Annotated in this window: 51 protein-coding genes, 2 tRNA genes and 1 pseudogene (1 of these 54 cut by a window edge); 24 read left to right on the top strand and 30 right to left on the bottom strand. The window is 56.5% G+C overall.

From position 1 onward, the window contains the following. Nucleotides 1–567: 567 nt before the first annotated feature. The 4 genes from ACR0DT_RS17635 to ACR0DT_RS17620 all read left to right on the top strand — a co-directional run bounded on the left by ACR0DT_RS17635 (nt 568) and on the right by ACR0DT_RS17620 (nt 3,454). Nucleotides 568–2,178 carry an FAD-dependent oxidoreductase gene (locus ACR0DT_RS17635; RefSeq protein WP_480712006.1) on the top strand — a complete coding sequence of 537 codons (1,611 nt, stop codon included), beginning with the start codon at nt 568–570 and terminating at the stop codon, nt 2,176–2,178. A gap of 4 nt (nt 2,179–2,182) precedes the next feature. Further along, nucleotides 2,183–2,380 (top strand): DUF2783 domain-containing protein, encoded by a 198-nt coding sequence (locus tag ACR0DT_RS17630; RefSeq protein ID WP_480712005.1) that lies wholly within the window; start codon nt 2,183–2,185, stop codon nt 2,378–2,380. A 4-nt stretch (nt 2,381–2,384) separates the two neighbouring features. Beyond that, on the top strand, nt 2,385–3,023 hold the full coding sequence (gene maiA / locus ACR0DT_RS17625; protein WP_480712004.1) for a maleylacetoacetate isomerase: 639 nt from the start codon (nt 2,385–2,387) through the stop codon (nt 3,021–3,023). An 89-nt stretch (nt 3,024–3,112) separates the two neighbouring features. Then, nucleotides 3,113–3,454: a DOPA 4,5-dioxygenase family protein gene (locus ACR0DT_RS17620; protein WP_480712003.1), complete on the top strand. Its 342-nt coding sequence runs from the start codon at nt 3,113–3,115 to the stop codon at nt 3,452–3,454. Here ACR0DT_RS17620 and ACR0DT_RS17615 read toward each other — a convergent pair. After that, entirely contained in the window at nt 3,451–5,079 is a 1,629-nt protein-coding gene (locus ACR0DT_RS17615; RefSeq protein ID WP_480712002.1) for an acyl-CoA synthetase, read from the bottom strand. The genes ACR0DT_RS17620 and ACR0DT_RS17615 overlap by 4 nt on opposite strands. A 221-nt stretch (nt 5,080–5,300) precedes the next feature. Between ACR0DT_RS17615 and ACR0DT_RS17610 the strand changes: the two genes are divergently transcribed. Both ACR0DT_RS17610 and ACR0DT_RS17605 read left to right on the top strand, forming a co-directional pair. Continuing rightward, the gene (locus tag ACR0DT_RS17610; protein WP_366551990.1) at nt 5,301–6,692 is read left to right on the top strand and encodes an aminotransferase family protein; all 1,392 of its coding nucleotides are present in this window, start codon (nt 5,301–5,303) and stop codon (nt 6,690–6,692) included. Nucleotides 6,693–6,814: 122 nt separating this feature from the next. Next, complete coding sequence (locus ACR0DT_RS17605) at nt 6,815–7,276, top strand: hypothetical protein (RefSeq protein ID WP_480712001.1); 462 nt, start codon at nt 6,815–6,817, stop codon at nt 7,274–7,276. Between the two features lie 47 nt (nt 7,277–7,323). Here the strand turns inward: ACR0DT_RS17605 and ACR0DT_RS17600 are convergent, their stop codons facing one another. The 5 genes from ACR0DT_RS17600 to ACR0DT_RS17580 all read right to left on the bottom strand — a co-directional run bounded on the left by ACR0DT_RS17600 (nt 7,324) and on the right by ACR0DT_RS17580 (nt 11,044). After that, nucleotides 7,324–8,007, bottom strand: coding sequence for a sulfotransferase family 2 domain-containing protein (locus ACR0DT_RS17600; protein ID WP_480712000.1), 684 nt, complete (start codon nt 8,005–8,007; stop codon nt 7,324–7,326). Between the two features lie 271 nt (nt 8,008–8,278). After that, nucleotides 8,279–8,644 carry a 50S ribosomal protein L20 gene (gene rplT, locus ACR0DT_RS17595; protein ID WP_008756009.1) on the bottom strand — a complete coding sequence of 122 codons (366 nt, stop codon included), beginning with the start codon at nt 8,642–8,644 and terminating at the stop codon, nt 8,279–8,281. A gap of 14 nt (nt 8,645–8,658) precedes the next feature. Beyond that, a complete protein-coding gene (gene rpmI / locus ACR0DT_RS17590) occupies nt 8,659–8,859 on the bottom strand; it encodes a 50S ribosomal protein L35 (RefSeq protein ID WP_010443552.1) in 201 nt (66 codons plus the stop codon). 182 nt (nt 8,860–9,041) lie between these two features. Continuing rightward, nucleotides 9,042–10,592: an alanine/glycine:cation symporter family protein gene (locus tag ACR0DT_RS17585; protein WP_480711999.1), complete on the bottom strand. Its 1,551-nt coding sequence runs from the start codon at nt 10,590–10,592 to the stop codon at nt 9,042–9,044. Nucleotides 10,593–10,606: 14 nt separating this feature from the next. Beyond that, nucleotides 10,607–11,044: a universal stress protein gene (locus ACR0DT_RS17580; protein WP_480711998.1), complete on the bottom strand. Its 438-nt coding sequence runs from the start codon at nt 11,042–11,044 to the stop codon at nt 10,607–10,609. Between the two features lie 199 nt (nt 11,045–11,243). Between ACR0DT_RS17580 and ACR0DT_RS17575 the strand changes: the two genes are divergently transcribed. Further along, nucleotides 11,244–11,687, top strand: a complete 444-nt coding sequence (locus ACR0DT_RS17575; protein ID WP_480711997.1) for an Lrp/AsnC family transcriptional regulator — start codon at nt 11,244–11,246, stop codon at nt 11,685–11,687. A 48-nt stretch (nt 11,688–11,735) separates the two neighbouring features. On the opposite strand, the gene pyk is transcribed toward ACR0DT_RS17575, so the two are convergent. Further along, nucleotides 11,736–13,181, bottom strand: coding sequence for a pyruvate kinase (gene pyk / locus ACR0DT_RS17570; protein WP_480711996.1), 1,446 nt, complete (start codon nt 13,179–13,181; stop codon nt 11,736–11,738). 133 nt (nt 13,182–13,314) lie between these two features. Here pyk and ACR0DT_RS17565 point away from each other — a divergent pair, with 133 nt between their 5' ends. The 3 genes from ACR0DT_RS17565 (at nt 13,315) to ACR0DT_RS17555 (ending at nt 14,800) form a co-directional block, all read left to right on the top strand. After that, nucleotides 13,315–14,052, top strand: a complete 738-nt coding sequence (locus ACR0DT_RS17565; RefSeq protein WP_480711995.1) for an N-formylglutamate amidohydrolase — start codon at nt 13,315–13,317, stop codon at nt 14,050–14,052. 87 nt (nt 14,053–14,139) lie between these two features. Beyond that, nucleotides 14,140–14,379: a DUF6868 family protein gene (locus ACR0DT_RS17560; protein ID WP_480711994.1), complete on the top strand. Its 240-nt coding sequence runs from the start codon at nt 14,140–14,142 to the stop codon at nt 14,377–14,379. 106 nt (nt 14,380–14,485) lie between these two features. Continuing rightward, nucleotides 14,486–14,800, top strand: coding sequence for a DUF1244 domain-containing protein (locus tag ACR0DT_RS17555; protein WP_480711993.1), 315 nt, complete (start codon nt 14,486–14,488; stop codon nt 14,798–14,800). A gap of 43 nt (nt 14,801–14,843) precedes the next feature. On the opposite strand, the gene ACR0DT_RS17550 is transcribed toward ACR0DT_RS17555, so the two are convergent. The 3 genes from ACR0DT_RS17550 to dgcN all read right to left on the bottom strand — a co-directional run bounded on the left by ACR0DT_RS17550 (nt 14,844) and on the right by dgcN (nt 17,746). Further along, entirely contained in the window at nt 14,844–15,704 is an 861-nt protein-coding gene (locus ACR0DT_RS17550) for a D-amino-acid transaminase (protein WP_480711992.1), read from the bottom strand. A gap of 11 nt (nt 15,705–15,715) precedes the next feature. After that, nucleotides 15,716–16,681 (bottom strand): N-acetyl-D-Glu racemase DgcA, encoded by a 966-nt coding sequence (gene dgcA, locus ACR0DT_RS17545; RefSeq protein ID WP_480711991.1) that lies wholly within the window; start codon nt 16,679–16,681, stop codon nt 15,716–15,718. Between the two features lie 63 nt (nt 16,682–16,744). Further along, on the bottom strand, nt 16,745–17,746 hold the full coding sequence (gene dgcN / locus ACR0DT_RS17540) for an N-acetyltransferase DgcN (protein WP_480711990.1): 1,002 nt from the start codon (nt 17,744–17,746) through the stop codon (nt 16,745–16,747). A gap of 295 nt (nt 17,747–18,041) precedes the next feature. On the opposite strand from dgcN, the gene ACR0DT_RS17535 reads away from it, so the two are divergent. Then, on the top strand, nt 18,042–19,001 hold the full coding sequence (locus ACR0DT_RS17535) for an L-malyl-CoA/beta-methylmalyl-CoA lyase (protein ID WP_480711989.1): 960 nt from the start codon (nt 18,042–18,044) through the stop codon (nt 18,999–19,001). Nucleotides 19,002–19,047: 46 nt separating this feature from the next. On the opposite strand, the gene ACR0DT_RS17530 is transcribed toward ACR0DT_RS17535, so the two are convergent. Both ACR0DT_RS17530 and ACR0DT_RS17525 read right to left on the bottom strand, forming a co-directional pair. Continuing rightward, a complete protein-coding gene (locus tag ACR0DT_RS17530; RefSeq protein WP_480711988.1) occupies nt 19,048–19,635 on the bottom strand; it encodes a PA14 domain-containing protein in 588 nt (195 codons plus the stop codon). A 116-nt stretch (nt 19,636–19,751) separates the two neighbouring features. Next, nucleotides 19,752–20,204, bottom strand: a complete 453-nt coding sequence (locus ACR0DT_RS17525) for an Lrp/AsnC family transcriptional regulator (protein WP_480711987.1) — start codon at nt 20,202–20,204, stop codon at nt 19,752–19,754. Between the two features lie 73 nt (nt 20,205–20,277). Here ACR0DT_RS17525 and ACR0DT_RS17520 point away from each other — a divergent pair, with 73 nt between their 5' ends. Beyond that, entirely contained in the window at nt 20,278–20,874 is a 597-nt protein-coding gene (locus ACR0DT_RS17520; protein WP_480711986.1) for a LysE family translocator, read from the top strand. Nucleotide 20,875: 1 nt separating this feature from the next. Here the strand turns inward: ACR0DT_RS17520 and ACR0DT_RS17515 are convergent, their stop codons facing one another. Then, a complete protein-coding gene (locus ACR0DT_RS17515) occupies nt 20,876–21,709 on the bottom strand; it encodes an AraC family transcriptional regulator (protein WP_480712011.1) in 834 nt (277 codons plus the stop codon). A 122-nt stretch (nt 21,710–21,831) separates the two neighbouring features. On the opposite strand from ACR0DT_RS17515, the gene ACR0DT_RS17510 reads away from it, so the two are divergent. Next, nucleotides 21,832–22,794: an acetyl-CoA carboxylase carboxyltransferase subunit alpha gene (locus tag ACR0DT_RS17510; protein ID WP_058282938.1), complete on the top strand. Its 963-nt coding sequence runs from the start codon at nt 21,832–21,834 to the stop codon at nt 22,792–22,794. Nucleotides 22,795–22,798: 4 nt separating this feature from the next. On the opposite strand, the gene ACR0DT_RS17505 is transcribed toward ACR0DT_RS17510, so the two are convergent. The 3 genes from ACR0DT_RS17505 to ACR0DT_RS17495 all read right to left on the bottom strand — a co-directional run bounded on the left by ACR0DT_RS17505 (nt 22,799) and on the right by ACR0DT_RS17495 (nt 25,411). Next, the gene (locus ACR0DT_RS17505) at nt 22,799–23,926 is read right to left on the bottom strand and encodes a lytic murein transglycosylase (protein ID WP_480711985.1); all 1,128 of its coding nucleotides are present in this window, start codon (nt 23,924–23,926) and stop codon (nt 22,799–22,801) included. A gap of 111 nt (nt 23,927–24,037) precedes the next feature. Next, nucleotides 24,038–24,685: a GntR family transcriptional regulator gene (locus ACR0DT_RS17500; RefSeq protein ID WP_480711984.1), complete on the bottom strand. Its 648-nt coding sequence runs from the start codon at nt 24,683–24,685 to the stop codon at nt 24,038–24,040. Nucleotides 24,686–24,715: 30 nt separating this feature from the next. Next, nucleotides 24,716–25,411 carry a M48 family metallopeptidase gene (locus ACR0DT_RS17495; protein WP_480711983.1) on the bottom strand — a complete coding sequence of 232 codons (696 nt, stop codon included), beginning with the start codon at nt 25,409–25,411 and terminating at the stop codon, nt 24,716–24,718. Nucleotides 25,412–25,511: 100 nt separating this feature from the next. On the opposite strand from ACR0DT_RS17495, the gene ACR0DT_RS17490 reads away from it, so the two are divergent. Both ACR0DT_RS17490 and ACR0DT_RS17485 read left to right on the top strand, forming a co-directional pair. Continuing rightward, nucleotides 25,512–25,838, top strand: coding sequence for a TIGR02300 family protein (locus ACR0DT_RS17490; RefSeq protein WP_420586179.1), 327 nt, complete (start codon nt 25,512–25,514; stop codon nt 25,836–25,838). A 141-nt stretch (nt 25,839–25,979) separates the two neighbouring features. Next, nucleotides 25,980–26,055, top strand: a tRNA-Ala gene (locus tag ACR0DT_RS17485). A 347-nt stretch (nt 26,056–26,402) separates the two neighbouring features. Here the strand turns inward: ACR0DT_RS17485 and ACR0DT_RS17480 are convergent. The 8 genes from ACR0DT_RS17480 to ACR0DT_RS17445 all read right to left on the bottom strand — a co-directional run bounded on the left by ACR0DT_RS17480 (nt 26,403) and on the right by ACR0DT_RS17445 (nt 39,216). Next, complete coding sequence (locus ACR0DT_RS17480; protein ID WP_480711982.1) at nt 26,403–26,609, bottom strand: hypothetical protein; 207 nt, start codon at nt 26,607–26,609, stop codon at nt 26,403–26,405. Nucleotides 26,610–26,972: 363 nt separating this feature from the next. Further along, nucleotides 26,973–27,266 carry a hypothetical protein gene (locus tag ACR0DT_RS17475; protein WP_480711981.1) on the bottom strand — a complete coding sequence of 98 codons (294 nt, stop codon included), beginning with the start codon at nt 27,264–27,266 and terminating at the stop codon, nt 26,973–26,975. Continuing rightward, on the bottom strand, nt 27,263–33,496 hold the full coding sequence (locus tag ACR0DT_RS17470) for a two-partner secretion domain-containing protein (protein ID WP_480711980.1): 6,234 nt from the start codon (nt 33,494–33,496) through the stop codon (nt 27,263–27,265). The genes ACR0DT_RS17475 and ACR0DT_RS17470 overlap by 4 nt, the downstream gene beginning before the upstream one ends. 40 nt (nt 33,497–33,536) lie before the next feature. Continuing rightward, a complete protein-coding gene (locus ACR0DT_RS17465) occupies nt 33,537–35,261 on the bottom strand; it encodes a ShlB/FhaC/HecB family hemolysin secretion/activation protein (protein WP_480711979.1) in 1,725 nt (574 codons plus the stop codon). Beyond that, nucleotides 35,261–35,746: an invasion associated locus B family protein gene (locus ACR0DT_RS17460; RefSeq protein ID WP_480711978.1), complete on the bottom strand. Its 486-nt coding sequence runs from the start codon at nt 35,744–35,746 to the stop codon at nt 35,261–35,263. The genes ACR0DT_RS17465 and ACR0DT_RS17460 overlap by 1 nt, the downstream gene beginning before the upstream one ends. A gap of 32 nt (nt 35,747–35,778) precedes the next feature. Further along, the gene (locus tag ACR0DT_RS17455) at nt 35,779–36,144 is read right to left on the bottom strand and encodes a hypothetical protein (RefSeq protein WP_480711977.1); all 366 of its coding nucleotides are present in this window, start codon (nt 36,142–36,144) and stop codon (nt 35,779–35,781) included. Nucleotides 36,145–36,196: 52 nt separating this feature from the next. Further along, nucleotides 36,197–37,009, bottom strand: a complete 813-nt coding sequence (locus tag ACR0DT_RS17450) for a tetratricopeptide repeat protein (RefSeq protein WP_480711976.1) — start codon at nt 37,007–37,009, stop codon at nt 36,197–36,199. A gap of 899 nt (nt 37,010–37,908) precedes the next feature. Next, entirely contained in the window at nt 37,909–39,216 is a 1,308-nt protein-coding gene (locus ACR0DT_RS17445; protein ID WP_480711975.1) for an aminotransferase class I/II-fold pyridoxal phosphate-dependent enzyme, read from the bottom strand. Between the two features lie 39 nt (nt 39,217–39,255). Between ACR0DT_RS17445 and ACR0DT_RS17440 the strand changes: the two genes are divergently transcribed. Next, the gene (locus ACR0DT_RS17440; RefSeq protein ID WP_480711974.1) at nt 39,256–40,218 is read left to right on the top strand and encodes a LysR family transcriptional regulator; all 963 of its coding nucleotides are present in this window, start codon (nt 39,256–39,258) and stop codon (nt 40,216–40,218) included. 325 nt (nt 40,219–40,543) lie between these two features. Beyond that, complete coding sequence (gene aspT, locus ACR0DT_RS17435) at nt 40,544–42,244, top strand: aspartate-alanine antiporter (protein WP_480711973.1); 1,701 nt, start codon at nt 40,544–40,546, stop codon at nt 42,242–42,244. A 1-nt stretch (nt 42,245) separates the two neighbouring features. Here aspT and ACR0DT_RS17430 read toward each other — a convergent pair whose 3' ends face one another. From ACR0DT_RS17430 to ACR0DT_RS17420, 3 genes are all read right to left on the bottom strand, one after another. Further along, a complete protein-coding gene (locus ACR0DT_RS17430) occupies nt 42,246–43,919 on the bottom strand; it encodes an aspartate:alanine exchanger family transporter (protein ID WP_480711972.1) in 1,674 nt (557 codons plus the stop codon). A gap of 27 nt (nt 43,920–43,946) precedes the next feature. Continuing rightward, a complete protein-coding gene (locus ACR0DT_RS17425) occupies nt 43,947–45,578 on the bottom strand; it encodes a bifunctional aspartate transaminase/aspartate 4-decarboxylase (RefSeq protein ID WP_480711971.1) in 1,632 nt (543 codons plus the stop codon). Between the two features lie 117 nt (nt 45,579–45,695). Further along, complete coding sequence (locus ACR0DT_RS17420) at nt 45,696–46,202, bottom strand: hypothetical protein (protein WP_480711970.1); 507 nt, start codon at nt 46,200–46,202, stop codon at nt 45,696–45,698. A gap of 505 nt (nt 46,203–46,707) precedes the next feature. On the opposite strand from ACR0DT_RS17420, the gene ACR0DT_RS17415 reads away from it, so the two are divergent. The 6 genes from ACR0DT_RS17415 to ACR0DT_RS17390 all read left to right on the top strand — a co-directional run bounded on the left by ACR0DT_RS17415 (nt 46,708) and on the right by ACR0DT_RS17390 (nt 51,915). After that, complete coding sequence (locus tag ACR0DT_RS17415; RefSeq protein WP_480711969.1) at nt 46,708–47,658, top strand: LysR substrate-binding domain-containing protein; 951 nt, start codon at nt 46,708–46,710, stop codon at nt 47,656–47,658. A gap of 99 nt (nt 47,659–47,757) precedes the next feature. Then, nucleotides 47,758–48,912 (top strand): aromatic ring-hydroxylating oxygenase subunit alpha, encoded by a 1,155-nt coding sequence (locus ACR0DT_RS17410; RefSeq protein WP_480711968.1) that lies wholly within the window; start codon nt 47,758–47,760, stop codon nt 48,910–48,912. 33 nt (nt 48,913–48,945) lie between these two features. Further along, nucleotides 48,946–49,185 carry a hypothetical protein gene (locus tag ACR0DT_RS17405; RefSeq protein ID WP_480711967.1) on the top strand — a complete coding sequence of 80 codons (240 nt, stop codon included), beginning with the start codon at nt 48,946–48,948 and terminating at the stop codon, nt 49,183–49,185. 121 nt (nt 49,186–49,306) lie between these two features. After that, nucleotides 49,307–50,779, top strand: coding sequence for a flavin-containing monooxygenase (locus tag ACR0DT_RS17400; protein ID WP_480711966.1), 1,473 nt, complete (start codon nt 49,307–49,309; stop codon nt 50,777–50,779). Between the two features lies 1 nt (nt 50,780). Then, nucleotides 50,781–51,755 carry an alpha/beta fold hydrolase gene (locus ACR0DT_RS17395; RefSeq protein ID WP_480711965.1) on the top strand — a complete coding sequence of 325 codons (975 nt, stop codon included), beginning with the start codon at nt 50,781–50,783 and terminating at the stop codon, nt 51,753–51,755. 83 nt (nt 51,756–51,838) lie between these two features. After that, nucleotides 51,839–51,915: transfer RNA gene (locus tag ACR0DT_RS17390), tRNA-Met, on the top strand. On the opposite strand, the gene ACR0DT_RS17385 is transcribed toward ACR0DT_RS17390, so the two are convergent. Both ACR0DT_RS17385 and ACR0DT_RS17380 read right to left on the bottom strand, forming a co-directional pair. Further along, a complete protein-coding gene (locus ACR0DT_RS17385; protein WP_480712010.1) occupies nt 51,872–52,642 on the bottom strand; it encodes a recombinase zinc ribbon domain-containing protein in 771 nt (256 codons plus the stop codon). The genes ACR0DT_RS17390 and ACR0DT_RS17385 overlap by 44 nt on opposite strands. A gap of 3 nt (nt 52,643–52,645) precedes the next feature. Beyond that, nucleotides 52,646–52,747 (bottom strand): annotated as a pseudogene (locus ACR0DT_RS17380) (recombinase family protein); the annotation flags it as partial. A gap of 46 nt (nt 52,748–52,793) precedes the next feature. On the opposite strand from ACR0DT_RS17380, the gene ACR0DT_RS17375 reads away from it, so the two are divergent. Then, the gene (locus ACR0DT_RS17375) at nt 52,794–53,021 is read left to right on the top strand and encodes a hypothetical protein (protein WP_480711964.1); all 228 of its coding nucleotides are present in this window, start codon (nt 52,794–52,796) and stop codon (nt 53,019–53,021) included. Between the two features lie 103 nt (nt 53,022–53,124). Here ACR0DT_RS17375 and ACR0DT_RS17370 read toward each other — a convergent pair whose 3' ends face one another. Next, on the bottom strand, nt 53,125–53,830 hold the final stretch of the coding sequence (locus ACR0DT_RS17370; protein WP_480711963.1) for a thiamine pyrophosphate-binding protein. It continues 1,076 nt past the right edge of the window; 706 of the gene's 1,782 nt are visible here — the last part of the coding sequence; its start codon lies off the right edge, out of view; it ends in the stop codon at nt 53,125–53,127.

The raw sequence follows: 53,830 nt of genomic DNA, 5'->3' as shown, positions 1-53,830 counted from the left end.
GACAGGCAAAGCCAAAGGCAACGGATACACTATCGGATTCGGAAACTGCTCAGGAACAATCATGCCAGCACTCGATAAGCCATATACACGATGAAACGCGCCCTGATGTGATTGAAACAGACGTACCCTGAAAACTCCTGTTGTTTCTCCGGTTTTGACCATCGGGTTCAGCCATTAGGCTTTTGCCGCAGATAAATAAGCCCCGCCCAGGTTCACCGCCGATATGCAACATGACACGGCGCAGAACACTCCTGAGCTGGTCAAAACCCTGCCGGAGGCACACTGATGAGTGAGGCCTTCGCCTGACAATCGGCCCTTTCAGAGAACATGGCCTCATTCTCTGAAATTGGCGAGGGCCTCTTTGCCTTCCCGGCTGAGGGCGATCCGAAACCCAGCGCGATCCTTGGATGTGGGCAAAACTGAATATCTAAGGACAAACCGTCGCATTTGATCCAAATCGTTTTACGCAGGAAAAATCAGTGAAAGCATCAGGCAAGGCCTCGGGCGTGGCCGCGCCGGGGGACAGGATTTCTGCGCCTTGCGCGCATATGCATCGGGGGAGAACCCATGAACAAGATTTTCGAAGTCCCACTCTATGCCTACGACCGCAGCCCTGATCAGGACGCCGCCACTGCTGTTCGACACAAAGTAATCGTGATCGGCGCAGGGCCGGTCGGGTTGGCTACAGCCATAGATCTGGCGCAGCAAGGAGTCGAGGTCGTGGTGCTGGATGACAATGACAAGGTCAGCTTTGGCAGCCGAGCCATCTGCTTTTCGCAACGGACGCTCGATATTGCTGGCCGTCTAGGCGCTGGAAACCCGATGGTGGGCAAGGGCGTTCAATGGAATGTCGGCAAGGTCTTTTTCGACAACCGTCAGGTTTACGAATTCAACCTGCAGCCCGACACAGGCTATGCGAACCCGGCCTTCATAAACCTTCAGCAATACTATTTCGAAAACGCTCTGGTCGACCGTGTGCACCAGTTGCAGGCCGCAGGCGCGCCCATCGAAATCCGTGGACGCAACAAGGTTGAGGCCATCGGCACCCATGACAGTCACGTAGCGCTTGAGGTCGAAACCCCCGAAGGTCCCTATAACGTCGAAGCCGAATGGTTGATTGCTTGTGATGGGGCCAACTCTCCGACCCGCCGGATGCTGGGCCTGGATTTCGACGGGCGCGTCTTCGAAGACAACTTTCTGATCGCCGATGTGGTTATGGAGGCCGAATTCCCCACCGAGCGCTGGTTCTGGTTCGACCCTCCGTTCAATCGCGGACAATCGGCGCTGTTACACAAGCAGCCCGACAATGTCTGGCGTATCGACCTGCAATTGGGCTGGGACATCGACAAAGAGCGCGAAAAGCGCCCCGAGAATGTCATCCCGCGTCTTAAGGCGATGCTGGGCGAGGATGTGGATTTCGACTTGGAATGGGTGTCGATCTATACATTCCAGTGCCGCAGGATGGAACGTTTCCGCTATGGGCGCGTACTGTTTGCAGGCGACAGTGCCCATCAGGTCAGCCCGTTCGGTGCGATGGGGGCCAATACGGGGATACAGGATGCAGATAACCTTTGCTGGAAGCTGAAACTGGTTCTGGACGGCAAAGCGCCCGAAATTCTGCTGGACAGCTACAGCCGCGAAAGAGTGCAGGCTGCGGACGAGAATATCGCAAAGTCTAGCCGCTCGACCGATTTCATTACGCCGAAATCCCAGATGTCGCGACTGATGCGGGATGCAGTTCTGGACCTCAGCGAGCATTTCGAATTCGCCCGTCCTCTGGTCAATTCCGGACGGCTGAGCACGCCCTGCACCTATCAGGGATCTTCACTCAGCTCTGCGGATGCGCTGAACGGGCCGGACATCACGCGGCCAGGTTCGGCCTGTCCGGATGCGCCGCTGGGCGATGAATTCCTGTTGCCAAAGCTGGCGGGCAAGTTCACCCTGTTGACCATTGATGCCGATGCCCCCGAACGGGTCGAAGAAGACGGAGTTGAAGCCACTCGGTTTGCGTTGTCGGTCAAGGATGACCTGACGCTGGAGCTCAAGCGCCGGTATCTGGGAGATGCCCCCAGTGCGGTCTATCTGATCCGCCCCGACCAGCATGTCGCCGCGCGGCGTGACAGTTTCGAAGAAAACGCATTCCGGCAGGCAATCCGCCGGGCCACCGGCAAGGAGTAAGAAAATGGCTGATCTGATCCTCACACCAAATCTAGACAATGCAGATGATTTCTATGCTGGCTTGCTGGCCGCTCATGATGGGTTAGACAAATCCGCAAGCGACGCGCTGAACGCACGTTTGGTGCTGGTGCTGGCCAACCATATTGGAGACAGCGGCGTACTAAACCAGGCCGTTGAAGCAGCAGCGCTCAGGGACAGCTAATACCATGGGTGAGGTGGTTCTGTTTGACTATCGGCGCTCATCGGCCAGCTACAGGGTGCGCATCGCGCTGAATCTGGCAGGGATCGCCTATCGCCCGGTTTCTGTTGACCTGAAAGCCGGGGATCAGAAATCGCAGGACCATCTGGCGCGCAACCCACAAGGGTTAGTGCCGGTGCTGGACATTGACGGGCTTCGGCTTACGCAATCCTTGGCAATCATCGATTATCTGGATCAAAGCCGGGGGCTGGGCCTATTGCCGGCTGAGCCTGCAATGCGCGCCAAAGCGGCAGCGCTGGCACATTCGATCGCTGTGGATATCCACCCGGTCTGCAACCTTTCTGTAGCGCAATATGCCACAACGCTCAGCAACGGGGCTGCCGGAATGCCGGGCGATTGGATGCGCCACTTCATCCGACCCGGGTTGTTGGCATTTGAAGCTCTGTTGGCGGAATTTGACCAAACTCCCTATTGCACAGGCAGCAGCCCCGGTCTGGCCGATCTGTGCCTGATGCCGCAGCTGTATAACGGACGCCGCTGGCAGGTCGACCTATCGGACCTGCCCCGCATCCTTGCGGTCGAAGCCATTTGCGCCGAACACCCTGCCTTTGCCGCCGCGCATCCAGAGGCACACGCCACGGCCTGAACCCGTGCACAGGGTTTGTGTGTGGGTGCGGGTAGGAATGGCTGTAAGTTCGATTTAGGCTGTCTGTGAAACAGATGGATGAGGTCACCATGCCCGAGATCACCGGCTATCACGCCCATGTCTATTTTGACGCCGACACGGTGGATGTCGCGCGGCAAGTATGCGAAGACGCCGCGCGGCTGTTTCCCGTTGAAATGGGTCGTGTGCATGAACGCAATGTCGGTCCGCACCCCCGCTGGAGCTGCCAATTGGCCTTTGCGCCTGACGTATTCGATCAGGTCATTCCGTGGCTGATGCTGAACCGGCAGGGTCTGACCATCTTCACCCACCCCGAGACCGGCCAGCACCTTGAGGATCACCGGGACCGGGCCATTTGGATGGGTGAAATGCTAGAACTGAACCTGTCGATATTTGACAAAATGGGCGCTTAGGACAGCTCTCGCGCCTGATCCCTCAGCACGAATTTCTGGACCTTGCCGGTCGATGTTTTGGGCAAGGTTCCGAACACCACCGTCTTGGGCGCTTTGAAATGGGCCATGTTGTCCCGGCAGAACGCAATCAGCTCGGCTTCGGTCGCGGTGGCATCAGGCTTTAGCTCGACAAAGGCACAAGGGGTTTCACCCCATTTTTCGTCAGGCCGCGCCACAACAGCGGCCTCCATCACCGCCGGGTGTTTATACAGGATGCCTTCCACCTCGACGGACGAGATATTCTCACCCCCTGAAATGATGATGTCCTTGGATCGGTCCTTGAGCGCGATATAGCCGTCGGGATGCATCACGCCCAAATCGCCCGAGGCAAACCAACCGCCGTTAAAAGCTTTATCTGTTGCGTCAGGGTTTTTTAGATAGCCTTTCATCACTACGTTGCCCTGCATGAAAATCTCACCCATGGTTTCGCCATCGGCAGGTACGGGTTCCAACGTTTCAGGGTCAGCCACCATCAGGCCCGACAGGGCCGAATAACGCACCCCTTGCCGGACTTTCAGCGCCGCGCGCTCTTGCGCACCCTTGGTGTTCCATTCTTCTTTCCAGGCGCAGACGACCGACGGGCCATATGTTTCGGTCAGACCATAAACATGGGTCACCTCGACCCCCATGTCTTCCATTGCCTCGATCACGGCGGCAGGCGGCGGGGCACCTGCTGTCATCACCTTGATCTGATGATCGAAGTCCTTCAGGTGATCCGGCGCGTGGGCCAGCATGTTCAGAACAATCGGTGCGCCGCAGAAATGCGTGACCTTCTCATCCCGGAACGCTGCATAGATCGGCTCGGCCCGGACTGCGCGAAGACAAACTGAAACGCCTGCATTGGCCGCCATTGCCCAAGGGAAACACCAGCCATTGCAGTGGAACATCGGCAAGGTCCACAAATAGACCGCGTGTTTCGGAATATCCCAGTCCAGCAAGTCCGACTGCGCGTTCAGCGCTGCGCCCCGGTGGTGATAGACTACGCCTTTGGGATTGCCCGTAGTCCCTGACGTATAATTCAGCGTGATCGCGTCCCATTCATCTTTGGGCAAAGACCAGTCGAATTCCGGATCACCTTCAGCCAGTAACGCATCATAGGTCAGGTCGCCCAGCTTTTCCCCGCCCTCAAAGCTGGTGTCTTCGATATCAATGACCAGTAGGTCATGGTCGACCTGTTTCAGCGCCTCTTTCACCACACCGGAAAATTCGGGATCGATCAGCAGCACCTTGGCCTCCGCGTGGTTCAGGATGAAGGCGATGATCGCCGCATCCAGACGCGTGTTGATTGCGTTCAGAATGGCACCAGCCATGGGTACGCCAAAATGCGCCTCATACATCTCGGGGATATTGGCGGCGATGATCGACACCGTGTCGCCCTGTCCGATTCCACGGGCGGCCAATGCACCCGCCAGACGACGGCACCGCGAGTAAGTTTCGGCCCAGCTATATCGACGATCGCCGTAAACGACTGACGGGTAATCAGGGTAAATCTGCGCAGTACGCTCAATAAAGCTCAGCGGGGACAAGGGCACATAGTTGGCCCGGCATTTGTCCAGATGACGCTCGTAAATCTCTGTGGCTCCCATCCGCTGATCCTCCCAATCGCGATTTGCGCGAATTGAGCATAAAGTTGAGCGTCTGACAAACCCGTAAAAATACCTCTTAGGAATGGACTGGCAATACGGGATGGTGCAATCTGGCCCTATCTCCGACAGGCCATTCAAGGTGATCTGAGCCATCGAAAACATCTGCCGGTTCGGGATAGCCCCTGCAATCCGTGCAACGAGCTTTATTGAAAGGACATGTCATGGACGGCACGTTCAACGAAAACGATCTTTCCCGCGTAGTCGAAGCTGACCGCGCCCACATCTGGCACCACCTGATCCAGCATAAACCCTTTGAAACCAATGACCCACGCATCATTGTCGAAGGCAAAGGCATGCGCGTTTGGGATCAAAAGGGCAAAGAGCATCTGGACGCCGTGTCCGGTGGTGTCTGGACCGTCAACGTCGGCTATGGCCGCGAATCAATCTGTAAGGCGGTCTACGACCAGCTGATGAAGCTGTGCTATTTCGCCAATACCGCAGGTTCGATTCCTGGTTCGATCTTTGCCGAAATGCTGATCGACAAAATGCCGGGCATGAGCCGGGTGTATTACACCAACTCGGGCTCTGAAGCGAACGAGAAGGCCTTCAAAATGGTCCGTCAGATCGCGCATAAGCGCTATGGCGGCAAGAAGACCAAAATCCTGTACCGCGACCGCGACTATCACGGCTCGACCCTGGCGACCATGTCGGCAGGCGGTCAGGACGAGCGTACCGCGCAGTACGGCCCCTTTGCGCCTGACTTCGTGCGCGTTCCCCACTGCATGGAATACCGCAAGCACGAGCTGGACGGTGCGCCCGAAGAGAACTTTGGCGTTTGGGCTGCGGATCAGATTGAAGAGGTCATCCTGCGCGAAGGCCCCGACACCGTTGGCGCCCTGTGCCTTGAGCCGGTAACTGCAGGCGGCGGCGTGATCGAAGCGCCCGAGGGCTATTGGCAGCGCGTGCAGGAAATCTGCAAGAAGTACGACGTGCTGCTGCATATCGACGAAGTGGTCTGCGGCGTCGGTCGTACCGGTACCTGGTTCGGCTATCAGCAGTATGGCATCAAGCCGGACTTCGTGACCATGGCCAAAGGCGTTGCCTCGGGCTATGCGGCGATTGCCTGCATGGTCACCACCGAGGAAGTCTTTGACATGTTCAAGGACGACGCAGCTGATCCGATGAGCTACTTCCGCGACATCTCTACCTTTGGTGGCTGCACCGCGGGTCCGGCGGCCGCAGTTGAAAACATGCGCATCATTCAGGACGAGAACCTGCTGCAGAACTGCACCGACATGGGTGACCGCATGCTGGGTAACCTGCAGGCGCTGATGGAAAAACACAAGGTCATCGGCGACGTGCGCGGCAAAGGCCTGTTCCTGGGCGCAGAACTGGTTGCCGATCGCTCGACCAAAGAGCCGATGGACGAGAAAAAGGTTCAGGCCGTTGTGGCCGATTGTATGGCGCAGGGCGTGATCATTGGTGCGACCAACCGCTCGATTCCCAGCCGCAACAACACGCTGTGCTTCTCGCCTGCGCTGATCGCGACGGCGGATGACATTGACCAGATCACCGACGCCGTTGATGGCGCGCTGGGTCGCGTGTTCGGCTAAATCGCCTCAACGAACCTATGGAAACCGGCGCTCAATGCGCCGGTTTTTTTGTTTCAACGCAATGGTTTGCCATTTTCCTGAACTCGGATAGCCTGATGGCACCCTTAGCAGGAGATCAGCCCATGGCACTCAACCTTTTCCGCAGCATTGCCGCCGCTCTTGTGTTGGCCGTGGCGGCCCCGGCCAACGCCGAAGATGGCAGCGGTTTCCCTCAGATCGTCGGCACGTGGCATGGCACCTATCTGGTGGCCTTCGCCAAATCGAACCCGAACCACAAAAAAGGCCTGCTGCAAACCGAGATGGAACTGGAAGTCACCAAACTGGACGGCAATCTGATCACCGCCACAAACCGCTGGCGGCGCATTGGAGACAAGGAATGGATTGTCGAAGAGGCGATGGGCACCTTCAGTCTAGACGACCCTACCCGGTTCGTATTGGCTGAAGCCGGGATATCGGGCGACGATGTCTCGTCAGGGATTTTCCACGGCGTCTATCTGGATGACGTGATCATGGTCACCTATGCCGGGCCGGGCACGGGTGTGGCCTTTGCGGCGCAATTGGTAAAAAAGGACGGCGACAAGTAGATCTCTAGACTCTATGAGGCACGAAACTTGATACCGCTGAAAGGTCTTCAAACGCAGATTTCTGGAATACGCGCATCTCTTGGGTCTTCTGAATAGTCAAAGTTATCAAAAACCCAGCTCATCGAGCGTTTCACCGCGTCGATTGAGGCCTCATCGTAGAAATCCGCGACGGGTACATCGCCCCATTTGCGAATACCCTTGTTGAACTCAGGCAACGGTTCCAAGGGCCTTTCGAAGCCCAGTTTCCGGGCCATGCGCGTCAAATCATCTGCCAGGCATTCGTACCGTATCGCATCCTGAGCGACAAATTTATCGCCGATCGTGACGATATCGCTGTCTGTCGCATAACGGGGTCGCACACAAAACTGTCGGAACGCTGCACGCACCTCATCAAAATCGTGAGACTGAACAATATCAGCCTCGCGGCGAAGCCAGAAGAAATGAGAAACCACCCGATCAAAAGGGTTTCTAACAGCGGTAAACCGGAAATATGTTTCCCACTTTTCGGGGCCCAGTCGCCGGCGAACGCGTTCAGCAGGGATATGGGGTCTCCAACCTTTGGGGGCGGGCCCGCGATAGGTGCCATCAGCATCGCGACCGTCCGACGGACCAAGCAGCCGATCATCCTCCGGCCTTGTACAAAACGGGAGCAATGCGCCCTCGATGCTTGTACCAGCCGTTTTCCGGGACTTTAGAAAAATGAACTTGTACTTGTTGCTGATGGCAACCATTTTTTCACCTGCTCAAGCCTCATCGGATACCTTAGATCAACTCAGGTGTCCGGATAATCCGAATGACCGGAACGCTGAACGCGGCGTTTTCCCCGGCCTTCAAGACGTGACTAATAACAATTACGCAATGTGATTCCAGCCCTGTCTGACTGCCAAATTTGAAAGTGTTGTTTTCAGACAAAACCGCGAAAACCCATTCAATACACGTATAATTAAAAAAAGCCGCCCCAAATGGGACGGCCTTTCTTTCACTGTCTCTCTGAAAAGAGGATCAGGCAGCCAGAGCGGCCTGAGCTTTGGCGACGATCGCGCCGAACGCTTCCGGTTCGTGCACGGCCAGGTCGGCCAGAACTTTGCGGTCCACTTCGATACCGGCCAGGTTCAGGCCGTTGATGAAGCGGGAATATGTCAGTGCTTCGTCATGCGAACGCACGGCAGCGTTGATACGCTGGATCCACAGCGCGCGGAAGTTACGCTTGCGGTTCTTACGGTCGCGGGTTGCGTACTGGTTGGCCTTGTCGACGGCCTGACGGGCAACCTTGAAGGTGCTCTTGCGGCGGCCATAGTAACCTTTGGCAGCCTTGATGACCTTCTTATGACGGGCGTGAGTTACGGTTCCACCTTTAACGCGGGACATCTCTTAATCTCCTCTTAGCGGTCGTAGGGCATGTAGCCCTTGACGATCTTGGCGTCGGGGGCGGACAGGGTGGTGTTGCCACGGGCGTCGCGGATGAACTTCTTGGTCCGCTTGATCATGCCGTGCCGTTTGCCGGCCTGGCCAGCAAGGACCTTACCGGTCGCAGTCACCTTAAAGCGCTTTTTAGCGCTCGACTTTGTCTTCATCTTAGGCATTTCCGTCTCCTTTCGGGGTTCGGTTTCAAACGCGACTCGGCATGCCATCTCGGCCGGTCACGCGATCAGAAGCGCCGTTTACGCAAGTTCTTCCATACTGGCAAGGGGGTTTTGACCAGAATCTGTGCTTTTCACAGGGTGGTCAGGCACCGGGGCGACAATTGCCGCCCCGGTGGTTTGGATTAATGGCCGAATTTGCGGATTTCGCCGCTCTTCAGGCGTGCCGCGTAGCTGGCCAGCTCTTCCCGCACCACCTTCATCAGGAAGTAGAGCGCAAAGACGTTCACAACCGCCATGGCAAAGATCGCCGCATCCGAGAAGTCGATGACCGGGCCAAGGTTGGCCGCTGCACCAATCACAACAAAGACGCAGAAGATGATCTTGAAGACCAGCTCTTTGGTGTGACCTTCGCCAAACAGGTAGGTCCAGGCCTTGAGGCCGTAGTAGGACCAGCTGATCATGGTCGAGAAGGCAAACAAGACCACCGCAATCGCCAGAACATACGGGAACCAGCTAAAGGCGCTGCCAAAGGCCGCAGATGTCAGGCTAACGCCCGAGTTACCGTCAACTGTGGCAATACCCGAACCGTCTTCGGTCAGCATATAAAGGCCTGTTTCCGGATCTATGAGCAGCTGCTGGGTGATGATGATCACCAGCGCAGTCATGGTACAGATCACAACCGTATCGATGAAGGGCTCAAGCAGCGACACGAAGCCCTCGGTAATCGGCTCCTTTGTCCGTACCGCCGAGTGTGCAATCGCCGCAGAACCAACGCCCGCCTCGTTCGAGAACGCCGCACGACGGAAGCCCTGGATCAGCGCGCCCACCATACCGCCTGCAACGCCAAGACCGGTGAAGGCACCTGCGAAGATCTGGCCAAAGGCCCAACCGATCTGATCTGCGTGCATGATGATGATCACCAGCGCCGCCGCCACATACATAACCCCCATGAACGGCACGACCTTTTCGGTCACGCGTGCGATGGATTTCAAGCCGCCCACGATCACTGCAAACACGATACCGGCAAAGACCAAACCGGTGATCCAACCCGGATAATCTCCGACGATGCCCGCAATCTGTTGGTGCGCCTGATTGGCCTGGAACATGTTGCCCCCGCCCAAAGCGCCAAGAATACAGAAGATCGAGAACAGAACGGCCAGAATTTTACCGCCCGGTAGGCCCAACTCATTGAAGCCTTTGGACATGTAATACATCGGACCACCAGAAACGGTGCCGTCATCGTATTCGTTACGATACTTCACGCCGAGCGTACATTCGGTGAATTTCGACGCCATGCCCAGCAAGCCCGCGACGATCATCCAGAACGTGGCACCCGGCCCACCGATCCCGACAGCCACCGCCACACCAGCGATGTTGCCCAAACCGACCGTCCCTGAAAGCGCCGTGGCCAGCGCCTGAAAGTGGCTGACCTCACCCGCGTCATTGGGATCGGAATAGTCGCCTTTCACAAGGCTGATCGCGTGGCTAAAGAACCGCAGCTGCACAAAGGCAAAATACAGCGTGAACACAGTGGCCGCGACCACCAGCCATCCCACGATCCAGGGGAAGCCGGTGCCCGGGAACGGGGCAAAGATAAAGCTAACGAACGGCCCGGTGAAATCAGCGAAGGCTTGGTTGATCTTGTCGTCCAGACCCGGCGCATCTTGGGCCAGTGCAGGGCTAGCGAACAGGGCGGCCGCTGTGGCCATGCCCAGTTGTTTAATCCTATTCATTCTCGTCACTCCCCTCAATTCACAACGGTGACCGGTACATCGGCATGCATGACCAGATTCTGGGTCGAGCTGCCAAAGAGCCGTTTCTTGAACCCGTCCGCCGAGGCGCGCCCGACGACGATCTGAGTGCCGCCGTTTTCGACCGTGATCGCGTTCAGCGTTTCGGCCACGTCACCATGGCGCACAATGCCATGCGCCGTGAAACCGGCCGCGTTTAGCGCGTCCACCGCAGGGGTGACAATCCGGGTCGTGGCCAATGCGACCTCTTCCTCGCGCCGTTTGTGCCGCAGCGCGTTTTCTTCCGGTGTCTGAAAGGTAAATGGGGACCATTCGATTACATAAACCACAAGCAACTCACATGAGCCGATGCGCCCAGCCAAATCCTTGGCAAAGGCGATCGCGCGCTCCCCGGTCTCTGTCCCGTCCAGTCCTATGACAATTTTTGTTGTCATGTCGGTTCTCCAATTTTTTTTCGTTGGGTCGAGGCCCGTGCCCTCGACAAGACAGCCAAACTTGGAACACATTGACGCAGCTGCCTTCAGATAAGTATCAGGAAAAATCACTAGGAATTGGGGATTATTTTAGTCTATATTCAGTGAAAAATGTCGTCTTGCGCTAAAATTTCAGGGATTTTTACTGATCAACAGAGAATTGGACAAAATCGACCAACGCATCCTGCAAGAGCTGGAAATCAACGGAAGGTTGTCGATCGTCGATCTTGCGGCACGTGTAAACCTGACCAATACCCCCTGTTCCGAGCGGGTCAAGCGCTTGGAAAAAAACGGGTTCATCAAAGGCTATTGTGCCATTGTCGATAAAGAACGAATGGGGCTGGCCTTGGTCACGGTGGTGCAGGTTTCACTGGCCGCAACGGCCGAGCAATCTCTGGGCAGGTTCAATGACGCTGTCCGTGACATTCCAGAAATTGAAAGCTGTTTAATGGTGGCGGGATCGTTTGACTATCTCCTGACGGTCCGTACCCGGGATATCACGCACTTCCGCGATATACTTGGTGAGAAGATAAATAAGCTGCCTGGAATTCACCAGACCAGCTCATTTACCGTAATGGAGATCGTGAAGAGCCCTGTCGCGTGACAAACGCCCTTTGGGCCCCGAGAGAACGTCTATGTTAGAGCAAGTGCATCAACCCGGATCTGTGTTGTAGATCAGGCGTTCGTCACAAGGAGCGATACGCAGGATATTGGTGGTTCCGGGCACATTGAACGGCACACCGGCGGTAACCACGATTTGGTCGGTCTCAGACGCGAACCCACCGGCGCGGGCAGCGCGGGCAGCATTGACCACGGCACCCTTGAACCGCTCAAGCTCGGGCGTCATCACGCAATGGCAGCCCCAGCTCAGGCAAAGACGCCGCGCAGTTCCGGTAGCCGGCGTCATGGCGATAATTGGCACACCGGGGCGTTCCCGTGCGGTCAGCAGGGCCGTGGTGCCGCTTTGGGTAAAGCAGCAGATGGCTTTGATATCCGTCTTTTCGGCAATCTCACGCGCGGCGGCCACGATCCCGTCGGCAATCGTCGTGCCTTTGGCGGTGCGCGATGCCGAGATGATCTGTGTGTAGGTCGGGTCGGCCTCGACCTCGATTGCGACCTTGTTCATGGTCTGCACAGCTTCGATCGGATACGATCCCGCCGCCGATTCCGCGCTGAGCATGATGGCGTCAGTGCCTTCATAGATGGCGGTCGCCACGTCCGAAACCTCGGCCCGCGTGGGCATCGGGCTTTCGATCATGCTCTCCAGCATTTGAGTAGCCACAATCACCGGCTTGGCCGCAGCACGACACCGCCTGACCAGACGTTTCTGGATTGGCGGCACTGCTGAAACCGGCAGTTCAACCCCCAGGTCGCCACGAGCGACCATGATCCCGTCCGAAGCATCAAGGATTTCTTCAAATGCCTCGACCGCCGCAGGTTTTTCGATCTTGGACAGGATCGACGCGCGGCCATCGGCAAGCGCGCGGGCTTCGAACACGTCTTTGGCGCGCTGCACAAAACTTAGCCCCAACCAGTCGACGCCCAACTGGCAAACGAACTCCAGATCGTCCCGGTCCTTGGCCGACAGCGCAGCCAATGGAAGCACAACGTCCGGTACGTTCACGCCTTTGCGGTCCGAGATTGTACCCCCGACCTCAACCGTGCAATTGGCATGATCCTGACCACAATCCTGAACGATCAGACGTATTTTACCGTCATTGACCAATAGGCGCGCGCCCGGTTCCAATGCGGCGAAAATTTCAGGATGCGGCAGGCAAACGCGACTGCCGTCGCCCAGCGCGGGATCCAGATCCAAACGAAATGCCGCACCCACTTCCAGTTCTTCCGCGTCATTCGCGAACTCACCGACTCGCAATTTGGGCCCTTGCAGGTCAGCCAAAATGGCAATCGGGCTTTCCAGGTCCTTTTCCACCTGCCGGATGATCTGATGGCGTTCCCGGATCTCATCATGGCTGCCATGGCTCATGTTCAGGCGAAACACATCCGCACCTGCCTCGTGCAGCGCACGAATGGTGTCATAATCACTAGACGCCGGTCCCAGCGTCGCCACGATTTTTACATTTCTCAGGCGTCGCATTGGTCTTGCTCTCCTCACGTCTTCTATCTGTGTCGCGCAAATGTTACCGCAAACATTGCTTCAAGCTGCTTATTGCGCAATTCCCTTTCCGAAGCAACTGCCCTACACCTGCGACAAACTAGATGACAGGCTTATGACGTATTCCCCGTTTTTTATCCATGGCGCTGATCGCCCTTCGCGCTGGTTGATCACATGCGACCACGCAACCAACACAGTGCCGCCCGAAATCAACGGCGGAGACCTCGGCCTGCCGCGCGAGGATATGGAGCGTCACATCGCCTATGACGTGGGTGCTTATGAGGTATCAAAGCATTTGGGAGAGATCCTGAATGCGCCCGTCATTGCCGCCAATTTCTCACGCCTGGTGATTGACCCGAACCGGGGCGAGGATGATCCGACCCTGCTGATGAAGCTCTATGACGGTTCAATCATCTCCGGCAACCGCCACGCCGACGAGGCCGAGCGTGAACGGCGTCTGAACATGTGCTACCGCCCTTATCACGATGCGCTGGAGCGCATGGCGGGGCTGCCGCATGCGGTGATCGTGTCGATGCATTCCTTCACCCGCCAACTGCGGGGCCGCGACCCGCGCCCGTGGCATATCGGTGTGCTGCACACCCCGGATGAACGGTTCTCGCGCCCATTGATCGACCGGCTTGAGGCCGAAGCTGACCTGTGTGTCGGTGTCAATGAGCCCTATACCGGCGTGCTACCCGGCGACGCCATTGACCGCCACTGCACAACGCATGGCCGCCCTAACGCCTTGATCGAACTGCGCAATGATCTGATTGCCGAAAACGCCGGACAGCGTGAATGGGCTGAACGTCTGGCCGTGATCCTGCAGGACGCTTTGGGCGAAAGCGGCCTGTGACGTAAGGTCAAACGCGGTCGATTCATGGGCTCACATTGTTGTGAGACCATCCCGCCACCCCCATATATTAGGGGAAAGGAGACGACCATGACTCAGGAATTCCTGACGACCGTCTTCGGCTGGATGACGGTCCTTAACTTTGCCCTCTTGGCGTTATCTACACTGTTGATTGTAGCCCTGCAGGACTGGGCTGCGGGCATACACGGCCGGATGTTCCAGATGGAACCGGCCGATGCAAAAAGGGCCTATTTCAGGTATCTGGCGAACTACAAGATCCTGACAATCGTTTTTTGCCTGATGCCGTGGCTGGCCCTAAAGCTGGCATAAAACCGAAATCCATCGCTGGGAAGGGCCTGTTGGCCCTTCCTGTTTGTTGTAACAGAGCTTTTGGATTGTTAGGTCAGGCAAAACGACACTCAGTGGGAGCCCGACAATGGATAAGCAAACCGAAATCGAACTTCAGGCCGCCGCGTTCCGCCGGTTGCAAAAGCACCTGATGGAAGACCGCACCGACGTTCAGAATATCGACATGATGAATCTGGCCGGGTTCTGCCGCAACTGCCTGTCGCGCTGGTATCAGGAAGCGGCCAATGAGAAGGGCATCGAGATGGGCAAGGATGAAGCCCGTCAGATTTTCTACGGCATGACCATGGATGAGTGGAAGGCCAACTATCAGACCGATGCCAGCCCCGAGAAACAGGCCGCCTTCAATGTCGCGTTTGAAGAAAATGTCGGGAAAAAGGACTAGCGTCTAGAATGAAAAAGGCCCGCCAATCCGGCGGGCCTTTTCTTTAGATCGCTGCCTTGCGGCTTTCGTCCAGATAAATCTCACGCAGCCGCTTGGCGATCGGGCCCGGGGTTCCGTCACTCAGTGTAACGCCGTCAATTTCGACCACAGGCATGACAAAGGCGCTGGCCGAGGTGGTGAAGGCTTCGTCCGCCTCTTTCGCCTCATCGATGGTGAACAGACGCTCTTCGACTTCCATCTGCGCCTCAGCCGCCATGCGCAGAACGGCCTTACGGGTGATGCCGTGCAGAATGTCGTTCGACAACGGGCGGGTGACGATCTTGCCGTCTTTGACGTAGTACGCGTTGTTGCTGGTGCCTTCGGTGACGTAGCCATCTTCGACCAGCCACGCATCGTCGCAGCCTGCTTTCTTGGCCATCATCTTGCCCATCGACGGGTACAGCAACTGCACGGTCTTGATGTCACGGCGCCCCCAGCGGATATCTTCGATAGAGATGATCTTGGCACCCTTTTTCGCCGCCGGGCTATCGGCCAGACCCGGTTTATTCTGTGTGAACAGAACCAGGCTGGGCTTTGTATCAGCCGAAGGGAACACGAAATCCCGGTCGCCATCCGATCCGCGGCTGACCTGCAGATAAACCAAACCCTCTTCGATACCGTTCAGTTCGACCAGCTTGCGGTGAATTTCCAGCAGCTCTTCCTTGGTGCAGGGCTCAGCCATCTCGAGTTCGTCCAGAGACCGCTTGAGGCGCACGGCATGGCCTTCGAAATCGATCAACTTGCTATCCAGAACGCTGGTGACTTCGTAAACGGCGTCTGCGAACAGGAAACCACGGTCAAAAATGGAAACCTTAGCTTCGGTTTCAGGCAGGTATTCACCATTCACGTAAACGGTACGGGTCATATTTTGTCTCCTCAGCCCCAAAGTTCCGCCACTGGCGGGTGCACTCCGGCATCATCAAAATTCAGCGGGTTGTCGCGGTCTTCGGCCAACAGAAGCGGGCCGTCAAGGTCCGTTACCATCGCACCCTGCGCCAGAAGGGTCGCAGGAGCCATCGCCAAAGAGCTGCCGACCATACACCCAACCATCACGCGATAGCCTTCGGCCAGCGCCTGTTCACGTAGGGCAAGCGCCTCGGTCAGGCCACCGGTCTTGTCGAGCTTGATGTTGACCACGTCATATTTGCCCTTCATCGCTGGCAGGCTGCTGCGGTCGTGGCAGGATTCATCGGCACATACCGGAACCGGGCGATCCATCCCGATCAGCGCGTCATCTTCCCCTGCGGGCAGAGGCTGCTCGACCAGTGCAACGCCCAGCCGCACCAGATGCGGTGCTAGATCGGCATAGACTTCGGCCGACCACCCCTCATTGGCGTCGACAATGATCTTGGCGTCAGGTGCACCTGCGCGCACGGCTTCAAGCCGTGGCATGTCGTCCGGCGTGCCCAACTTGATCTTCAACAGGGGGCGGTACGCATTTTCGGCCGCCTGTGCCTGCATCTTTTCCGGTGTATCCAGCGACAGAGTGTATGCGGTAATCTCAGGGAGCGGCGCTGGCAACCCGGCCAGTTCCCATACGCGTTTTCCGGCGCGTTTCGCTTCAAGATCCCAGAGCGCACAGTCTACGGCATTGCGGGCTGCACCGGCGGGCAGCAAGTCCATCAACTGCGTGCGATCAAACGTATCTGGCAGACCGGCGATCTCGGCCTCAACCGACTCCAACGTTTCATTATACCGGGCGTAGGGAACGCATTCGCCCCACCCCTGATATGTGCCATCTGACACGTGTACGGTCAGCACGTTCGCTTCGGTTCGCGACCCGCGCGAAATCGTAAAGACCTGCGCTAGCCGAAATACATCACGAGAGACGTCAATCTGCACGCACCCGCTCCTTTATCTATTCTAAATGCCCCCGCCAGAAGATTCTCCAGCGGGGTCTTTTGATCACAACGCGGCCAGCGCGTCGACCAGCTTACCCGAACCAAAACGGAACGGGTCGGTTGCGGGCAGACCCATATCCGCTTCAACCTTGGCCAGATAGTCGACCGCGTCCGCTTCGCTCATGTGCTGGGTGTTTACCGAAATACCCACGACCTGACAGTCGGGGTTCGCAACCTTGCCCAGTGCCAGCGCGGTGTCGCGCAGCTTTTCCAGCGTAGGCAGCTGATAGGTGGGCAAGCCACGCATATGCTCACGGGTGGGCTCGTGGCTCAGGATCAGCGCATCCGGTTGACCACCGTGGATCAAAGCCATGGTGACACCCGAATAGGAAACGTGGAACAGCGAACCCTGCCCCTCGATCAGGTCCCAGTGGTCCTCATCATTGTCCGGTGTCAGCCATTCGACCGAACCGGCCATGAAGTCAGCGACAACAGCGTCCAGAGGGACACCGTCACCAGTAATCAGAATGCCGGTCTGACCCGTGGCACGGAAAGTGGATTTCATGCCACGCTTGCGCATCTCGGCATCCATTGCCATGGCAGTGTACATCTTGCCAACTGAGCAATCGGTGCCCACGGCGAGGCAGCGCTTGCCCTTGCGTTTGATGCCATTGGCGATCGGATAATCGACCTCGGGCACGCGCACGTCGTGCAGCTTGCGGCCAGTGGCCTCGGCCACAGCAACCAGATCGGGTTCGTCGCTCAGCAGATTGTGCAGGCCCGACGCCAGATCAAAACCTTCCTCAAGCGCCATCACCAGTACTTTTTTCCATTCCTGGCTGATCACGCCGCCGCGATTGGCCACGCCGATGACCAGGGTTTTTGCACCGGCCTCTTTCGCTTCGGTCAGGGTCATGTCAGTCAGGCCCAGATCTGCCTTGCAGCCTTCCATCCGGTATTGGCCCACGGCATTTTCCGGGCGCCAGTCTTTGATTCCAACTGCCACTTTGGCCGCCAATTGGTCGGGCGCATCGCCCAAAAACAGCAGGTACGGTGTCTCGATCATTGCGGTGCTCTCCTTTGATTCCGGCACAACCTAGGTGACGCTCTTGGCGAGTGCTTTGCGTTTTCACCCGGCATATTCATCGTTGGCAGGATAATTTCGCGCCCATTTGCTATTTTCTGCAAGTATCTTTCAAGTTTTCACAGTGATTAAACTTTAATCACCATTTTGATCGTCTCGAACGGCAAATGCTGCGAATGCATTGCCGCAGCTGCACAAAGGTGCTTGCGCATGAGTGCGCAATTTAATACCCCAATGAGCAGGAAAATTGTAATTTCATTTCTCGCACGAGGTCCAGATGAGCTTTCGCCTTCAACCCGCCGCCCCCGCCCGCCCCAATCGTTGTCAGCTGTTTGGGCCGGGATCGAACACCAAACTGTTCCCGAAAATGGCCGCATCAGCGGCGGATGTGATCAACCTTGATCTTGAGGACTCGGTGGCACCTTCCGACAAGGACGCGGCCCGCGCTAATGTGATCGAGGCGCTGAACACCGTTGATTGGGGCAATAAGTACATGTCCGTGCGCATCAATGGTCTGGACACCCCCTATTGGTATCGCGATGTGGTCGATGTACTGGAACAGGCCGGCGACCGTCTGGATCAGATCATGATCCCCAAGGTTGGCTGTGCCGCGGATGTTTATGCTGTGGACGCGCTGGTGACTGCGATCGAGCGCGCCAAGGGTCGCACCAAACCGATTTCATTCGAGGTCATCATCGAATCCGCCGCCGGGATTGCACATGTCGAAGAAATCGCGGCCTCATCGCCCCGGATGCAAGCGATGAGCTTGGGCGCGGCGGATTTCGCGGCCTCGATGGGGATGCAGACCACCGGCATCGGCGGTACGCAGGAAAACTATTACATGCTGCGCGAAGGCGAAAAGCACTGGTCCGATCCGTGGCACTGGGCGCAAGCTGCCATTGTCGCCGCATGCCGCACCCACGGCGTGTTGCCGGTGGACGGACCATTCGGTGATTTTTCAGACGATGAGGGATACATCGCACAAGCCAAACGTTCGGCCACGCTGGGTATGGTCGGCAAATGGGCGATCCACCCTAAGCAGATCGTGCTGGCCAATCAGGTCTTCACCCCGTCGGACGAAGCCGTATCCGAGGCGCGCGAGATTCTGGCGGCGATGGAACAGGCCAAAGCCAATGGCGAAGGCGCAACCGTTTACAAAGGGCGTCTGGTCGATATCGCCTCGATCAAACAGGCCGAGGTGATTGTGGCGCAGGCGGAACTGATCGCCGCAGGCTAAACAAGCAAAACAAGACGGGGCGCAAAACTGCGCCCCGCTTAGATCTTCATTTATAGCCAAAAACGTTATTTGGAACCCACGAGAGTTTCTCGCCATCCTTAGCCCATTTCATCATCAGGCAGGACGTGCCGTATTTTTGGAAATAGATCATACTCAGATCGTACCAACCGGCACTTGGAACCTCGACATCGACCAATTGGTTTGAGCCACACGGATGGTTGCTGCCCGCTGATCCAACCTTCTGCCCACCGATCTTGGCGTCCAAACCGTCATTTGACCATGTCTCGATCTGGTAAATGCCCGGGGCATCAAATTTGATGTAACCACGGATATCAGCAGCGACATTGTAGTGCTCGGAGTGTGTCATAACGGGATCACCCTTGCTTCCATCTCGGTAATCCAGTCCGCGCAGGGGCTGCCCTGGCGCGCCACTTGCCTGCAACAGGCTTTTAGCTTCGCTCATGGTGTCAATCTTGCGTGGCGGCTTTCCAAGCCAAGCGTAGTCAACAGCAAGCCCCGCCTTTAGCCCCGAGGGCTGTGGGCTAGCAGGTTTCAGCTTCAGCGGTTCGCTATCAGCGGCCCCGGCAACAACCGCCATTGAAACAGCAATAACTGCGGCCTTGATAAGTTTCATGATCATCTCCCTGTGACGGCATAAGTGGGGTTGGTCCCCATTTGGTTTTCCCATTGCTGTGACAGTAGGATGTGAGGATTTTCCCCGCAAGACAGTTAAAATTCACATCTTCTAGTTCAGGCGCGCATATCCTTGGGGGAGTCCATCACCACATATGAGGTGATCGATGTCACATGCGGCAGTGTTCCCAGCACCTCGGTGTGAAAGGTCTTATAAGCGCGAAGATCAGCGCATTCGACGCGCAGCAAGTATTCGATAGTGCCGGTTATGTTGTGGCATTCGATCACTTCAGGCGCATGCTGCACTGCGCGTTCGAAACCTTCCTGCGCGGCTTTGGTGTGCTCTCCCAATCCAACACCGATATAGCCCACAAATCCCACGCCCAGTTCTTTCGGGTTAAGCACTGCGCGATAGCCGGCGATCACGCCCGCGCGCTCAAGTTCCTGTACCCGACGCAGGCAGGCCGAGGGCGAAAGGCCAACGCGATCCGCCAGTTCCAGATTGCTGATACGCCCGTCGCGCGTCAGCTCACGCAATATTCGTTGGTTTATTTGATCAATCTTCGCCATTAATTGCGAAACTATCGTAGGCACGCACAAAAACGCAATTTCATTTGCCATTTTATAAGTGGTTATCCGCGCCATGACGTATGACATCCTTCTGGCCCTGATTGCCTTTGCTTTTGTCTCGTCCATCACGCCGGGGCCGAACAACCTGATGCTGATGGCCTCGGGCGCCAATTTCGGGTTTCGCCGAACCATCCCGCATATGTTGGGTATCGGGCTGGGGTTTACTGTCATGGTGCTGTTGGTTGGTGCCGGGCTGGTGCAGGTGTTTGACCGATATCCGATCAGCTACACGGTGCTTAAACTCGCATCGGTCGTTTATCTGCTGTATCTCGCTTGGAAGATCGCGCATGCGGCCCCGACAAAAGGCCAAGATGCCGAGGGCGACCCTATGACCTTTCTGCAGGCGGCTGCTTTTCAATGGGTCAACCCAAAGGCCTGGACCATGGCCCTGACGGCCACAACGGCCTATACGCCAGATCACACGCTGCAAGCCATCGTCATCGTGGCGCTGATATTCGGAGCGGTGAACCTGCCATCGGTCAGCACCTGGACCGTGTTAGGGAAGCAAATGGCGCGGATCCTGACGAACCCGCGCCGGCTGGTGGTGTTCAACTGGACAATGGCGGTGCTGCTGGTTGCATCGCTTTACCCTGTTCTGTGGCCGAACTGACCTATTTCAGGGGCAGGCAAATTTCGGTCAGCAGCTCTTCGGGTGCGGTGTTGCGCGGGTCGTTCAGGTAGATTTCATAGCACGGCTGATCCGCTGGCTCTTCGCCCGACTCGGGCAGCCAGTTTCCGAACAGGCTGTGATAGGCAGCCTCAAGCCCCGAATACGGACCTTTGAAGGTCAGAACGGCTGCTTTGCCTCCGGGAATTTGCATGGCCTCCATCCCTTCGGGCGTATCATCACCTCGGTATTCGGCCCCAGCATAGCTCCGTAGGTCATCAACAGGTATCGTGTCAGGACTGTCCAGATAAATGCCGATCACCGGGCCGACTTGCGGCCACAGCTGACGGGATTCGCACAAGGCGCCAAAGGCCTCAAAGCTTTTACCAATCTGGGCATAAGCCCCCTTATGCGGCAGGGCGATAACACGACGGGCAGGCTCGGTACGGATGGTTACAGGAAGCATTGGATACTCTCCGGTTCTGAAATGTGGATTTGCGGGCAGGAACTGACCTGCCTTGCGAAAGGCAGCAGGACTGCTGCCATAGGCCTCGGAAAAGGCTCGCGCGAAAGAATTCAGGTTGGGATAGCCTACTTCAGTTGCGATCTGTGCCATCGGCGTGTCGGACCGCACCAGCCCGACGGCAGCACGATGCAGCCTGATGCGGCGCACCGCCTGCGCGCAGGTCTCACCGGTCAGGGCGCGAAACACGCGATGCCAGTGAAATCGCGACATGGCAGCCACGTCGGCCAGCGCATCCAGCGACAAGTCCCCTGCGGGGTTATCGTGAATATATGCCAAAACGCGCAGTATGCGATTTTCATAGCTGGCTGACACTGCCACCCCTTCCTTCTCTTTGCTCATCCGTGGTCGCATATTCCGCATCCACAAATCTTGCTGAGTTGCATCCCGGGCAACCTCAGGTCATATAGCAGGGAACTTCCGCGTTGAGAGGCGTCATGACCCAGTATCTGGATTTCGAAAAACCACTGGCCGAGATTGAAGGCAAAGCAGAAGAGCTGCGCGCGCTGGCCCGTGCCAACGAAGAGATGGACGTGGCCGAAGAAGCCGCTGCGCTGGACGCCAAGGCCGCCAAACTGCTGGAAGAGCTGTACGGCGATCTGACCCCGTGGCGGAAGTGCCAGGTGGCACGTCATCCGGACCGCCCTCATTGCCAAGACTACGTCAAAGAGCTGTTCACGGAATTCACCCCACTGGCAGGCGACCGGAACTTTGCCGACGATCTGGCCGTTATCGGTGGTTTGGCCCGATTCAACGATCAGCCGGTGATGGTGATCGGCCATGAAAAAGGCTCGGACACCAAATCGCGGATCGAACGGAATTTCGGCATGGCCCGCCCCGAAGGGTATCGCAAGGCCGTGCGCCTGATGGAAATGGCCGGTCGTTTTGGTCTGCCTGTGATCACCTTGATCGACACAGCAGGCGCCTACCCCGGCAAAGGTGCCGAGGAACGCGGTCAGTCCGAGGCTATTGCGCGGTCGACCGAGATGTGCCTGAAGATCGGCGTGCCGCTGGTGTCGGTGATCATCGGCGAAGGCGGGTCCGGCGGGGCCGTTGCCTTTGCAACGGCAAACCGAGTCGCGATGCTGGAACATTCGGTCTATTCGGTGATCTCGCCCGAGGGCTGCGCCTCGATCCTTTGGAAAGATGCCGAAAAGATGCGCGAAGCCGCCGAGGCGCTGCGCCTAACCGCGCAAGACCTGCACAAGCTGGGCGTTTGCGACCTGATCATCCAGGAACCCAAAGGCGGTGCCCATCGCGATCGCCCTGCCACTGTCGAATCCGTTCGGGACGCCATTACCCTGATGTTGAAAGAACTGGACGGCAAGGATGCGGCGGCCCTGATTCAGGACCGCCGTCAGAAATTCCTCGATATCGGCTCGAAAGGGCTGGCGGCGTAAACCGTCAGCCGCCCAGACTACGCAACAACGCGACCGAGGGTTCTCCGGTCACCGGCATGCCGCTGGCGCGCTGATAGGCGCTGATGGCGGATTTGGTGTTGTTGCCAATCACCCCGTCCGCGCCCTGTGTATCGTAACCAGCCGAAGTCAGGCGGCGCTGCAGGTCCTTGCGATCTTCCAGCGTCAGACCCGTCGCATCAGGCCCAAACGAGGCCTGAAACGGCGCACCGCCTGCAATTCGGTCAGACAGATGCCCGACGCCAATCGCGTAACTGTCCGAGTTGTTATAGCGTTTGATGACCCGAAAATTGCGGAAAACCGCGATACGCGGCCCCGGCTTTTGCGGCTGTAGCACTGCCACGGGAGCGCCGGACACCGTCCCGGCCTCACCGCCCCAGGGCTGCCCGCGTACCCAGCCAGCGCGCGCCAGATAGGCCGCGGTCGACGCAAGCGAATCCGTCGGGTCCTCGGACCAGATATCCCGCCGCCCATCGCCGGTGAAATCTACCGCATAGGCCAGATAGGATGTGGGAATGAACTGCGTGTGCCCCATTGCCCCAGCCCAGCTGCCAGTCATGTTGGCCGGGCTTGTGTCGCCCTCTTGTATGATCTTCAAGGCTGCAATCAGCTGCTTTTCGAAGAAAGCACCGCGCCGCCCGTCATAGGCCAGCGTTGACACCGCAGACACCACCGGCACATCCCCGCGCCGCGCGCCATAGCGGCTTTCCAAGCCCCAGACGGCCACGATCACTTCTTTGTCGACACCATACCTGGCCTCGATCTGCGACAGCGTTCCAGCATGGCGCACCAGCATCTGCTTGCCGGTTGCGATCCGCTCATCCGAGGCCGCGATGGCCAGATAATCCTCGAGCGAGCGCTTGAATTCGACTTGATTGCGGTCCCGCTCGATCACATCCGGCAGATACCCTGCCCCCTGAAAAGCCAGGTTAAGAGTTGTCTGCGAAATTCCCTGTGACGCTGCGCGGCCCTTGAAACCAGCCACCCACGCATCCCACCCCGCGTTGGGCACAGGCCGCATCCGTGATGCCGGGTCGCTGGTGGGGGAGCCCGTGGAACAGGCCGTCAAAAGGGCTGACCCGAGCCCCAAAGAAAATATCCGTCGATTGATCATGGCTGAAATCTGCTCTTGTTGTGATTTGGCCCAGATTAGCCCAGACCCAATCCCCAAACCAGAACGACGACACTAATCAGATGCGATTTTCGGGCTTCGGCAACAAGCCGCTCAGCTAACCAGTAATCGCAGGCCCTGTGTCACGTCCGAGCGGACGGCCAAGCGCAACCCGGGCTCGTCCCCGGCCTGCAATGCGGCAATGATCAGCTTGTGGTTATGCGGCGGGTCGGTTCGCCGTAACCGACCGTAGAGCGCGCGCATAGTAGGGCCAAGTTGCAACCAGACGGTTTCAGCAATCGCCAACATCGCCGGGGCCTGTGCCCGCAGATACAGCGTGCGGTGAAATTCAAGGTTGGATCGGATGTAACCGACGGCATCGCGCTTGGTGACCATTTCGGCAACGGTCATGTTGATGCTTTGCAAACGGTCGATCAGCGCCATATGCGCCCGCGGCAGAGCGCGGCTGGCCAGTTCAACCTCAAGCAGCGCGCGCAGAGCGGCCAGTTCCTCGATCCGGTCATTGGTCAGCTCGGGGGTCGAAACTCGGCCCGAGGTGGACAGAAACAGCGCCCCCTCGGCGGCCAGCCGGCGCACGGCCTCGCGCGCGGGGGTCATCGAGACGCCGAATTCCTTTCCGATCCCGCGCAGGGTCAGCGCCTGCCCCGGTGCCATCTCTCCATGCATAATACGTGCGCGCAGAACGCGATAGACTCGGTCATGTGTGGCAGTGTGGGATTCAGTCGGACGTGCGGACAACATACCCCCATGTGATCACAAATGAACCTGGGGTCAACTCGGGGCGGCATCAAATCTGTATTGATGTAGCTGCGCCCCGTTGTCGCGCAACCAACGTCGCTGATCGCGATAGTCGCCGAAAATCCGCTCGACCTGTGCCCAAAAGGCGGCTGAATGGTTCATCTCGACCAGATGTGCCACTTCATGCGCGGCGACATAATGCAGGATCTCGGATGGCGCCAGGATCAACCGCCAGGAAAACATCAGCCCGCCTGCGGAACTACACGACCCCCAACGGGATCGCGTATCGCGCATGGTCAGGCTGGAATACGACCGCCCCAGCATCTCTGCATAATCATCGCAGGCCCCGGTCAGGCGATCCCGTGCCAATTCCTTGAGAAACCGCACCAGACGCCGCGCCTCGGCCCCTTCGGGCACCGCGACCTCATTGTCCCGCAACAGCACGCGTCGCCCGCCGGCAGGTACGATTCGCCGCTCGATGCCTTCAATCGGGATGGTCTGCCCAAACTGAACCACTGCTGGATCAGGACGGTCCAGCAGGTGCTGACGTATCCACTCTTCCTTGGTGCGCGCGAAACTTAGCGCTTCGGCCTCGGGAACGCCTTGCGGGTAGGTCAACGTAACCCGTCCGTCCAATTGGGAAATCCGCAGGCTGATCCGCCGTGCCCGCGCCGATTTGCGCAACGTCAGCGGCACCGGAGGCCTCCCGGGCAGTGCGTGATCTCCCATATGCCTGTTTCTCCTGCGCAAAGGCTTTGACAGTGCCCGCTGCATGTGGCACGTGACCTGAATCGTTGATACGACTCACCTGATATCAAGGGGATTTCACATGCCCAAGGAAGAATGGGGCGTAAAGCGCGTTTGCCCGACAACCGGTAAGCGGTTTTATGACCTGAACAAGGACCCGATCGTTAGCCCCTACACTGGCGAGATCGTGGAGCTTGAAACCGGCAAAAGCCGGATGATCGCCGCGGATGCAGAAGATGCGGCCTCGGCCAAAGCGCGTGAGAACGCGTCGGAAGAGGATCTGGTTCTGGATGATGACGACAATGTCGATGTCGATCTGGACGATGATCTGCTGGACGATGACGACGACGACAACGATAACGTCTCGCTGGACGATATCACCGACATGTCGTCGGAAGACGAAAACTAATACCGGTCAGAGGCGGCCCCGCGTCGCCTCATGCCCACCCCGGACGCGGGTCGGAAACTTTTTGGCATTTTCCATTTTTGGTCTTGCACTCGCCGCCGCCGTCTCATAAACGTCCGTCCACTGCTTCGGCAGTAACTAGATGGGGCCTTAGCTCAGTTGGGAGAGCGCTTGCATGGCATGCAAGAGGTCAGGGGTTCGACTCCCCTAGGCTCCACCAAATCCTAACTGGAAAATTCTCCATAGTTCTTCCATTAATTCGCGTGTTTCTTCCCTTTTCTGGCTGACGCGTTTTTTTGCACCCAGCACGCGACTTTCATCACCCCCTATCGGTCCGGCTGTATCAACTGGCTTGAATCGCATCGTTGCAGTTTTGAATTCGAGATTTTTTGTCGATCTTGCGCTAAACGCGCTGCGCATCGATTTGCGGCCGCGCGGATTAAATCGCGATTTTGGGTCAAACCCATCAAGGACGAAATTGCCGTTCTATGGCCGTGATACGGCCCAGAGCAACCATAATCAGAATGAACGACTGCCGACTCAATCGCCGCAACCACCACCATCGCCCTAACCACAATCACCTGCATCTTCGTCGGCAAATGGGTCGCCACTTTCAAAAATCAGCGTCAGCTCACTTTTGGAGGTCAGGCTATTGAGAGTGGTCACAAAACAGATGAGCGGTATGGTTAAGGCTTTATTGAGCGCCATAAGTGCTGCTGTTTGACCCCCATTCACTTGTCCGTACTTTTTAGTTTTCAACAAAATCGCGTGCACGACGAATTCTCATTCGGGCGACCAAGACCCTAAAAAGTAACCAGGATCGGGTTGCCGGAGTATCCAGGTTTCACCCGATGCATTACATAGAAATTTTCTGTCAGCCCATTCGTCCTTTTGATCGACACCGCCTATCTCTCGGCAAACACCTCCTGATGCTTGATTTTCAATCCATCTCACAAATCTCTTAAACTCCATCGGAGAGGAGAGCGCGTCGATTCTCTCCCATTCACATTCAGATTCACTCATTGGCTAATCCAATTTGGGTTCAGTGGGTTAATGTCGCGATCGTCGAGTTAATAAAAGCACTGGCTAGTAAGAAAATTAGTCGAGTTAGCCAACCCGCGCAGATGATTGCGGTTCTCATCCTTTTGGTAACTTTTCAGCAATCTGCTTGAATTCGTCGGCGTTAAAGCCCGTCAAAGAAGGCATCTCCCAATCAAAAAACCTCTGATCACTTATTGCCTGAAACACCAGAGCTCGGAGACCAGAAAGTTCCGATACAGTTAGTTTCTCATTTGGGACCAGCTCACTAACGGCGCGGAAAATATGCTTGGTCGGCACATCAGGTATGTTGGCGCAGAGCACAATGTCACCACGCTCTTCCAGCTCCAACAAAGCGCGCTCAATCGCTTGCATAAGAAAGTCATTGCTCATTGGTATGGTTCCGTTCTTGTGGGAAGTTGTGATACGTAGTCGCTCCAGTTTTGCGGTTGGAATGCTGACCCCCCATCTGCAGCATTAGGGTTTCGAACTACTACTGTTCCTGTGGATTCCTGAAGGTGGAAACTTCGCCCGTCTGATGTGTACCTAACGCTACTAGGATTATTCAGAACATTTTCAATATGACTTTGGTACTGCTGCCTTGTTCTAATGCCCAAACCTGCAAACTCACCCTGTTCAAGCACATGCTTTTGGAAACCATGTCCACCAGCAATTTCCTCTGCGGCAAGCTGATGATTCAACCTGATGCCATTGTTGATGTTGCTCGCTCCAGTATTTGGTGCACTACCTTCTACCTTGATCCCGGTGCCCTGAAGGTTTGGTCCAGGAGAGCACGATGTAATGTTGCCAGAGGCGCATTCAATTACGTCAGAAACACCCAGTGCAACGCAGGTTCTGGGAGTAGCGGCACAAACAGAGGGGCCGAGCGCCACAGCACCGGTTACCACCGCTAGGAACTGCTTGGTCGCCTCAACTGTTTCGACATCGTCTAGGTAGTCGGCGTAAGCCTCAGTGTAGGCTTCGACGCAAGCACCATCAGACACACCTCCGCAGCGGGTTTCCTGATAATCCTCGTAGCCGTTCAGGAAATCGATGTTCTGATCGAGTTGCTGCTGCGCAGGGCCAGATACAAACAACGCACCAGAAACACTCAAAAGTTGTGCTGCATAAGGGCTCTCCGAAGACAACGCAGCTATCGCTTCATCATAGCTTACGGCTTCAGCCAAAAAGCTATCTATGCATTCGTTGGTGAAGCACGTATTTGCAAGCTCGCGGTCATTCTGAAGACCAACATTGGCAAAATGAACTGCAATATCACGTTGATCCGCCTTTGAGCATCCACCGTCCTGCGCATGGCACGCTTCGAGAGCGGCTTGCATATTCGCCAGATCTGTATGTTTCAGATAGTTGTTGAGGACAGCAGATTGACCAACGAACGATCCTGTACCGACGTTGTCCGCTTCTCCGCCTGAAACCAGATATCCGGCAACGGCTCCAACGACAGAAGCCAATCGATTCTGCTCTTCAATGCTGAGGGAACTACTCCCGGCGATTCCGGAATAGATACTGGCCGCAATTCCACCAGCCGCGCCCGCCGCACAGTCCGCACCGGTGGCTTCGGCGGCGGCACAACCCGCGAGCGCATGAAGGAGCATGTGACCTGCCGAGCCTTCGCCGCCGTTGATGGCGTTGCCGTTCGCGTCAGTGAACAACCCACCAATCTCGAACTGAGCATCTGCCAGCGCCAGATTGGTGACTGTCTGTACAAGGCTTGCTGAGAAACCGTCAGCGAAGTCAGTCCCATAGACGGCTGAACTCAGACCAGAGGAAATTGAGCCATCCAACGCCCCTTCCAGGATGCCGGCCACCGTGAGTTGTGGACCTTGCGGATTGCCAAGACCACTAACCAAGGCATCGTTCAGGGGGCTACCCTCGGGAATGTTCAGGTTGATGCCTGATGTGAGTCCCGCTGATACACCTGAGAACGCAGCTGCTTCCAGAATCGCGCCCAGATCGAGATCTCCGGCTACGACACCATCCAACGTTTCGACGAGTGCTGTTGAAGTGAACGCATTGGCTCCATTGGAGACGGCTACCGAGGTCAGTTTTGGCAGCAACTCACCGACCAGCTGAGGCGCGACATACGCCGCCACCACAATTGACACCAGCGCCTTGAACGCGGGCGAGAGCTGAGTCTTCTCTTTGTAGAAATACTCATCCACCAGCTCCTGGCTGATCAGTTCCAGTCCGTCGATGGCCAGAAGTTCCTCGGGGTAGAGATCTTGCGGGTTGGGCGCATCAACACCTACGGTTTGATACAGGACCAACTCGGCATCACCGCCGATGTCGAAATTCATGCCTTGTCCGGCCAGAAATTCGGTCAACACGGCCGTTTCCGTAAAGCTGGTCTCGGTAATCGTGGTCATGGTGACCAGACCCATGTCGGTCTCGAAGAATTCGGAACGGTGACTGTCGATGGCGGCCTGTACCGAGAAATCACCACCTGTTGTGATGTTCAGGTTCTGACCAGTAGACAGCGTTGCGCCGACAAGCGTTGTGTCAGTGCCGGACACGATGCTTAGATCCAGGGCCGCCAACGCATCTGTGCCGGTGTTGATGTGATCGACCGTATGCAGTTGGCTAGATTTGCTCAGCAGTCCACCAAGGTAGCTCTTTTCTTTGACATGCGTCTCTTCGAACACGTCGGTGTAGGTGCCAACGAGGATATTGCCCTCAGTCGCAGTGAGGTTGATATCACCTGTGGCGCTGGCAAGTTCTGTCCCAGCTGTGGTCAGGTCACCTGTCTCAGCGATAACATCTATGTCACTGCCAGCGGTGATCCCGACACCTCGATTGGTGACGGCAAGTGTGGATCGCGTTTCCTTCTTCTTCGAAAGGAAGCCGCTGCTGGTTTTGCGGGTTTCTGACTTGTAGATGTCTTGCGCGGCAGCCAGAACTACATCGCCAGCCGCTGCCAGATGTGCCTTTCCGCCCGCATCAATCTGCGTGCCGACCAGGACCGCATCACCACCCGCGTTGGCGATAAAGTCGCCGCCAGTGGACAATTGGGTAACCTGGGCGGTCAGGGTCAGGCGGTCGGTCCCGTTCTTCGCATCGCCTTCGCTGTATTCAACACCAGATTGCTCAGCGAGCAGATAGAGGTTGCCGCCTGCCGTTAGCCGAGTATCCCCCACGACCTGGGCCTGAACGCCAGCCAGGGTCGTGTCAGCAGAGGAAATGATGGACAGGTCACCACCCACGTCAAAGCGCGAGGCAAGATTCTCGGTGATCTTGGCGACGCTTGTGTTGGTGTAATACTCTTCTGTATGCGCCAGACCTTCGATAGTGACGTTGCCTGCTGCAAATATCGAGGTGTCAGAAGCAGATCTGATCACCAGCGCCTTGCCTGAGAAATCCCCGCCTGTGATGATGTCGACCAGGTCGCCACCAAGTTCGGTGTCTTCGAATGTAATGTTCCCGAAAGATGTCAGGGACAGTGAGCCGTTCTCAGCAATCAAAGACCCGCCCGAACCGGTAATCCGGCCAGCAATGATTGTCAGATCACCAGTGTCTGAGGTGTTGGCTTTGCCCAGGGAAGCGAGCAAGCCTGTATCTGACAAGCCGAACCGGTCACCAAAGCCGTTGAATCCTGTCCTCGGACCCTGAACTGCGTCCGCGCCTTCATAAGAGGTTCCGTCGCTCGGATATCCATTCCATTCAGCGGGTCGATTGGTGTTCTGGAACAGCTCATCTTGGATTTGCAGGCGATCCAGAAAATAGTCGGAAGAGATGAAGTCTTCGTAGGAAACCGGGGTTGTCCCGAAGTTTGTCCGACCCTCCCCAATCAAGGTATCCAAGTTGGCCAGTTCCTGAAGCTCGGGCTGAACCGGTGTCAGAGACGATCCAAGGACAACCAGGTCAGGCAGTGGTGCGCTTGTTACGGCGGAACTATCACGCGGCGCAACAACGTTCGAGGTTCCGGATCTGATATCGCCATTAGCCACGACTGATGTGCTACTGATGTTGACAGCGCCACCCGCCAGTATTTGGCCAATCTCCGATGTCGCTCCGTTGGTGGTCTCGCGCGAGACTGGCGAATAGTTCACTCTTTCCGTGCGTGTGGTGAAGGCCGCGTCACTTCCGCCACTGCCCTCGTTGATCTCGATGGTCAGGTTTCTCGTGTATGTCGCAGTGTGCGTGACCCGGGTGTCCTGATACCCATTGTTAGCAAAACTTGAGCTTTGAACGTCGATGCCGCCTTCAGCAGAGATTAAACCAGCGTCGTTGCGCACAGTATCTGCCTGAATTGCAATGCCCGCGCCCGACAGAATTTCCGGCTTAGACCCGGCAGCCGCAACAGACGTGCCTGTGCTCCAGGTAACACCGCCCCGGTTCGAGAACACGCCGTCAAAGCTATAAATGGTTGCGCAGCTGCTCGCTCTGTCCGCACCGCCATTCGACCGGCTGCTGGTGAAACAGCTTTCTAGTTCGAGATCAGCTGGATTGGTTGAAACCCTTCGGCTGGCTGTCTTATTATCCGGAGTTCCCGCGAATATCTCCACACCCGGCTGTGAGGGTTGCGTCACAATACTGTCGAAGCGGTTGTCAAAGGTTTCTGCCTCGATAGCCAGACCACCATCTGCCTCGATGCGTCCAGATTGGTTGAGGACAGTGCCATCACGGGCCACAAGCTGCATTGCTTCGCCGGACTTCAACAGCCCGCCGCGGTTGTTCAGATCCGAGCTGCTGCGAAGTTGAAGATCACCGCTCGCTTTGATCGTGCCGCGGTTTTCCAGATCACCACCAAGATCGAGCAGGAGATCTCCGTCAAACTCCACCCGTTCTGTTGCACCGACAGACAATCCACCAGTATCCAACGTGACTGCAAGCCCATCACCTGCGCGCAGCTGATCAAAATGTGACGCATTCAGCCCGCCATTCAGCGATCCTGTCTGAAACTCCAGAACGGATTGGCCCACCGCCAGTGCAGCTACACCAAGGCTGGTTTGTCCAGATATTGTGACATTGGTGTTTTGCGCATTGATCTGCCCTTGGAGGTCGAGATCCCCTGTTGTCACTGAAAGATCAACTTGTTGCCCAGCAATCAGATCGCCATCGATGATTGCTTGATCCTGAGCTGCCACCGACAGTCTTTCGACAGCAGCGATCTGGGATTCGTCGCTTGTCCGGATCTCGTCACCAGTTACGGTGACAGATTGCCCGCGAGACGATCCCGTGTGAGTAACCGACCCGTCTGCCGCCTCAATGGTCAGCTCTTCAAGCGTCTGGGCCTGACCTTCAATCAGAGCATCACCGCCTGTGAGAGCCACAGACTCCGCAACAAGTTCTGAACTTGCACCTGTTGCAAGCTCGGTTCCGGCCGTCAGAGAAGCCGTCTCAAGGGCGGCCGCCTTGCCATCGAAGGTCAGTTGCGTCAGCGCATCAACATCGATGGACCGCGCAAAGACCTCTGAAACGCTATCCAGTACCACCGAGTTGCCAGTTGATGCAGCCGCAAAGGCCTCACGCGCGACAATTGCGCCGGAGATGTTCAGCATCCCCGCGCTTTCCAAACGGATTGCACCGCCCGCTGCCTGACCGTTGAAGATCAGGTCGCCATTGCTGGTTCTGATATCGATCAGATCACCACTCTCAGAGGTAATCGCGCCTTCCAGTAAAATTGGCCCCTGGTTCCGGACCTGAACGCGCCCGCCCGCACGGATTTGCGGTGTGTGACCGCCCGATGGTGCGCCCAACGTGAGCTGCCCATCAGCGCGCAGTGCGATATTGGTTGAGGACGCCATATCCCCATTCAGACGCACCCCCACGCCGTCTTCTGTCGCGATCAGACGAATTGCATTGGCGTACATGCCTCCAAGAGCAGCAACATCCACGGCAAGCGCTGGGGCGGCTCCTTCTCCGGCCTGCTCGGTGATCCCGGTCACCGCGCCGGTATCCGGATCGTAGGACCAGTTATAGTTCACCTGATTGGCGCCAGCGACGATGTTGAGCTGATCCGCGCGCATCTCACCATAGATCGCTGCGGCACGGGCGATCACGTCGACGCGGCTGGTGTCGGTCAGATCTATCCGGTTCTCCGGGTTCAGACCTCCGGGGCCGATTGTGACCGTACCCCGGCGTACATCGAACCCGGTGAGGGCACCATTGCCACCAAGCTGCGGCTTGCCAGTTGTCAGTGTCGCACGGCCAGTATTGATAAATCCGCAGCCGTTGCAGGTAATGCCAAACTCATTGGCGACCACCACATCCATGCGCTTCCCGGCCACTTCCAGAATACCGCCCAGCTGGGTCTGATTGCCGCCGACAACCTCACCGATCCACAGACTGGCTTCTTGCCCCGATGTCAGATTGCCGTTGCCTTCAATCACACCGCCCAGCTGCGTGTTGGTGATCGTGGCCGAATTGTTCAGGATCAGGTCATCCGCCTGAAAGTCGGTGTAGACATCGTGACTGACGCCCGCACCATTTGGAGTCGAGATGTTGATGACCGTGGTGCCGTTCAGCGACTGGTCGACATGCGGGCGCGGACCTGAATTCGGGCCAACAGGCTGGATGTTCTGCGCATGAAGCAAAGCAGGTTGTATCGTGAGCGCCAGCGTCAGAACCGAAGAAATGACTTTCTCAAAAACACGTCTACGCATGGCTACAAACTCCTAAAACAATGAACAGCGAATAACTTCATCAGAACTGCAACCTCAGGCTGATATATCCAATGGTCTTGTCGGATTCGAAGGCCGGATTGGTGTTTGGCGGGGAGTCGTCAGGTCGGCTCAACGCATGTGCCACTTGCATCTGCAAAGTGACCTGATTGTTCATGATGAAATCCGCCCCAAGGCTAACACCTGCCAGATGATCCTGAGACCAGCGGCGCAGGGCCGACGGTTTGACGTAGCCAAAATCGAGGCCCGCATTCATGCGCACTTCAAACCTTGGTGCCTTGTAGGCACCCCATTCGACAGTATTGCGGAGATAGATTCCTGTATCGCCATAGAGGCTGTTGTCGTGAAAGCCCCGAACCGTGCTCCAGCCGCCTATCCCGAACTGTTCGATCCCCGGCAGGATATCGCCGGAGTATTGCCCGGCCAGTGTGCCCCGATAGGTTAGTCCGCTTTTTCCAAGCGGAGCAGAGAAATCAGCGCGGAGTTTCACCAGGCGGAACTCCTGATCGATAACACTGCGTTCGGGAATGCCAGCACCAAGCGCATCGAGCCCGGCCTTCACGCCAATGTTCCAGAACAGCCGACCCTGTCCGATGGTCTGCTCACCTCTCAGGCCCAGCGAGGCGATTGTCAGGCGCTGGCGTTGACTGGTGATCTCGATATCGTTGATCGACGTTTTGGTTCTGTTCAGCTTCAGGTCACCATAGGCGTAGATCTTCGACGTCTGGTTCCGCATCAACAGTCGCTCAGTCAGCAGGATCAGGTACTGGCTGCGTCCTTCTGTGACAAAGGACTGGTTGATGCCTTGGGTAATGAAGCGGTAATCGCTCGCTCCAAAATCCGCATTGAACAACCAGTTGCCGACCGGCAGGCCCCAGTTGACAAAAACAGAATCCGAGTAGCGTTCACCACGTTCTTCAAATGGAGTGGTGGTGATTCCGATCCGCAGCTGGTCATTGAGGCTTAACCCGTTATCGAGTCCAAATGTGCTGGTGCCTTTGATCCGGCCGGTGGATTCAAAGCCGGAATTGTCGAATTGGAAATCCAAGTACCAGGGGCGGCGGTCCTGCACGTCAACCTGTATGAAGGACCCACCAGGTGTTTCTCCGGGCACCAACTGGAACTGTCCGCTGGCCGACCGGGGGGCGTTAATATTCTCTAACCCCTGTTCCAGATCGCGCAGGTTCAAAAGGTCACCACGTGCAGTCGGAAAGGCCGCATTCAGACGTGCATCCGCTGGTTTGCCGGTGCCGTAGACATAGCCTTCGATGCGGCCCGGCACGATGGTGATCGCCAGAGACCCGTCTGCGATATCCTGTTCCGGCACATAAGCGCGGGTCGTGATGAACCCCAGCTGCTGATAAAATGTGTTGATCTGGCTCAGCACCTCAGCGATGTCTGCTGCCGTCGCACAGGTGCCAATCAGATCGCGATAGCCTTCGGGCTCACTTTTAAATGCTTCAAAACCTTCGAGATCAATACTGCGGATTTCAAAGCAGGGGCCACCCGGGGGAGGAACATAGAGCTCCTCTCCAGCGGTCTGGTCCTGTACCACATCCTCACGTTCTTCAAATTCCCGGCGGCGTTGTTCCTGTTCTTCCGTCTGCTGAGTTTGCTGCTGAAGAATATCGTTGCCAATGCGCTGCAAATCACCGGGTGAGACGCCTTGCGCTGAAACGGCTGCTGCGGTCAGCAGAAGCGCGTTGAGACCGAATGCTGAGGTCAGGAAGAGGGATCGAAAACCCATCAGTTGTCCCCCGCCGTTCTAAATTGATTGTAAGCGGCGGTGAACCCGCGCAGAGAAACCGGGAAATCAACCGCCTTGTCGCGAGCGGTCCAAACTCGGGCTTTGACTTCCAGTCCCCTCCGGAATGCCGCCAGGACATCGCCGTCCATCTGGAACCCCGCGTGGCAGCCAAACTGATCGCAGACCTCATACAAGACTTTAAAGGGACGGCGTTTGTCCACGTGCAACTCGATGCCCGGAGCCAGATAGACACCAACAGGAACCGTTATGACTGCATAGCTTTGGCCCGTGTCTTCATCGTCAGAAACGCTCAGCAGAAAGACTGGCGGGCCATTCTCTTCGGCGGCAACGCTCTGCATCATCTGGCAGGCGACATCCTCTTCCACCGGCTGGCACAATACCCGCCAGTCCGAAAACACCTCTTCCGCAGACTGGGGCTCAATCACTTGTGCCAAGGCCGTCGACTGGAAGAGGGCGAGACCCATGCTCATGGCCAGCCGGTATAGAGATCCGCTCCTCATGCGCATTCAAACCTGTAGGTTATGCGAACATGCGGCGTGTTTACGGGGAAGCTCGCCGTCTGGACCAATTGCCCGGCAGCAGCATTCCATGTCTTTTGTGTGTATGTCGTTTGTTTGTCGAAAGGGGCCGACACTGAGCGGGACATAATGGTCGCGGGTCCCGCACAAATCTCGTTGAATGCGTTCTGGCTGAACTTATCCTGCTGATCGGCATGGTTTGCGCGCACTTCTATGGAGGCCGTAAAGCCGCCATTGCTCGACGGAGAGACGCCGTAGATTTCTTTCAGGCGCTCAGGCGATGTACCTGAACACCCGCTCAGGAGACACAGAACAGCAACCGTGAGAAAAAGCAGATTTTTCATAACAGATGAACCAATCTGAACCGACGAAAACTCGAAGACCTGAATACGGGGACTACTGCGAAGCCTGATGCAGTGGGGTTGCTTCCCATTCGCGGGCAAAACTTTGTGCTGCCTCTAGATCATCACGGTTCAGCTGTGTGTTCAGAGTGTCTCGCAGGGTGCGAGCTTCTTCCATGCCCCGCGCGGACGCCAAATTGGCATAGCCATGCGCTTTGATGAGATCCTGATCCACGCCGTTGCCTGACTGATAGGCTTTGGCCAACTCAAAGAGCCCCAGAGGATTGCCAGCTCCCCCAGTGCGCGAGAAATTCTCAAAAGCGGTCTCATAATTCTGCGTTACACCTGCGCCATCGCGGTAGGCCTGACCCAGATAGTTGATGGCTGCTACGTGGTTCTGCTCTGCGGCTTGCTGCCAGAATGCCACCGCGCTTGCCGCATCTTGATCTACGCCCTGTCCATCCGCGAATAGTAAGCCGCAATTGAATGCGCTGTTGGCATCGCCGGACTCTGCTGCCGCACAAATCAACTCCGCAGCGCGCTGATAATCCTGCAAGACCAATTCGCCATTCAGGTACATCAAACCGAGCCGGTTCTGCGCTAACGCACTGCCCTGATCAGCTGCCGCGCTATAGAGCTCGAGAGCGCGGCGCATGTCGCGCTCAGTTCCCAGACCCATCTCAAACAGGCGCCCGATGAAGAACGCACCATCTGCATCACCATCGTCAAAACCAGTCTGAAACTCCTCGACTGCGCCCGAAACATTACCAGCTTCCAGGGCAACAATGCCCGCAGGAACGTCGGCATATGCAGCACACGCGATAGATGCAAAAACTGCTCCGTCAAAAGCGGTCCTCAAAATACCCATTCCGTAACCTTTTGTTTATTTTATTAGCTTCTCGCTAACAAAGCTCACAGCACACGTTAAGGGGGAAAAACATACCGAACCTCACTAAAAAGTTATGCGCCTTTGGTCTGTGGCCGCAATGTGGCAACTCGCTTCGATTGGAGAGGTGCATGGCCTGTTTGGCGCCACATTTGTATCCATGAAAACAAAATGTCTGAGCTTTTTAATTTTACCGAACTGACCCGGGAGACAGGTGATCCAGCTTCAGAGCTGTTAAACGACGAATCGGTTTCCGAAAAAGTTACTTCGCAAGTGTGATGCGGTTATCGACAAGCAGAAATACAGTAGAAGGTCGCGCTCGAGTTTCCAACGGGACAAAACGCCTGCTGGATGGCTGTAACGCATGTCGCTCGGAGAATGACTTGGCTGGAAGAGATAGTTTTTTATGAAGAAAGCATCAATTCTTGGGACCATCCTGCCAGCTTTCAAAATTCATCCCACATCTCGTCCAAGTATGCTTTTACGTCAAAATCAGGATCGACCTCTCCGATCTCTTCCGCACGCTGCATAATGTACTTTAGTCGTTCCAACAGGATAAGGAAAAACTATGCTGCCAAAAAGGAAGGTCCGATGAAGTAGTTGGTATAGTCACATTTGATTTCATAAAGTTTTTTCTTCGCAAAAAGGTAAACCTTTGAGGGGCGATCCAAACAGTTCAAGCAGATAGAATGCGTTTAACGGCATGACGCATAATAAAGCTGCATGCGTGCTATTTATAAATGAGACACGACATCTACTACTTCCGCTGGCCAATACCTAAACAAGACCAAAAACCAGCGGAGCGTAGCAGGGAAGAGCTGCTAACAAATTGTGTGGAAATACAGCCCTTCACTGACGATGCTCCAGATGTTGCTTCCCAACTAGTGAACAAAACAGAGTTTGCGGAATTCGCGTCGCCAGTCTGAGACCTCTTCTCCGATACCGTTGTCGCACAGACCTTGCTTGATCAACTCAGCCAATCGTTCCGCGTCGCCGGAAGTCATGCCCCAGCGAACCAGTTCCGGCGTACCTATTCTAAGGCCGTTCATATCCCCCTGGACCGGCGCGACCGGCAAACCGATTCCGCAGGCAAGAAAGCCGTTCTGACGCAGTGTCTTGGACGCAGCTTGACCGCCACCAAAAGATTCGGCCAAAACGGCGAATTGGTGAGAGTTCGTATGGCCCTTGGGACCCGCAAAAACCGGAACGCCCACCTCATCCAAAGCTGTCGCCAACGCCCGCGACATGGCGACCATCTCGGCCGCGTAAGCTGCACCAAAGTCCTTCCAGTCAAGCATGGTTACGGCCAAAGCAGCCGTTTTCGCCGCGTCAAAATTAGCCGTCATGCCCGGGAAGGCTATTGCGTCGAGCGACTTGGCGATCTCAGGGTCATTCGACACGATCAAACCACCAGCGGGTCCGCCAAGGCTTTTGTATGTGCTCATCGTCATGAAATGAGCGCCTTCGGCCAAGGGGTTCGTCCATGCTCGCCCCGCGATGATCCCGCATTGATGGGCCGCGTCAAACATAACCTTTGCGCCAACTTCATCCGCAATGGCGCGAACTTCGGCCACGGGGTGTTCAAACAGGTTCAAGCTGCCGCCAATCGTGATCAGCTTAGGCCTCTCTGCCAGTGCCAGCGTTCGAAGTTGCTCCAAATCAACGGTGTAGCCATCCGAATTTACCGGGGCCTCAATCGTACGCAGACCGTAGAGACCAGCGCACCCAGCCAAATGATGGGTAACGTGCCCGCCAATCGACGCAGGCGGTGCAATAATTTTATCCCCCGCTTTGCAGGTCGCCATAAAACCATAAAGGTTGGCAATCGCTCCAGAGGGCACGCGGACCTCAGCGAACTTGGCATCGAACACTTCGGCACAAAGCTGCGCCGCGATGATTTCGATCTCTTCAATCGCCTCAAGCCCCATCTCGTATTTATCGCCGGGATATCCCAACGAAGGCCGGGATCCGATACCACAGGACAACAATGCTTCGGCCTTTGGGTTCATCACATTGGTAGCCGGATTGAGGTTGAAGCATTCTTCCTCGTGAATACGGCGGTTTTCCTCGACCAGAACCTCAATCCGCTCCAAAAGATCGCTTGACGGTGTCAAAGCGGCCTTTGTCGCAATCTCCTGAACCAAGGCTTCGCTTTTGGCAGGCACCCAATCTCTTTGTGCAAGTGTCATCCGACGATCTCCTGTTTTTCTCAATGTGACGGCTATTTCGTGACATCGCAAAGCAGAATTGCTATTTCTTGGCGTAGAAAAACTAAGGCTACATCAATGAGCGTCTCTCCTAAACGCCCAAAGGGGCCGCCCTTGAACGCCATGCGCGCCTTTGAGGCAGCCGCACGCCACATCAGCTTTGTGGCGGCCGCAGATGAACTGAATGTATCGCCGGGGGCTATCTCGCAACATATCAAGTCACTTGAAGGCTGGGCTGGCACGCCGCTCTTCCGTCGCAACGCTCAGGGGGTTGAACTCACCCCCGAAGGGCAGTCATTGGTCGAGGATTTTACCGCGGCCTTTGACCAAATGTCTGATGCCGCCCGCGCACTGCGCAACCTCAAGCCCAAGGCTGATTTCCATATCGCGGCACTACCTGCGGTCGCCCAACTTTGGTTGCCCAAGCGGCTTCGCCGGATCAGAGAGCAATTTCCGGACATCAATTTTTCCGTCACTGCGATGGAAACACCGCCGAGCCTCTCACGTGAGATGTTCGATCTGTCAGTCTTCTTTGCAACACCAGACGTAACGCCAAATCAGATTGCCATCAGCGAGGATAGTATTCTTCCGGTGTGTGCGCCTTCTCTTTTGGAGCGGGTACAGAGAGCAAACGGTTTTCAAGACGTTCCGCTGTTGCACGATCAAAGCTGGAACGACGATTGGTCCAGATGGTCAAAAGACACCGGCTGTCACCTTGGCAACGATAGAAGCGGCCCCCAGTTTTCGCTCTACAGCCTCGCCGTTGAGGAAGCCAAGGCCGGTGCAGGCGTGCTGATGGGGCACCTATGTCTGGTCGAAGATGCTTTAGAGGATGGAACCTTGGCAGTTGCGTATTCAAAATCTTGCCCAACTGGTCGTTCTCTCGTGGTCCAGTTGCCGTGTGAAACACGTCGTAGGCCTGAAACGGATCACGTTGTGTCCTTGCTTGCAGGAAGAGAGAGGGGACGCAAAATTGACGGTTGATTACTTTGCATCGTTGTCCACAACTGCTCCAGTGCGCCCAGTATTTGTGCCTAAAGCTTGATGCGGTTAATCCCGCTAGGGCAAGAATTGCAGCCTGCGATCCAATCTATTGTTGCGAGCAATCAGCCCTGTGGGCCCCGTCCGCACACGTCATGATCAATTCGACATTAGAACGTGATTCTGCTAGAGAATTTGACAGATCGCAAAACCGATGTTTACCTGAGTGCGGCGCATCATCGGTAAGCTAAATTTTCAAGCATTATCAGCGTTCTGAGGTACCATTCGTGGTGCTAAAAAGCCAGACTTGAACCCTGGAGATTTAAAGATGGAATTGATCACTGAGCAGCTCCGCGCCTTTCCGATCATGGCGCTTTTTCTTTGTCTGGGCCTGGGATACGGCATCGGCAAATTTCGGGTCGGTAAGTTCGAATTGGGCGGCATCGCCGGAACTTTGCTGGTGGCCGTTTTCGTGGGTCAGATCGGTGGCATCAATTTAAGTACTGATGTTCAGAACGTCTTTTTCTCACTGTTTATCTTCATGGTTGGCTACAATGGCGGACCGCAATTTTTTGCCGCTTTGAACCGAACCGCGCTGACCAAACTGCTGGCCGCGTTCATGATGACGCTTTGGGGGCTGTTCTTCGTTATCGTCGTCGCCCGACTGGCCGGGTTGGACAAGGGCCTCGCCGCCGGGCTGGCAGCCGGAGGATTGACCCAATCGGCGATTATCGGCACCGCCGGCAATGCCATCGACTTGCTGGGGCTGGCAGCGGATGAGGCTGAAAAACTGAAAACCAATATCGCGGTGGGGTATTCGGTCACCTACATCTTTGGCTCGATCGGCCCGATCCTTGCGGTCAGCGTCATCCCGATCATCATGCGCGTCGACCTGAGGCAAGAGGCGATCAAGCTGGCGCAAAAGCTCAGCGGTGGCGGCCGCAAGCTGGAGGAAGGTGAGTTCCTTCCGATGAACCGCTTTGACGCCCGTGCCTATCAGGTGAATGCAGACGCCGCGATTGCAGGTCAGACGGTCAAGGCCATCGAAGGCGGCTATGACGGTGATCTGATCGTCGAAAAACTGCTACACGACGGCGCGCCGGTTGATCCGACGCCGGATACGGTTGTCAGCACCGGGGACGTGATCGTCGTTTCTGGCCTGGTCGGAACCCTGACCCAATTCGAAGGCACAGCAAGTGGAGAAATCGGAGAATACCCGCCTGAGCTGACAGTTGTGGAAGAGCGCCGCAACGTTGTTGTCACCAACCGCAAACTGACTGGCAAGACGCTGGCGGAAATACGTGAGGCGTTGACAGCGGATCAGCGGCGCGGGGTTCATATCTCCAAAATCACCCGCATGGGCCATGATGTGCCGGTGTTACATAACACTGAGATTCACGCGGGCGATGAGGTTAGCATTGTCGGCCACAAGGACGATCTAAACCGAATTGCCAAAGCGGCTGGATATGTACCACCTGCGGCCTCGGTCACGAATTTCATCGCTTTGGGGATTGGCGTGGCCATCGGTTATCTGATCGGTGAGATCAGCTTTGTTATCGCCGGTACAAAAGTGGCGCTAGGGTCCGGTCTTGGTTGCTTGGTGACCGGGCTGGTCATCGGATACCTGCGCATCCGGCGACCCAAAATCGGCGGGATCAATCGCGGAGCTGCGAATTTCCTGCAAAGCTTTGGTCTGGCTGTCTTTGTCGGTGTCGTCGGCCTGAACGCAGGCAAGCCAGCGCTCGAGGCCATTCAGGAATACGGGATCACTCTGCTGCTGCTTGGTGTCGTAGTCACGTTGATGCCGATGATCGTGCAGTTCCCGATCAACTACTTCGTCCTGCGCATCAAAAACCCGGTCGAGGCCTGCGCGGTGGTAACAGGGTCCCGCTCTGGCAATCCGGGCTTTGCAACGCTGCTGGAAAAAGCCGGGAACGCAACCCCGACGCCCGCGTTCACCATGACCTATGCTGTGGCGAATATCTTCCTTACGCTCTGGGGACCGCTGGTCGTGGCGTTCGTGCCGTAAACTACATCAGCGCGATCACGATGACCGAGCCCCAAAGAGCCAGCAGAACGTTGCCCACGGCATAGCCGAGGCCGTAGCCCAGAGTTGGAACCTGGCTCTGCGCCGCTTCCTGCACCGCAGCCAGACCGGGGGCCGAGGTTCCTGCCCCACAGCATGTGCCTGCCAGAACGCCCTCGTTTATGCCAAAGACCTTGTGCCCCACGACAACCGCCGTCCCATGGGCCAGCAACACGATGGCCACCGACCCGAAGATCAGCGATGGCCCGCTCTCGATCACTCCGGTCACAAAACTGGGCCCTGAGGTGATGCCTACGCAGGCCACAAACACGCACAGACCTAACGAGTCGAAAATCCACAGCGTTGCCTCAGGCACAAAGCCGAATGTGCGGTGAACCGAGCGTAACCACCCCGCCACCAAACCTCCCAACAGCACGCCGACCGAAGTTCCAAGCCCCAGTTCAATCGCGCCATATTTCAGCGCCGGGATGCCGATCAACCCGCCCATCAGGATGAAAAAGGCCACAAAGACCATATCGGTCTTGCTGGTTTCGCGATCCACATATCCCAATCTGGCGGCAGCGTCTTCGATATGGCTGCGGGTGCCCGACACGGTCAGCACGTCCCCCCTGTGCAGGGTCACACCACGAAAGATCGGCAGCCGCTCACCACTGCGCATGATGCCGCGCAGATAAATGGTGCGCGCTTCGGGGCGGGCCGAAAGCTCGGCCAGGGTCTTGTTGACCACCTCGTTCTTGGTCACAACGATGTCGTTTGTCTGAACCGGTAGGTCCAGAAGTTCGGGGTCTTCGACTTCTTCCCCCAGCATGGCGGTGTGTTCGATCAGATAGGACCGCACACCGGCGATGGCGGCAATGTCACCCTCTTGCAGCACCATATCGCGCGAGGTGGGAAGGATCCTGTCGCCCCTGCGGACCCGATCAAAAAACGCACGGACATGTTCGGGAACACGAGCTTCAAGCTCAGAGATTCTGTGGCCCACAAATTCGGGATTGATACGATAGGCGCGAGCCTCGAAATCACGGTGTTCGGACACCATCGGAGCATCGTCGCTGTTCAGCTTGGCCTCATATTCTGCGCAGGCCTCTTTCAGCGACCGGCCATAAAGCCGAGGTGCCAGTTGCGTGTGGAAAAAGATGGTCGCAATGACCCCGACGAAATAAGCCACCGCGAAACCGGTGGCGATCTCTCCGTCGAAAATCGCTTGCGCGGCCTCATCAGCCCCGGCTTTGGCAAACGCGTCGATGGCAACACCCAATGTCGCGCTTTCCGTGACACCCCCTGCCAGAAGCCCAGCGGCGATCCCAACGGAAAGCCCCATCAGCGGCGCCAACAGCACCGCAACCAACAGGGCCACCACACACAGCAAGACGGTGATCGCAATCTGAGGCAACGCGCGCAGGTTCAGAGACCGAAAGAACTGAGGCCCGGTGCGATAGCCGATGGAAAACAGAAACAGCAAAAAGAATGCCTGTTTCAGATCATCGGAAACAACCACCCCAATCTGACCGACCAGAACACCGGCCAGCAAACAGCCCGCCACCGATCCAACGGTGAACGAGCCGATGGTGATCTTGCCCAGCGCATAGCCAAGGGCAAGACTACAGAACAAGGCAAGGGCAGGATGGTGGCCAAAAATAGACCCGATCAATTCCATGCCCCGCTCCCCTTTTCTGCCCTTTTCTTAGCCGTGCAACGGCAATCCTTTCGATGCACGATAGGCCTGTACATACCCCACAGCCACCGCCCGCACCGCACGCCCAATCTGGCGATAGGCGCTATCGTCGAGATTGGCGAAGGACACCCGCGCCGACCAGTTCGGCGCATCAAAGCCCGACCCGTTCAACAGCACGATCCCATGGTCCTGCGCCAGCTTGAACGAGATATCCAGCGGGTGGACGTTTTCTTTGATCCAGGCGACAACCTCTTCACCAACATATTTTCGCAGCCAGAATTCGAAATCAATGATGCCGTAATACTTGTCGAACAATGGGTTGTCGGGGACATCGATCCCCATCCCCTCGACCAGTTCATCGAAACGATGCTGCAGGATACCCCAGCAGAACTTCTGATACCCCTTGTCCTTGTCCATCAATTCAACCAGCGAAAACAGCGTCATCATCACCTGCTGCGGCAGTGACAGGCCTGCCGTATGGTTCAGCGCCACGTCACGACTGTCGGCTACGATCCGGTCGATGAACTTGAACGACGACGGATCGGGGGTCAACGTCTCGTACCGCGCATTAACGACAGCCTTGGTCTCATCCGGGGCATCGGCAATCATCTTGTCGAAAATATTGTTCTCGGCCACCAGAATGGCCCCAAGACGCCAGCCTGTGCAGCCGAAATACTTGGAATAGGAATACACACCGATTGTGTTCTCTGGCAGGTGACCCATCACCGACTGAAAGTTTGGAACGAAGGTGCCATAGACATCATCCGTCAGGATGATCAGGTCTGGGCGACGGGTTTTAACAAAATCGACTAGCCGGGTCATGACCTCGGGGCTGATGGCGACCGATGACGGGTTGCCCGGGTTGACCAGAAACAGCGCTTTGACCTTCGGATCGGCCAGCTGTTCAAGATCGTCATCGGTCAGCTGAAAATGGTCTTCCTCGGCGGAGGACACATCGACCACGTTCAGTCCGTAATCTTCTAGCACCGGCATTTCCAGATAAGGTGTGAAGATCGGCGTGCCCAGCGCAATAGTATCACCCGCATTAAGCAGGCGTTGGTTCTTGAGCGCTTTGAAAATATAGCACATTGCGGCGGTGCCGCCTTCGACCGCGTAAATGTCAAACTTGGCATCGGGCCGGTGCCCCGCGCACATCGCCCACATTACATATTCATGGACGATCGCTTCGTTATGCGCCATGCACCGGTCCGGCATTGGATAGTGATCACCAACAATGCCGTCGGTCAGCTCCAGCATGAAATCGTCAGGGTTGAAGCCGAATTTCTTAATCGCGAAATCCACAACAACTGCCAGAGTATCCGCGCCCGGAGGACCGTCTTTCGCAACCGAATCCGCGCAATACGCCTTGAGCCGGTCATAGCAACCCGGTCCCTGCGGCATCCCCGCCAGACCAACCTGCGGCTCGTTACGATGGCGCTGCGCTTCGGTCATTGCGAACTGGCCCAGCAGGAAAAACGCCTCGCGCGCCTTCGAGGCGATCCAGTTGGGATTGCCGCGCCCTGCATTCAGATAAGGTAGCGCCATCTGGCGCGACTCTTTCTGAGCCAGCTTGATCAGTTCATCTTTGATTTGAAAAGGACTTAGGTTTTCGAACTTATGCAGGTCCAGTGTTTCTGACATGGCATCAAACCCTTGCGTTAAAACAATCGGAAAAATTCTACCGGATCGTACGCAAGGATTTGCATGTGTGTAAACTGTGTAGTCAGCAACTGACGTAGGGGTAACTTTCGCGGATTATTAGTTGATCCGGGACGATGCTGCCAGCGCCCCCGCCAGCGCATTCTGAATCTCGCCGGGGAAATCCCGGCCTTTTTCATATAGCCCGGCAGCAACCCAACCGACGGTATGACCCCGGCTGCCAATGTCATTCGCCCGCACTACTGCCGGAGACGTTTGTTCGACACTGACCAGAGCCATTGATCGCTCAATCTCACTGTCGGTCAGCACCATCTTGACGGCGCTGAATATATCCACCGAAACCTGCAGAGTCTGATGTTCCAGCCGATGCCCGGCATCCGTCAACAATCGGGTGCAAAAGGCCGAAAGGAAATACCAGCGAAAGATGGAAAACACACGGTCCTGCAACTCGCTATGAACGGCAACGCCACCCGTGGCTGTGCAGGCAATCTTCTCAAATGCGGCTTCAGCTGCTTTGGAGGCCTGGCAAATCTGCCGCTCGCGCTTTGCGATCGAGATAACACGCGGCGCAATCTCGGCCGCAGCTTCGTGAGATTCCAAATTCATAAGCGTCCTCTAACACTATGGTCTGATGAGGACGTGGAAACTCTTAGGGAAAATTGATTGCGATTTAACGCCATTATTTGCAGATTCTGTCCCTTTGTTGGCGTATGGAAAATGCCATGAATGGCGTTTTACCACAAACATAAGAGATCGAAAGTGCCTAATTGTCGGCGCGTATGTTGAAAACCTGCACATTAGGAAATTGAGGCAAATCCCGCGATATCGACCGAAAGATACACACATCTGACACGATCTTGTAAAAGTTATGCCCATTTCCGCATCTATGAATACTTAATCCTGCTGATCAGTTTACGAGTTTGAATTTAACGAGGGGGTACGAGCGGGATCAGGGGGTGAGCGCCTGACCAGCCGGGCTCGCCTATGGCCAGAGCAGCTCCCCCCGCCGCTTACTTGTACATTTCAACGCGCGAACACAGAAATTTGGCCCAGACCGCCCCCTTATGCGCGCACGGTTCTGGCCTTCCACGGAAAAAAGCCTGATATTCGAATGAGGAGAACTCATCTGAATTCAGGCAACGCTTTCCAGATCATCATGTCCAGACGCCACTATAATCTGCCGCCACTCACCACCTTGTCTGCGTTTGAAGCTGCTGCGCGGCATCTAAGCTTCAAGAACGCCGCCGAGGAGCTCTCGGTTACCCCGGGTGCAGTCAGCCATCAGATCAAAGCGCTTGAAGGCGATCTGGAAACCACGCTATTCCAGCGCAAACACCGCGGCGTCGACCTGACCGAGGATGGCACGGCATTGTACGAGGCACTGTCATCCTCTTTCGGGCGGATATCGAAAGTGCTGGCCACGATTCGTGACCGTACATCGGGCGGCAAGGTCACAGTTGGCTCGACAACGGCGGTGGCAGCGCTGTGGCTGTCGCCTGCCGTGATCCGGTTCTGGCGTGAAATGCCCGATGTCAATATCGACCAGCTTTCGCAAGACCGCCCGTTTCGGGATCGCCCCGACGTGGATTTTTTCATCCGCTATGGGCGCGACAGTGCCCCCAACCTGTCCCACACGCCGCTGTTTCGCGATCACTTGATACCAGTTGCCAGCCCCGAGGTGGCAGATCGCCTGACCGGTGCCAGCTTGGATGCACTTGCAGCGGAACGGCTGATCCATCTGGAGTCCGAAGATCGCACGTGGACTACGTGGCCGGAATGGTTCCGACGTTTGGGGCACGAAGGCGTTATTCCAATAGACTCGCGCGTGAACAGCTATTCTGTTGCATTACAACTCGCGCGCAAGGGGGCCGGTTTGACGTTGGGTTGGCAACGCCTGATTCAACCGATGCTGCAATCGGGCAAGCTGGTGGCGGTTGGTCCGCATTATCTTACCGCGCCCAGCCAGTTCTACATTGTTGGTCGCCCAGACGAAGAACTGTCCGACAGCGCCCGCGCCTTGAAATCGTGGATCATGCAAGAGGTGCAAGATGGTTCGGTTTAGATCAGATCACCCAGTGATGAGGTTTTCTGATATTGAGAAAAGGCTAGGCTATCCGCCAATACGAAAGGAAACGCATCCAGCAACCCTTAGGAGAGCCCGATGAACAAGCATGGCGCGCTGTCATCCGTTCTGGCCGATGTAACCGTCGCAAATGGCCTGCCGAATGAACACTATATCGACCCGGCTGTTTTTGCCGAAGAGAAGCGCTCGGTACTCTATGCCAATTGGTCTGGGATCGGGTTCGGCAAGGATGTGCCCGAGGTAGGTGATGCCAAGCCGGTGGATTTTCTGGGCATGCCCTTGCTGATTGTCCGTGATCGTGACGGCGAGATCGGCGTATTTCAAAACACCTGCCGTCATCGTGGCATGATCCTAGTGGATACGCCCCGCAAGATAGGTGGCGCGATCCGTTGTCCCTATCATAGCTGGTGCTACAGCCTGAAAGGTGAACTGCGCGCCACCCCTCATGTGGGCGGCCCAGGCCAAAACAAACACGAGGACATAAATCGCGACGAACTCGGTTTGGTGCGCGTCCGCTCATACGTCTGGCGCGATGTGATCTTTGTGAACGTGGACGGCAACGCACCAAACTTTCAGGATGCCCATGGCGCTCTGCTGGAGCGCTGGAAGGAATTCGAACAGCCCCTGCACCACGGCGGCGAGACGGCGTCGTTCAAGCTGGAGGTCAAGACCAACTGGAAGCTGGCGGTCGAGAACTATTGCGAAAGCTATCATCTGCCTTGGGTACATCCGGGCTTGAACAGTTATTCCCGGTTGGAGGATCACTATAACATCGAAGCCCGCGGGCACTATTCAGGCCAGGGCACCTTAGTTTATCGGCAGTTGACGGATCAGGACGGCGCGACCTTTCCTGATTTCGAAGATCTGAGTGACAAATGGGATGAAGGCGCGGAATACGTGGCGCTTTATCCTAACGTCCTATTGGGGGCGCAGCGTGACCACGCCTTCGCTATCGTGCTTGAGCCGGTGGATCACGAAAACACCATCGAACATATCGAACTTTACTACGCCAAAAGCGTTGAGGACACGCCACAGTTGGACGGGCTTCGCGCTTCGAACGCGCAGCTTTGGAAGACTGTGTTCGAAGAGGATGTATTTGTCGTCGAGGGCATGCAAAAGGGTCGCCATGGTATGCTGTTTGACGGCGGTCGGTTCTCACCCGCAATGGATGGGCCGACGCATAACTTCCATCACTGGGTGGCAACCCAAATTGAAAACGGTCGCGCGGAGTAGCGCCGTTGTCAGCCCCTACTGGCAGGAGGTCCAATGGACATAGCAGAATTGGATCGCCTGCTTCTAAAGGCCCATAAGCAGGCCGATCATGCAGCCCTGATCCGTTACTACACCATGGCTGCGGATGAGCGAGAGGCGGCGCAGGACATAAACGCTGCCTGTTTCTACTTGACCCACGCCTTTGTCTTCGCGCTGGAAAGTGGTGCGCCTGAGGCCGACACACTGAACGCGCGGCTTGCCGCCCACGGTCGGGCGCATCGTCTGGACTTCTAAGGTCGGCGCCAAATCAGGACGAAAGCAAACCAGACCTGACCCGACGGGAAGCTGTTCACACGCCTCTCTGCGCCTATAGTCAGAAGCAACCATCTCGGTCGCATTGGGGAGGGGCAAGTGCATGCAGCACAGCACGGAAATGCTGATTATTGGTGCCGGGTTCTCGGGGCTGAGCATGGCAATCGAGGCGTGCAAACGGGGGATCAGCGGTATCGCCATCCTTGAGAAAGCGGGCGATATCGGAGGGACGTGGCGCGAAAACACCTATCCCGGTGTAGCGTGCGACATCCCCTCACATCTGTATTCGATGGCCACGCACCTGAACCCGGGCTGGAGCCGTGCTTATGCTGGCGGGGCCGAGATTCAGGCGTATCTGCAACAAGTCTGCCGGGATGAGGGCCTGTACGATCTATGCCATTTCCACCAGCAGCTGAAATCTGCGCACTGGGACGGCGAAAGATGGCAGGTGGAAACCGAGGACGGTCTGCGGTGGACGGCGCGTTTTTTGGTCTCGGCCATTGGAGCATTGCACGTCCCGAGTGTGCCCGACATACCGGGAGCCGACAGCTTCCCCGGCCCCGCATTTCATTCCGCTGAATGGGATCACGACGTGGATCTTACGGGCAAACGCATCGCAGTCGTCGGCACCGGTGCCTCAGCCGTTCAGTTTGTGCCCGAAATTGCGAAGACGGCCGCCCATGTCACCATTTTCCAACGAACTGCCCCTTATGTCCTGCCTCGCCCCGACGGGCCAATCGCGCCATGGGTACGTAGCCTTTACCGGCGCATCCCGATCCTGCCCCGGATACGCCGCAAACTGATCTATATGATTTTTGAATACCGCCACCGAGTGTTTCGTGGCGAAGAACGGATGGTCAACTTTGCCATGAAGATGTGGCGAAACGGGTTGGAGAAAGCGATCACTGAACCCGACGAGCGCGAACGCCTAACCCCTGACTACAGGATCGGATGCAAACGTATCCTCAGCTCGAATGACTGGTACTCGGCTCTTGCGAGGGACAATGTCACCGTGCTTCCGCACGGGGTGACTGCAATCGAGGGCGATCAGATCATCGCGTCGGATGGCAGCCGGACACAGGCCGACGTACTGATCTGGGGCACCGGCTTTCACGTAACCGACGTGGTCGAACGTCTGGATATCACCGGAACCAATGGCCTGACCCTGCGCGAAGCGTGGGCCGATGGAATGCAAGCCAATCTGGGCACCGCCATCGCGGGATTCCCGAACTTCTTCATATTGCTGGGGCCGCATACCGGATTGGGTCACAACTCGGTTGTTTTGATGATCGAAGCGCAGGTCCGCCATATCGGGCGGGTGCTGGATCAGATGCAACGCGACGGCCTTCAGGCCATCACACCTGACGCCGCAAAACAGACAGCCTTTACACAGGAAATGCGGGACCGTCACACAGACAGCATCTGGCAAGTGGGTGGGTGCACATCGTGGTATCAGGACGATCAGGGCCGCAACACAACGCTTTGGCCCGGCACTGTATCCGAGTATGAAAAGCGCATGGCCCAATCCGGGCTAGAGCAATACCACCCTGCCCTACCCCAAGGCGGAGACCGTTGAAATGACCACCCTTCTGACCATCGCCCTGCTGATCGCCGCGTTTCTAATCGGCATGAACCTATGGACTGGTAAATTAACCCGCGAAGGCCAAAAACGGGTTCCACAGCTAGGGATTATCACGCCCGTGAATGGCGGTAGCATTCACTATGTGGAAAAGGGCGATCCGTCGAAACAGACCCTTGTTATGATCCACGGGTTGACCGGGCAGTTGCAACATTTCACCTATGCTTTGGTCGATAAGTTGACCGATGACTACCACGTCATCGCTCTCGATCGGCCCGGTTGTGGCTATTCGACCCGCGACAGTGCCAATCTAGGCCGCCTGCCTGAACAGGCGCGCATGATTCAGGAGTTTCTGGACAGCAAGAATATCACCGACGCGATCCTTGTGGGCCACTCACTAGGGGGCGCGGTTGCGCTGGCCATGGCGCTGGACCACCCAGAAAAGATCAAGGCCCTGGCCCTGCTGGCCCCCCTGACTCAAGCTCTGCCAGCAACACCGCAAGCTTTCAAACCATTGGAAATCCGCACGGAATGGCTGCGAAGTCTGATCGGAAACACAATCGCCGTACCGGTGGCCGCCAAAACTGCGCCACACACTCTGGACGTCGTGTTCGCCCCCGATCCCGCGCCTGCGGATTTTCTGGATCGCGCAGGCGGCGCGCTTGGATTACGCCCTTCGGCCTTTATTACAGGGTCTCAGGATGTTGTAGGGATCGATGAAAGCATGGCAGCGCAAGTCGCGCGCTATGGCGATTTATCCGTACCCGGAAGCATTCTGTACGGCACACAGGACGCAATCCTTTCACCCTCGGCACACGGCGATCCCATGACCCAATTCGGCCTGACAAACGAGTGGATTGATGGGGCTGGCCATATGATTCTGATCACAGCTCCGGACACCTGCGCCGCTTTCATCCGCCGGATCGCAGAAACCCCGCGTGCCAAGCCCGAGGCGGTGACCGAGACGGTTTGAGCCGAGAGAAAAAGAATCCGGCTTGGTCCGTGTTTTCCCTCTTGACCCGCCCCAGCCCCTCGCTTAAATCGCCTCTCACTCATGGCGGAGTAGCTCAGTTGGTTAGAGCAGCGGAATCATAATCCGCGTGTCGGGGGTTCAAGTCCCTCCTCCGCTACCACTAAACCCCCCACTTTTTTGGAACGGTTTGAAACCAGGGCGCTAAGGCGGCCTTTCACTTCGACCGGCACGTCGCCTTCCTCGGTCGGAGACACAACGATCTCCGAAATCAAGCCGCGCACCGCATCACGTGCTTTTGGATTCGGATTGCCGTCATGCGTCTGCATGGAAGAGATCATTTCATCCAGTGCCGTGACATAACTGGATGCTGTCGCAGGATTGAATTCGAGCGCCTTCTCCTTCTCGTCAAAGCTGGCCAATTCGTCCGCGGCAACTGAGGCGCGTTCTTTGGCCTCGGTCAACTTTGCCTCGCCTTCGACTCCTTCAAGAATTTCCATCTCAAAAAGCTCGATACGGCGCGATAGCAGCTTGTTAGCTTCTGCTACAGCGCGTTCGAGCTTCTTCCTGTCCGGTTTGTCCGCTGCGTTGAGTTCGCGACGTTCTTCATTGTAGGTGCGGATGAACTCATCGATGTAGGTTGGCTCAGACAACTCCTTTCGCAATTCGGTCAGCAGAGCGCTCTCGATCTTGTCGAGGCGAACCTTCCCGTTATTGTTGCAGGAGCCACTCTCTTTGGCCGTTGAGCAACGGATGCGGATGGCATTGCCGTTTCTGTCATGAATCGACATGCCGCCACCGCAGCACCCGCATTTGATCAGCCCGGAGAACGGACGCACAGGGTTTCGGGTCGATTTTCCCGATCGCTTGGCCGCAGACTGCGTGGCCAAACGCCTCTGAACTGCGTCCCAGAGTTCCTCTTCGACAATACGAAGGTGCGGAACTTCCGCAAATTTCCGGTCTTCGTCCGGCTTTTCACGGCTCACCCTTTTGCCTGTTGTCGGGTTTCCTGTTCGACTACCTCAATCAAGGGAGAACGAAATGGCGGACCTGGGTCAACAAATCGAACAGGCGCGCGCGAGACTCAGGGACCTTCAGGCACGGGCGAGAAAACAACGACGACGTAATGAAACGCGCAAAAAGATTATCTATGGCGCTGCTGTTTTGAAGCTTCTCGAGGAAATTGAGAGAGACAAAGCTGATCGGTTGCTCAAGCTTCTGCACGAACGTATCTCACGCGACTCAGATCGAGAGCTGTTAGGGCCGTAAACCCAGTTAGATCTTCTTGAGGCACTGCACGCTCTCAGAAGGGTTGGCTGACTTGGGCCTATTGAAAGAAAAAAACTGGCGCGGCTTACCGCGCTCAGTATCGTCAGGTCGCGACGTGAGAAACATCCTCGTCCGGCGAATAAATGTCCAGGATGTTCCAATGACCGGTCGTTGGTGTCGGGTTGTTGATCATTGGCACATCCAGCACGGTTGGTTTGCCGCTGGCGATTGCCGCTTCCAATGCAGGCAACAACTCGTCAGCAGCGCTGAGTCTATGCCCTTCCGCGCCGTAGGCTCGCGCTATGTCGGCATAGCGCGGTCCGTTTGCGGGTGCGGCGGCTGATCCGGGGAACGTCGTTCCATAGGTCAGACCGTAGTGCGCTTTTTGAAGGCCGGCGATAGTTCCGAAGGCGTTGTTGTTCATAACCAGCCAGATGATGCCCAGATCGAGTTCGACGGCAGTCGCGAGCATCGACGGATTTTGACCGAACCCACCATCGCCAACCAGGCTAAGCACCACGCGATCAGGTGCCGCAAGTTTCGCGCCGATCGCGCCCGGAGGACCGAAACCCATCGTCGCGAACCCGCCCGGGGTCAGGATTGAACCCGGCGTCAAAATGTCGAACTGTTGCCCGACACCGTTCTTGTTCCATCCAACGTCCGTGGTGATGATGGCATCCTCGGGCAGTGCCTTGCGGGTATCTGCCAGAATACGCTCAGGCATCATTGGAAAGGTAGATGAGGTCGCCATTTCAACATTGCGCGCTTTGAAGTCCGTCCGGAAGCCAGCGATTTTCTGCTCCAGCGTG

It is taken from the genome of Ruegeria sp. BI11 (genome assembly GCF_056538005.1).
The sequence above is the reverse complement of the archived record's forward strand: the minus strand, read 5'-3'. Positions and strand labels throughout refer to the sequence as shown.

Coding starts and splice junctions, on each gene's coding strand:
- ACR0DT_RS17635 (WP_480712006.1), top strand. CDS start 568: ATGAACAAGATTTTCGAAGTCCCACTCTATGCCTACGACCGCAGCCCT.
- ACR0DT_RS17630 (WP_480712005.1), top strand. CDS start 2,183: ATGGCTGATCTGATCCTCACACCAAATCTAGACAATGCAGATGATTTC.
- maiA (WP_480712004.1), top strand. CDS start 2,385: ATGGGTGAGGTGGTTCTGTTTGACTATCGGCGCTCATCGGCCAGCTAC.
- ACR0DT_RS17620 (WP_480712003.1), top strand. CDS start 3,113: ATGCCCGAGATCACCGGCTATCACGCCCATGTCTATTTTGACGCCGAC.
- ACR0DT_RS17615 (WP_480712002.1), bottom strand. CDS start 5,079: ATGGGAGCCACAGAGATTTACGAGCGTCATCTGGACAAATGCCGGGCC.
- ACR0DT_RS17610 (WP_366551990.1), top strand. CDS start 5,301: ATGGACGGCACGTTCAACGAAAACGATCTTTCCCGCGTAGTCGAAGCT.
- ACR0DT_RS17605 (WP_480712001.1), top strand. CDS start 6,815: ATGGCACTCAACCTTTTCCGCAGCATTGCCGCCGCTCTTGTGTTGGCC.
- ACR0DT_RS17600 (WP_480712000.1), bottom strand. CDS start 8,007: ATGGTTGCCATCAGCAACAAGTACAAGTTCATTTTTCTAAAGTCCCGG.
- rplT (WP_008756009.1), bottom strand. CDS start 8,644: ATGTCCCGCGTTAAAGGTGGAACCGTAACTCACGCCCGTCATAAGAAG.
- rpmI (WP_010443552.1), bottom strand. CDS start 8,859: ATGCCTAAGATGAAGACAAAGTCGAGCGCTAAAAAGCGCTTTAAGGTG.
- ACR0DT_RS17585 (WP_480711999.1), bottom strand. CDS start 10,592: ATGAATAGGATTAAACAACTGGGCATGGCCACAGCGGCCGCCCTGTTC.
- ACR0DT_RS17580 (WP_480711998.1), bottom strand. CDS start 11,044: ATGACAACAAAAATTGTCATAGGACTGGACGGGACAGAGACCGGGGAG.
- pyk (WP_480711996.1), bottom strand. CDS start 13,181: ATGCGACGCCTGAGAAATGTAAAAATCGTGGCGACGCTGGGACCGGCG.
- ACR0DT_RS17565 (WP_480711995.1), top strand. CDS start 13,315: ATGACGTATTCCCCGTTTTTTATCCATGGCGCTGATCGCCCTTCGCGC.
- ACR0DT_RS17560 (WP_480711994.1), top strand. CDS start 14,140: ATGACTCAGGAATTCCTGACGACCGTCTTCGGCTGGATGACGGTCCTT.
- ACR0DT_RS17555 (WP_480711993.1), top strand. CDS start 14,486: ATGGATAAGCAAACCGAAATCGAACTTCAGGCCGCCGCGTTCCGCCGG.
- ACR0DT_RS17550 (WP_480711992.1), bottom strand. CDS start 15,704: ATGACCCGTACCGTTTACGTGAATGGTGAATACCTGCCTGAAACCGAA.
- dgcN (WP_480711990.1), bottom strand. CDS start 17,746: ATGATCGAGACACCGTACCTGCTGTTTTTGGGCGATGCGCCCGACCAA.
- ACR0DT_RS17535 (WP_480711989.1), top strand. CDS start 18,042: ATGAGCTTTCGCCTTCAACCCGCCGCCCCCGCCCGCCCCAATCGTTGT.
- ACR0DT_RS17530 (WP_480711988.1), bottom strand. CDS start 19,635: ATGAAACTTATCAAGGCCGCAGTTATTGCTGTTTCAATGGCGGTTGTT.
- ACR0DT_RS17525 (WP_480711987.1), bottom strand. CDS start 20,204: ATGGCGAAGATTGATCAAATAAACCAACGAATATTGCGTGAGCTGACG.
- ACR0DT_RS17520 (WP_480711986.1), top strand. CDS start 20,278: ATGACGTATGACATCCTTCTGGCCCTGATTGCCTTTGCTTTTGTCTCG.
- ACR0DT_RS17510 (WP_058282938.1), top strand. CDS start 21,832: ATGACCCAGTATCTGGATTTCGAAAAACCACTGGCCGAGATTGAAGGC.
- ACR0DT_RS17505 (WP_480711985.1), bottom strand. CDS start 23,926: ATGATCAATCGACGGATATTTTCTTTGGGGCTCGGGTCAGCCCTTTTG.
- ACR0DT_RS17500 (WP_480711984.1), bottom strand. CDS start 24,685: ATGTTGTCCGCACGTCCGACTGAATCCCACACTGCCACACATGACCGA.
- ACR0DT_RS17495 (WP_480711983.1), bottom strand. CDS start 25,411: ATGGGAGATCACGCACTGCCCGGGAGGCCTCCGGTGCCGCTGACGTTG.
- ACR0DT_RS17490 (WP_420586179.1), top strand. CDS start 25,512: ATGCCCAAGGAAGAATGGGGCGTAAAGCGCGTTTGCCCGACAACCGGT.
- ACR0DT_RS17475 (WP_480711981.1), bottom strand. CDS start 27,266: ATGAGCAATGACTTTCTTATGCAAGCGATTGAGCGCGCTTTGTTGGAG.
- ACR0DT_RS17470 (WP_480711980.1), bottom strand. CDS start 33,496: ATGCGTAGACGTGTTTTTGAGAAAGTCATTTCTTCGGTTCTGACGCTG.
- ACR0DT_RS17465 (WP_480711979.1), bottom strand. CDS start 35,261: ATGGGTTTTCGATCCCTCTTCCTGACCTCAGCATTCGGTCTCAACGCG.
- ACR0DT_RS17460 (WP_480711978.1), bottom strand. CDS start 35,746: ATGGGTCTCGCCCTCTTCCAGTCGACGGCCTTGGCACAAGTGATTGAG.
- ACR0DT_RS17455 (WP_480711977.1), bottom strand. CDS start 36,144: ATGAAAAATCTGCTTTTTCTCACGGTTGCTGTTCTGTGTCTCCTGAGC.
- ACR0DT_RS17450 (WP_480711976.1), bottom strand. CDS start 37,009: ATGGGTATTTTGAGGACCGCTTTTGACGGAGCAGTTTTTGCATCTATC.
- ACR0DT_RS17445 (WP_480711975.1), bottom strand. CDS start 39,216: ATGACACTTGCACAAAGAGATTGGGTGCCTGCCAAAAGCGAAGCCTTG.
- aspT (WP_480711973.1), top strand. CDS start 40,544: ATGGAATTGATCACTGAGCAGCTCCGCGCCTTTCCGATCATGGCGCTT.
- ACR0DT_RS17430 (WP_480711972.1), bottom strand. CDS start 43,919: ATGGAATTGATCGGGTCTATTTTTGGCCACCATCCTGCCCTTGCCTTG.
- ACR0DT_RS17425 (WP_480711971.1), bottom strand. CDS start 45,578: ATGTCAGAAACACTGGACCTGCATAAGTTCGAAAACCTAAGTCCTTTT.
- ACR0DT_RS17420 (WP_480711970.1), bottom strand. CDS start 46,202: ATGAATTTGGAATCTCACGAAGCTGCGGCCGAGATTGCGCCGCGTGTT.
- ACR0DT_RS17415 (WP_480711969.1), top strand. CDS start 46,708: ATGAGGAGAACTCATCTGAATTCAGGCAACGCTTTCCAGATCATCATG.
- ACR0DT_RS17410 (WP_480711968.1), top strand. CDS start 47,758: ATGAACAAGCATGGCGCGCTGTCATCCGTTCTGGCCGATGTAACCGTC.
- ACR0DT_RS17405 (WP_480711967.1), top strand. CDS start 48,946: ATGGACATAGCAGAATTGGATCGCCTGCTTCTAAAGGCCCATAAGCAG.
- ACR0DT_RS17400 (WP_480711966.1), top strand. CDS start 49,307: ATGCAGCACAGCACGGAAATGCTGATTATTGGTGCCGGGTTCTCGGGG.
- ACR0DT_RS17395 (WP_480711965.1), top strand. CDS start 50,781: ATGACCACCCTTCTGACCATCGCCCTGCTGATCGCCGCGTTTCTAATC.
- ACR0DT_RS17375 (WP_480711964.1), top strand. CDS start 52,794: ATGGCGGACCTGGGTCAACAAATCGAACAGGCGCGCGCGAGACTCAGG.